The organism is Streptosporangium sp. NPDC023615 (assembly GCF_040640155.1).
GTDB lineage: Bacteria > Actinomycetota > Actinomycetes > Streptosporangiales > Streptosporangiaceae > Streptosporangium.
The window spans coordinates 6,386-57,019 of record NZ_JBFABE010000012.1 but is presented as its reverse complement, the minus strand read 5'-3'; the positions used below and the strand labels follow the sequence as shown (position 1 = coordinate 57,019).

Here is a 50,634-nt window from a genome sequence, read left to right as displayed (position 1 = left end):
CGAGGGCCGGTGGGGACCGGTGGGGCTCGCACCGCCCCGGGGGTCGATGATCACAAAATTATGTGGACAAAACCCCGCAATAACGACAACTGCTCGATAAATCTCACTAGAGAGGTCTCGTCATCGCGGCCCGGACGTGTTGCTCTGGACTGTGGGCGATCCGTCATGGGCGACGGGTCGCGAGAGGTGATCGTTTACAGGGAACGGGGTAGGAGTAGGGTCGCGTGCGATTCGCCGCATCCATAGGGGTTGCGGCCTACCCGCGCGGAGATGACTGGAACGATCCGGGGTGGTGACCCCGGTCCGGAACGGGCTTCCTACGAGGAGGTGCTGAGCGTGGCCTCGGGTTCCCACGACCCGCGCTCGCGAGAGTGGCCGTCGGACGACGGTGGCGTGCACGGTGGCGGCACTCACGGTGACGGCGCCCACGCTGACGGCACTTACGGTGACGGCCCTCACGGCGGCGCCCGCGACGGTGACGGTCGCGCCCCGGACGCCGACCCTCACGGGTCCCCGCCCACGATCCAGCACTCTCCGCCGGGTCCCTCCGGCGAGGACCCGCGAGGGGTGCCGCTGGCCTCCCCGTGGATGCTTCCGCCGTTCTCGGCACCGACCCCGGACGACGACGAGCCGCCCCGCGCCCGTCCCGAGGGGCTGGGCGGCGAGCGCCGCCGCCCGTACAGCAGGCCCTACGCCCCGGCTCCCGGCCCCGCCGGGCCGTCCGCCCCCGGACCGCCCCCCGCCGCTCCACCGGTGTTCCCGCCCCCGCCCGCCCCTGCGGGCTCCCGGAGTCCGGAGCCCGGAGCTCCGACCCCCGCGTCCCCGGCCTCCGCGCCCCCGACCCCCGCGTCCCCGGCCTCCGCGTCTCGGGACTCCGCTTCCCCGACCCCCGCGTCCCCGGTCCCAGGACCCCCCGCCCAGGGTTCTCCCGCGGCCGGACCCCCGGACGGGGACGCCCGGCCGGCGGGGCCCGGCCGCCACGCCGTACCCGAGGGTGGCCGTCCTCGCCTGGTGAACCGCCCCGACCTGCTGGTCGCCTCGGGACCCCCGCCCGAGCGCGGGGGCAGGAGGCGGGCGGAGCGTCCCGACCTGCTGGTGGCCTCGGGCCCGCCCCGCGAGCGGGACGGCGGGGCACGGCCGCAGACCCCGCCCGAGGAACCACCGCCGTCCTTCCCGCCGAGGCAGGGGATCAGGGTGGGGCCGAGCATCCCGGCCACTCCCGAACCCGCGCCGGAGCCCGAGTGGCCCGTCGCGCCCGCCGCGGAGCCGGAGCGCCCCGCCCCCGCGGCCTCCGGGCCCACGCGGGAGTGGCCCGTCATCCCGGCGTCCGAACCCGTGTCTGAGCGGCCCGTCGCGCCCGACCGGGAACCGCCGGTCGCCCCGGAGCGGGCCGCCGCGTCCGCCCCCGAGCCGCGGTGGCCCGAGGCGCCCGTCGAGGACGACTTCGAGCCGGTACGCAGGGTGGGCAGCCCGCCGGGAGGCAGGCCCGCGAGGCCCGACCTGCTCGTCGCGCAGGGCCCGCCGGGCAGGCGCGGCCCCAACGGCGGGCGGCACCACCGTCCGGCCGCCGCGCCCTCGGCGGTCAGGCGCTCCAGCCCGACCAGGCGCAGGCGTGGCAGAGGCCTGCTGCTCCCGTTCCTGATGGTCATGGTCCTCGCCGTCGCCGTCGGCGGCGGCCTGGTCTACTGGGGCTGGGTGAGCAGCCCGTTCGCCACCGGCCTCCAGCTCGTCGGCGACGAGGTGGGCATGGGCGACGACGACTTCGTGCCGCAGGCCGGTGTCGGCGGCAACGGCTCCAACCAGGTGCTCAACGCGGTGAGCGCGGTGGGGTCCGTCATCGTCGCGGTCGGCAGCGACACCACCAGCCCGGTTCCCCGGCCGCTGTTCCTGGTCTCCTCCGACTCCGGCGCGACCTGGCGGCTCGGCAAGGTGACCGGCCCGGCGGGACAGGTCGCCGGCCCGACCACGGTGGGCCGGGTGGCGGGCGGCGACGGCCGCTGGCTGGCCGCGGGCAACGACCCCCTCGGTGCCGGACACGGCCTGTGGACCAGCCCCGACGGCGAGGAGTGGACCGTCGTCGACCAGGCGGAGCTGGGCGCCTTCTCGCGCGGCGACAAGATCATGGACTTGACCAGGACCGCCTCCGGTTTCGTCGCGGTCGGCGCGGCGGTGCTGGAGAACGGCGGCACCGGGGCCGTCGCGTGGGTCTCCCCGGACGGGCGAGCCTGGGACCGGGTGGAGACCCGGGAGATCGGCATGCCGGACAAGGTCCGTGGCATCAAGGCGGTGGTCGCCGCCGGGGACGCCGTCGTCGCGCTGGCCGATCCCGCCCAGGGGCAGTCCACCTCGGTCGTCCTGCGCTCGACCGACGGGGGCAGGAAGTGGCAGCGGACCGGTGCCGCCCTCGACGGCGTCGTTCCCGAGCCGGGCGCGCTGGCCGTGGCCGGTGACGGGTTCGTGCTCGTCCCGACCCAGCAACGCGACGACAGGGGCGAGGTGCGCGTCCACTGCTCGCCCGACGGCGCCGACTGGAAGACCTGCGGCGCCATCACCGGCCTGGGTCCCGACGGCTCGGGCGTCAAGCGCCTGGCCTCCTCCTCGGCCGGGGTGGCCGCGGTCGTCGAGTCGGGTTTCGAGCGCTACACCGTCCACACCAGCTCCGACGGCCGCGACTGGCGCAGGACCACCGACCTGGGCGAGGTGCCGGGCTCGCTGCGGGCCCTGGCCCTGTCCGACGCGGGCACGCTCGTCGTCGGAGGCGACGAGCGCGCCGCAGACGTGGACAACCGGGTGGTCCTCATCACCGCCCCCAGGGGCGGCGAGCCGCGGCCGGTCACCCTGGACGGGATCGCGGGCCTGACCCGGGCCGCCAGGGAGACGGCCAGGGTCGCCACCGGGGACGGCAGGTTCGTCGCGGTGGGTTCGGTCTCCGGCGACGCCGGGATCTGGAGCATCGGGGCCGGTCGCGAGGACTGGACGTCGGGCGGTCCGGCACGGCTGCTGGGCGGGCCGCGGCGGCAGGCGCTCGCCGACGTCGCGCACGGCGAGCGGGGATGGCTGGCCGTGGGCAGCACGATGACCGACGCCTCCTCCACCGAGCCGTTGCTGCTCACCTCGTCCGACGGCGAGAGCTGGCGCAGGGTGCCGGTGCTGGAGTCGCTGGCCCCCGTGGGAGACCACGACTTCCTCGCCCCGCACGCGGTGGCGGCGGGGGCGTCCGGCTACGTCATGGCGGGCGAGGACCGCGGCCCGTCCGCGACCGTGCCCGTCCTGTGGTTCTCCCCCGACCTCAAGCGCTACACCAGGGCGGCCAAGCTCCCCGCGGGCGGCACGGGGGTGCGGCTCCACGACGTCTCCGCGACCTCGTCGGGGTACGTGGCCGTCGGCGGCACCGGTACGGCCGAGCGTGAGACCGGCGTGGTCTGGGTGTCGGCCGACGGGGTCACCTGGAACGCGCGCAAGCCGGTCATGCCCCCCGGGGCGTCCTCGGCAGGCCTGCGGCACGTGGTGCTGTTCGGCGGGTACGTCGTCGTCGGCGGTACCGCCAGGACCGACGACGGCGTCCGGGCGTTCGGCGCCGTCTCCACCGACAACGGCATGAGCTGGGAGTTCTCCTGGCTCCCCGCCGACCAGGCGTCCGCGGTCCACGACCTCGCCGCGACGCCGGACGGTGTGATCGCCGTCGGCTGGCAGGGGGTCCCCGGTTCCGGCGACAGCGTGGCCTGGATCTCCGAGGACGGTCTGACCTGGCAGCGGCACACCCCGGGCCGGGGCGGCGGGGACGGCCTCGACGGCGACGGGGCCCAGTGGCTCGGCGCGGTCGCGGTCTCCGGGGACCGGGTGCTGGCCCTGGGCCGTTCCACCACCTACAGCGCCGACCACCTCATCCTGTGGCGCTCCACGCTCACCTCGGCGCGATGACGCCCCAGCCGGTCAGCGTGTCCACCAGGCCGGGGACGACGGGGAGCGCGGCGAGGCCGGCGGGGGTGACCCAGCGGGCGTCCACGGCGTCGTCGCCGGCGGCCAGCGTGCCGCCGGTGACGACGGCCAGGTAGTCACGGATCTCGTACACGGCCCCGCCGGGCGCGGGACGGTCGACGGTCCCGGCGAGGGGCCCCGGCGCGACGGTCAGCCCGGTCTCCTCCAGGACCTCCCTGGCGACCGCCTCGTGGTCGGACTCCCCGGGCTCGACCCGGCCGCCGGGAATCGACCACAGGCCCTCGCCCGGGGGACGGCCGCGCAGGACCAGGAGCAACCGCCCGGAGTCGTCGAGGACGATCGCCCCGACACAGTTCACGCGCACCTGAAAAATATTACAGTGTGATAACGAGTAAGCCTCTTGACGGCGGGCTCCGGAAGAAGCAGCGTGGGTAGGCGTGAAAGCCGCCCCTACATGCCCACGGTGTTTCGGTCCGCTCCGTCCGCCGGGCGCCTGGTCGAGTTCCTGGAGCTGCGGTCCGCACGGCGACGTCCTCCCGCTCCAGCCGCCGAGAGCGCCCTCCTCGGCCTCGGTGGAGGTCGTCACCCGCACCGCCCACGTCCCCGTCTGGCTCCCCTGGCCGCTGCCCGCCGGCTGGCTGGTCACGGGGTTCGCCGACGTGGGCGGCGAGCACGACGGCGCGCGGGCGACCGTGGTCGCGCTCTCCGGCCCCTCGCTGACCCACGGGCCCGCCGACCTGCTGATCGTCGCCGAGGAGCCCGGCGTGGGGCTCGGCGCGGCGCTCGCCGGACTGGAGGGCACCGATCCGGGAACCGGATTCGACACGGGCCCGCCGCACGCCAAGATCGACGTCAAGGGGCACCCGACCGCCATGTGGTGCGTCCCGGGCGCCCCCGACCGGGCCGTCTACGCGGGCGAGGCACTGGGGAACTGGCTCTGGGCGATCGTGTGGCCGGTCGAGGCGGGCTACCTGATCACCCTGGCCGAGCTGTCCCTGCGCGACCTGCGTGACCGCGACCAGACCCTCGACCTCCCCTTCGGGGCGTTCTCCCCGCGCCTGACGGCCCTCGGCCTCCCGAACCGCTAGGAGCCGGTTCCCCTGCGGTCAGGAGGCCGCCCGCCCGTCCCTCAGGTGGGCGTAACCGGCCTCCAGGCCCGCCAGGGCGACGACACCGGCCGCGCGGGAGGCGAAGTCAGCCTCGTCGGCGGCTATCACGTCGCCCTCCACGGTCACGCCCGGCGGGGGGTCCTCCCAGCCCACGGGGGCGGCGTCCCAGATGTTGCCGCGCAGGACGACGTTCTCCAGCGGCGGCGAGACGTGCAGGACGGCGGTGTTGTCGGCGCGCTGGACGGCGTTGCCCTCGACGGTGACCCAGGCGGCGCCGTAGTCGGTGTAGAGGGCGAAGTTGTACGGCGTGAGCGTGTCCCGCACGACGTTGCCGCGGATCACCGCGCCGTCTTCGTGGGAGCCACCCTGCGGGCCGGACAGGTAGATCCCGCCGCCGTCGGCCAGCACCTTGAGCGTGTCGAAGACGAGGTTGCGCAGGACGCGGGTGCTCCGGCCGGGACCGACCACGATGCCGCAGTGCGGGACGTCGTTCACCTGGTTGCGGGCGATCGTGCACTCCTCGCCCCCGGACACCGCGACACCGGGCGATCCGGAGTACTCCAGCCCTATGTCGCGGACCAGGTTGTTCTCGATCCCGGCCCCCCGGGTCCCGGTGACGGTGAGCCCGCCGCCGCAGACGCCCTCGAACACGTTGCCCCGGACCAGGACGTCCGCGCCGCCGGAGAACCGCAGCGCCGTCGCGCCCAGCCGGGTGAAGCGGCACCCCTCGACCGTGGCCCGTACGGCGTCCTCGAACACGACGTTGGCGGGGATCGTCGAGGCGTCCGCCGGCACCGTCACCCACGCCCCCTCGCCGAACGACACCTTCTCGATCGGGCCCCCGTCGTAGTAGCCGGTGCCGTGGTAGTGCAGGAAGCCCTCGGGACGGTTCGGCCGCAGCCAGGTGGCGTCGGCGAAGGTGACGCCCTCGAAGGCGACGTCGCGCGCGCCCGCGACCCTCACCAGGGTCTCCAGGACGGACGCGACGGCCTCGGTCCGCCCGGGCTCCTCGCCGGGGCGGGGCCGGTAGCGCAGTACGTGCCGTCCTGGCCGGGAGGTGTCCAGCACGAAGGTGCCCGGCTCGGTCAGGAAACCCCTGCCGTTCTCCACCCGGGTCGGCAGGCCCGGCCCGTAGGACTCGCCCCCGCCCTCCCACGGCACCACCGAGTTGTAGAGCTCGACGGCCCAGCCGAAGGCGGGCCGGGCCATGGTCACGACGGTCGAGTCCCCGTCGGCCTCGACGGCCGCGACGCCCAGGCGGGCCTCGGTCCACGGGTAGACGCCGCGCAGGACGAACTCCACGTCGGCGGGGTTGCCCCAGCCCAGCGGCTCCGCGCTGTCGGTGACGTACCCCGTGGCGGTCCTGACGGCGTTCCCGGGGAGGCCGTCGATCGCGGCCCGTCCGGCCCTGCGGCCGCCGACGTGCAGCCCGCGCGTCTCCAGGTCGCCGACCTCGGCCAGCCAGATCCCGTCCCGCTCGTGCCAGCCGGTGATCCGCCTGCCGCCGCTGACGACGGTCTCGCCACCGTCCCCGCCCCGGTAGGTCACGCCGGAGTCGGCCTCGGTGAGCTCGAAGGTCTCGGTGAGCCGGTGGACGCCCGGAAGCAGGTGGACGACGACGGGCGCGCCACGCGCCGGGTCTCGTGCCGGGTCAGGGCCCGGGTCTCGTGCCGGGTCAGGGCCCGGGTCCCGGGCCGGATCAGGCGCCGATTCGGACGCCGATTCAGACGCCGGGGCGCGGACGAGGCCGCGCGCCAGGTCTCGGGCGAGGTCTCGGGCGCGGGCGAGGGTCGCCAGCGGCCGCCCGGGGGTGCCGGGCCAGGCGTCGTCGCCGGAGGGGGACACGTAGAGTTCGTACAAGAAGGACTCCTTGTTTATGGTGTAAACAAATTTATACACTATAAACAGGTGAAGGAGCGGAGCGTCAAGGGAGGGGGACGGTGACCGCCCAGGAGGATCCGGACCGGACCGTCGAGCTGCTGTGGCGGGAGCCGTGGGACGCCACGTCCAGGCAGGGGCTGAGCATCGGCGCGATCGTGCGCGCCGCCGTCGAGATCGCCGACGCCGAGGGGATCGAGGCGCTGTCCATGCGGCGGGTCGGTGAGCGGCTCGGCTTCACCGGCATGTCGCTCTACCGGCACGTCCGGGGCAAGACGCAGCTCGTCGACCTGATGTGCGACGCGGTGCTGGGCGAGACCGTGACCGGGACCGTGACCGGGGCCGGGACCGTGACCGTGACCGGGGCCGGGGCCGAGACGGAGTCGCCGGCCGGGCGGAGCCGCCCGGGCGACCCGGGCGACCCGGGTGGTTCGGGTGGTTCGGCGGGTCCGGGCGGGTGGCGCGAGGCCCTGGAGGCGTGGGCGCGGCGCTACCGGGCGCTGTGCCACCGCCACCCCTGGCTGGCCGGGGTGCACGGCACCCGCTACGTTCCCGGCCCGAACTCCGTCGCGGGCTTCGAGCACGCGCTCGCCACCGTGGCGGGGACCGGCCTCTCGCCCGCCGAGATGGTCGCCGTGGTGGGGCTCGTCGGCCGTTTCGTGGAGGGCGAGGCCCTCAGGGAGGCGGAGGTCGCCAGGATCGAACGGCGCACGGAGGTCTCCGAGCAGGACTGGTGGGGGGCCAGGGAGTCCCTGTTCGCGGAGCTGTCCCGCTACCCCACGCTGACCGCCGTGTGGGAGGCGGGCGGCTACGACGAGCCCGAGGACCCCTTCGAGTTCGGCCTGCGGAGAGTGCTGGACGGCATCGAGGTGCTGGTCCGCCAACGTGATGAAAGACGTGATGAAATCGCCTCGTGCGTGGTGTGCGGCGCGACCGTGGACCGGAGCGGGACCGGACGCCCGCGCGCGTACTGCTCCCGAGGCTGCCAGCAGCGCGCCTATCGGCGACGCCGCTCCGGACCGCAGGGCGGGATCAGGCAGTAAAGTTCGGAAGCGTGACAGCGCGTATCGAGCGAGTGGTGACCGAGGGCGTCGTCGATGTCGACGGCGTCGAGCACAAGGTCGAGAACAACACGTGGATCCTGGGCGACGACGAGGACGCCATCGTCATCGACCCCGCGCGCGACGCGGAGAAGATCCTGGAGAAGGTCGGGGAGCGTGAGGTGCTGGCGGTCATCTGCACCCACGGCCTGCCCGACCACGTCGGCGCGGCCATCGAGGTGGCGGCCAGGGACGAGGCGGTGATCGCCCTTCATCCCAAGGACCGGCCGCACTGGCGGCTGACCTGGCCCGACACCTGGCCGGACATCGACATGGAGGACGACGGCCTGTTCGAGGTCGCCGGCGTCCAGCTGGAGGTCATGTCCACCCCGGGCATCTCCCAGGGCGGTGTCTCGCTCTACTGCGAAGGACTGGACGCGGTCTTCACCGGCAAGACCCTCCAGGCCGACGGTCCCGGGCGGATCGGCGGTGAGTATCCCGCCCTGGCCGACCAGCTCACCGCCATCGGCGGGCGGTTGTTCACCCTTCCCCACCGCACCCGGGTGCTGCCCGCGCACGGCGAGGAGAGCACCATCGGCGACCTGGAGCCCCAGTTCGACGCCTGGCTCTCCGGCTCGCTGACCCGCGGCGCCGAAGCCCCCGAGGAGGAGGGGCCGCTGACCGACGGCACGCGCGCGGCGGGGATCCGGCTGAACCTGCGGGACGAATAGTCCTCGATGGACCAGCTTCCCCTGGAGGGCATGCCGCGGCGGTTGTACTCCTGCACGCCGTCGCGGCTGAACAACTGGCTCGACTGCCCCCGGCGCTACCGGTTCACCTACATGGACCGGCCGGCGCCGCAGAAGGGTCCTCCCTGGGCGCACAACAGCGTGGGCGCCAGCGTGCACAACGCCCTGGCGGCCTGGTGGCGGGAGCCGCCGGAGCGGCGCACGCCCGAGGTCGCCGGGCTGCTGCTCGCCCGGGGGTGGATCACCGAGGGGTTCCGCGACGCCGAGCAGTCGGCCACCTGGCGGGACCGGGCCCGGGAGATGGTCTCCGGGTACGTGGCGAGCCTGGACCCCTCCGCCGAACCGGTCGGCGTCGAGCGCACGGTGGCCACGCGCACCTCGACGCTGGCGCTCTCCGGCAGGATCGACCGGCTCGACCGCCGGGGCGAGGAGCTGGTCGTGGTCGACTACAAGACCGGCCGCCGCCCGCTCGGCACCGACGACGCCCGCTCCTCGCTGGCCCTGGCGGTCTACGCCATCGCCTCCTCGCGGATGCTGCACCGGCCCTGCCACCGGGTCGAGCTGCACCACCTGCCGACCGCCTCGATCGTGGAGTGGGAGCACAGCGACGAGTCCCTGGCCCGTCACCTCGGCCGTGCCGAGGAGATCGCCGCGGAGGCGTCGCGGGCCGACGACCGCTACCGGGCCTGGGCCGCCGAGGCCCGCCCCGCCGCCGGGCGGACCGGCGCGGGGAGGACCGCCGCACGGGCCGCGGGCACCGACCGGACCCCGCCCGACGTGCCGCCGGAGATCGACGCGGCCTTCCCGCCCCGTACCGGGCCGCTCTGTTCGTGGTGCGACTTCCGCCGGCACTGCCCCGAGGGGCAGGCGGCGGGCGAGGGCCGCGAGCCGTGGGCCGCGCTGGCGGACTGAGCACGGTCCCGCCGCCGGGAAGGACCGGAACGCCCGCCCGGCACCCGAGGACCGGTCGGGCCCGAAAGGACCGGAACACAGGACGGGGCGGGGCGGACTGATCGCGCCCTACGGGCGGTGGGCGGGAGACCCCCGGGTGGGAGCGGTCAGCTCCTCAGCGGGTTCTCGGCGGCGTTCCAGAAGCGGATGAGCGCCGCCGCCGTGGTCTCCGGGGCCTCCACCGCGGGGGAGTGGGCCGCCCCGGGGACGACCACGCAGTCGGCGTCGAGGCGGTGAGCCATCTCCGCCTGCAGGTGCGGCGGCCAGCCGTCGTCGTGCTCCCCGTACAGGACCAGGGTGGGGACCTCGACCTCGGTGAGCTCGTCGCAGCGGTCCACCGCGGAGAGCACCTCCTCGGTCATCGCGAACATGCCGGTGACGGAGTTGGCGAACAGCCGCTTGCGCAGGAAGGCGACGATCTCGTCCGACACGCCGGCCGCCATCGCCTCGGGCTCCATCCGGGTGTGCCACATGTGCTCCAGGCCCTGCTCGGGCAACTCGGAGATCATGAAGCGGCCCGCCCGCGCGCGGGGCCCGACGATCGCGGCGGGCCCGGAGCTCATCAGCGTGTAGGAGGCGAAGCGGGTACGGCCGTCGATGACCGCCTCCCGGGTGACCAGGCCGCCGAAGGAGTGGCCGACCAGGTGGACGGGGGCGCCGTGGCCGATCACGTGGGCGAGTACGTCGATGTCGTTGCCGAGCGCGGCACAGGTGTAGGCGGACCGGTCGTCAGGGCCGCCGGTCTCGAACTGACCCCTCATGTCGATCGCGACGACCTGACGGCCCGACTGGGCGAGCGTCTGCAGGACCGCGATGAAGTCCTCCTTGCTGCCCGTCAGGCCGGGGACCAGCAGCGCGGGCCGACGCTCGGGAATGCCGCTGACGGGTATGGCCTCCAGCGCGGCGAAGGCGCCCACGGCCGTCTCGATCCGACGAGAGCGGACGCCTGGAGGCAGGGTCAGAAAACGCGGCGTACTCACGTGGCCCCACGATACCTCTCTTGTTGACATCGCTCCGTGCGTCCTGGAGCGCGAAAAGGGGCGCCACCGGAACGGTCGCGCCCCTTTTTGACACCGAGACCGCTAGCTCGGGCGGCGCGGTCCCCGCTGCTGGCCGCCGCGTACCGGCGGCCTGCGGCGGCTCTGCACGCGCTCGGAGGCCGCCGAGGGGGCGATCTCGTCGTCCTCCGAGGCCAGGTCCGGCGACTTGAAGATCACCGAGAACGGGCTCGGGGGAATGATCTTCTCGGGCTGCGGCCGGGGCGCGGGGGCCTCCGCCACGGTTTCGTCGTCCCAGCGCTCGGCCATGGTGTCGTCGTCCTCTCCGATATCCGTCACCGGCTCCTCGGCCCACGAGGGGGCCTGGGGCGCCTGGGGCGTCTGGACCACCTCGGCCGCCTGCTCGCGCCTGCCGCGGCGCCGGCGGGTGACCGCCTCGCCCTCGGCGGGCTCGGGACGGGCCTGTTCCTCGGGCGTGCCGACGAGGCTCACCTCCGGGTTCAGGCCGGCCTTGCGGGCCCGGCCCCGGCGGGGCGCGGGCTCCGGGGGCTCCGTGGGCTCGGCGAGCTCCGCGTGCCGGTCGTCACGGATGTCCTTGCGCACTGCCACGTCCGTCTCCACCTCGGCGATCTCCGCCGTCTCGACGATCTCGACGGTCTCGGTGACGGGAGGCAGGACGTCCCGGACCGCCGGGACCTCCTGCGTCTCCCGGGCCACCGGGACGTCCTGGACCGCCTGGGGCTCCCCGGCCGTGATCGGCGCGGAGGTCTCCTCGCCGGTCCGGCCGCCACGGGTGCGCCGGCGCTCGCGGGACGTGCGCGCGGGGCGCTCACGGCGCTCCTCACGCTCGCCGTCGCGGCCCCTGCGGGAGTCGTCGTGCCCCCTGCGGGAGTCGTCCTCGCGTCCCTTGCGGGGGGAGCGGGAGCGGATCCGCCCGGTCTCGCCGAGATCCTCGACCTCCTCGGCGGCCAGACCCGCGCGGGACCGGTTGGCGCGCGGCAGCACGCCCTTGGTGCCCGCGGGGATGTTCAGGTCGCTGAAGACGTGCGGGGAGGTCGAGTAGGTCTCGACCGGCTCGGGGAAGGGCAGCGAGAGCGCGTTGTTGATGACCTTCCAGCGGGTCAGGTCCTCCCACTCGACGAAGGTCACCGCGATGCCCGTCTTGCCGGCCCGGCCGGTGCGGCCGATCCGGTGGACGTAGGCCTTCTCGTCCTGCGGGCAGTCGTAGTTGACGACGTGGGTGACGTCGTCGACGTCGATGCCGCGCGCGGCGACGTCCGTCGCGACCAGAACGTCGATCTTGCCGTTGCGGAAGGCCCGCAGGGCCTGCTCGCGCTGGCCCTGTCCCAGGTCGCCGTGGACGGCCGCGGCGGCGAAGCCGCGCTCCTTGAGCTGCTCGACGACCATGTCGCAGGCGCGCTTGGTCTCACAGAAGATCATCGTCAGCCCGCGGCCCTCGCACTGCAGCAGGCGGCCGACGATCTCGATCTTGTCCATCCGGTGCGTGCGCCAGACGAACTGGGTCGTCTGCGGGGTCGCCTCGGCCTCGACGTCGTTGTTCTCGGCCCGCACGTGCGTGGGGCGGGTGAGATAACGCCGGGACAGGGCGACGATCTCGCCCGGCAGGGTCGCGGAGAACAGCATCGTCTGCCGCTCCGCCGGGATCAGCTTGATGATCCGCTCGATGTCGGGCAGGAAGCCCAGGTCGAGCATGCGGTCGGCCTCGTCCAGGACGAGGGTCCCGATCTGGCTGAGGTCGAGGTGCTTCTGCTTGACCAGGTCGAGCAGGCGGCCCGGGGTGCCGACGATGACGTCGACGCCCTGCTTGAGCGCCTCGATCTGGGGTTCGTAGGCGCGCCCGCCGTAGACGGTGAGGATCCGCGAGCCGAGCTTGCCGGCCGCCGTCACGAGGTCCTCGGTGACCTGGACGGCGAGCTCGCGGGTCGGTACGACGACCAGCCCGCGGGGCTTCTTGCGGTTCTTCCTGGGCTTGCCGACACGCTGCAGCATGGCCACGCCGAAGGCGTAGGTCTTGCCGGTGCCGGTCCGCGCCTGGCCGATGATGTCCTGGCCGTTGAGGGCCAGGGGGAGTGCCATTTCCTGGATCGGGAACGGCGCGATGATGCCCTCGGTCTCAAGGGCATCGGCGATCTCTGGGGTGACTCCGAGGTCTCGGAACGTCGTCAGCTTGGCCTGCCTCATTCTCCGTTGAAGGCAGACCCGCCGGGACCACGGGCAGAAAACGTGTTCCCCGTGCCGGGTCCTCGCGGAAGGTCCAGCCCTCTCATGTCATCAGCGACCGCTGCGGCGTCACGCCGACTTTTGGGGGCGTACGGGAGTGGATATCCCGGATTAACACGGTGCGGTCGCACTTTCACAGAGCAGTGTACTCGATACCACAACGGAGAACCGATTTCTTCGTGTTCCCGGTGAATCGCGAGGTCGGAGAGCTCGTAGGCTGCCTCCCATGAGTGATTCCCCTCCAGGCGTCGCCGACCTGCTCGGTGTCCTCGCCTACGCCGAGCTCACAGCCTTCCTCAGACTCGCCGAGGACGCCACCCGCCACGCCCCCTCGCTGACGGACCGGGCCGCCCTCGGCGGCCTCGCGGCGGCCGAGTACGCCCACTTCGAGCTGCTCCGCGACCGGATCGCCTCCCTCGGGGTGGATCCCGAGGAGGCGATGGCGCCGTTCGTCGGCCCGCTGGACGCCTGGCACGCCAGGACCGTCCCGGGGGACTGGCTGGAGGCCCTGGTCAAGGCCTACGTGGGCACCGGGATCGCGCTCGACTTCTACCGGGAGGCGGCCACCGGCCTGGGGGAGGCGACGCGGAGCCTCGTCGACGAGGTCCTCGCGGACGAGGGGCGCTCGCAGTTCGCGGTCGAACGGGTGAGCGCGGCGATCGAGGAGGACCCCACGCTGAGCGGGCGGCTGGCGCTGTGGGCCAGGCGGCTGGTCGGGGAGACGCTGAGCCAGGGCCGGAACGTGGCCGAGGCCAGGCCGGAGCTGGCGGCGCTGCTGACCGAGGCGGGCGGGGAGGACATCGGCCGGATCTTCACCCGGCTGACCGAGGAGCACGGCAACCGGATGACCGCCCTGGGCCTGACGCCGGGGCCGTGAGGCGCCCGCCCGTTCCCGGGGAGCCCGGCATGCGGCCGCGCGGGGACGGGACGCGCCTCGGGCGGGCTCCGTGGAGGGGGTGTCGGCGGGGCCGGTCCGCGGATCGGGGCGCGTGGGGCCGTGAACGGCTGTAGCGTGCCAGGCATGAGGGCCTCGCGCCGCTATGGCAGTTCCTTGACGAGATGTGGGCCGAACCGCTGGACCTCGCGTCCGGTGTTGCGCAGGGGAGGCGCCGGATGCCCGGCCTTCGGCCGGGAGCACCTGATCCGCGTCCGGCGTCCGCGCGGCTGCGGGTTCGGCGAGCGGGACGACTGTCCGGGCACCTGAGCGGCCGGTGGCGGTGATCCGCCGGGTGTGCCCGTGCCGGATCCGGTGATCCGGTGGGCGTGCCCGTGCCGGATCCGCGGACCGCGCCACGCCGGTGAGGGGCGACGACCTGGCGCGAGCCCGGGATCCGTCAGAGCGTGCCGCCGAAGCCGACGGGACGCGCCTCCTCCTCACCGATCTCGACGAAGCCGAGTGAGGCGACGGGAACGATGACCTTGCGGCCGTTGACGTCGGTGATGGTGAAGACGCCGTTGTCGGCCGCGAACGCCGAGCTCAGCTCGCTCTCGACCTGCTCGGCCGTGAGGTCGGTCTCCACCACGAGTTCACGGTGCACGGAACGCACGCCGATCTTGATTTCCATCCTGCTCCCTTTCGATGAGGGTTGCTCGTCCCATGGTCGCCCCATCGGGGATCCGGCGCGCCGTCTGATCGCGTCAAGCGAACAGCGGATCGCGCCGAGCGGACGGCGCGAGGAGGGGAGGGCCGGTCCCGGGACCGTCGAGCTCAGTGGTCGGCGACGGTGCGGGGGAAACCGGAGATGCCGCGCCACGACAGGCGGGCGATCAGCTGGGTGGCCGCGTCCTTGGGGATCGAGCCGTTGCTGGTGATCCAGTAGCGGGCGCTGACCTCGGCCATGCCGACGAGCCCGACGCCCAGCAGGCGCGCCTCGTCGCTGGAGCAGCCGGTGTCCTCCTGGATCACCTGGCTGATCATTTCGGCGCTCTCGCGGAGGTTGCGCTCCATCCGCTGGCGGACCGGGGCCACGTTGCGCAGGTCGGACTCGAACACCAGCCGGAACGCCTCGCCCTGGCTGGAGACGAAGTCGAAGAAGGCGCCGATCGCGGCCTGGACGCGCTGCTTGTTGTCCGTGGTCGAGGCGAGCGCGTCACGGCAGCGGGCGATCATGTCGTCCACGTGCAGGTCGAGCAGGGCCAGGTAGAGCTCCTGCTTGCCCGGGAAGTGCTGGTACAGGACCGGCTTGCTGACCCCGGCCCGCTCGGCGATCTCGTCCATCGCGGCCGCGTGGTACCCGTTCTCCACGAAGACCTCCTGCGCCGCGCTGAGCAACTGGCGGCGGCGGGCCGTCCGGGGCAGCCGGGTGCCCCGGGGCTTGGCGTCCGGGGTAGCGGTCACGTGGGTCTCCTCGGGTGATGCTCCTGGCGTCTGGGGTCATCCTACGCGTGGGTAAAAGGCGTCAGCGATAGTCGTCCTCGTCGAGTTCGACCGTGCGCCGCTGCTCGAAGGCGTCGGCCGGGTCGGCCTCCAGGGGGATGACCTCGGGCCATTCCGGGTCGTCCTCGCGCGGGGCGCGGCTCTGCTCCACGACGTCGGAGGGGTCGGCCTCCCCCTCGGCCGAGGAGGGGAGCGAGGTGGAGCCGCCTTCGCGTGCCGAGCGCCGCTGTTCGGCGGCGTCGGCCTCGGGCGTCTCGACCGGGAGGTCCTCGGGGCGGTGGTCGGCCGTCCCGTCACGCTGGGTCTCGCCGTGCGCGTCCATGTCTGAGATCCCCTGTCGTCATCCGGGCTTCGGCACGTTCCCTCTCCCGTCCCGGTTCCCGCAAACGTCGGACACCGCCCAGCGTACGACCTGCGACGGCGGACACCCGGGTAGGCGCGGCACCGGCTCGCCGAGGACGGCACCCGCGGCCTCGGCCGTTCCGGGCGCTCCGGGGGACCGGGCGACCTCACGGGCGCTCACGACCGTCACGCGGGCGGGGGAGGGCGTCCGGGGGCGCGGGGACGGGGGCGGGGGCGGGGAGGGCGGTCCGGGACGGCGGGTGGGAGGAGCGTCCGGGAACGGCACGGGGCGGGGACACCGCGGTCCGAGAACCGCGCTGCCCCCGCCCGTGTTCGTGAGAAATGAGAACTCGCACTGTGTCGAGAGGCAGGATTCCGGGAAACCGTCTCCCGATTCCCGCTTTCACCGTCCGGGTCGCTTCTTCACGGAGGAAGAACGATCTGGCCGGATGCGGAACCCCTGTCCCTCCGTCACGGTTCCGGAATCGCGAAAGGCCGCGAATCCCCGTGAGTGTAACGACATTCCGAGGTCACGTCACGCCGGATCAGGACGTGAGCGCGATCCGGTGACTACTGGACCGGTGCGACGACGCCGCCGGTGACGAGCGGCACGACGCGGTCGGTACGGTTCTCCAGGTCGTTGTTGTTGTCGTTGTTGTTGTTGATGATCAGCTTGAAGCGCTTGTGGTGGTGACGGTACCGGTCGCCGCAGCAGTGACGACGGTGGCCCCAGCCGCAGCCGGAGGTCGGGAAGGCGGCGGCGGTCACCGTGGTGGCCGTGGCGCCGGCGGACGTGACGGTGGTCGCTGCGCCCATACCGACGACTCCACCGGTCAGCGCCGTGCTGATCGCGAGCCCTGCGATGACACTCTTGAACTTGGGCATTGCGTTTCCCCCTTGAAAGGTTCGGTTACCCGATTCTCGGCATTTTCTGGCAAAAGCCAGCAAATGCCGGAGATGGCCAGTGATGAGCCATCCCTGCTTGTCATGGTTTCCTCGCATCTCTACTGACAAACGAATATCGGGGGCTTTTGCCCTTTGTTTGGTCGTTTGTTGTCAGCCTTAGATAATGAACACTACTTTTATCGTGAAATGTCTTTAATGTCGCATTTATTCTGAGGCGCGTCACGGGTCGATCCCGGGGGCCGCCCATGGCCCCCGGGGAGCCCGCCCGGTTGATTGATATGATTTATACTTATAAAACGCTCAATAAAAGACATGAGGGACAAGGAGGGATATGCGGCTTTCGTTCGCCTGGGAGGCGGGCTTCTGGCAGCCCTCACGCCGAACTATCGTGGAGGGAGGCGGACGAGGAGGAGGAGCAGTGGCGCGTACCCCGATCCCCCACTGGCCGGGGGAGATGGTCGATCTCGGCATCCAGCGGGTCCACGTGCGGTCCACGCCGCGAGACGCCGCGGAGACCGCCGTCTACGTCCACGGGCTGGCGGGTTCCGCGACCAACTGGACCGATCTGATGGGCGAGCTCTCCGGCCTGGTGACCGGCCACGCCGTCGACCTGCCCGGCGCCGGGTACTCTCCCGAGCCCCCGGACGGCGACTACTCCGTCGACGCCCACGCCCGGATCGTCACCGCGCTGATCGAACGGGTCGCCACCGGGCCGGTCCACCTGTTCGGCAACTCCCTGGGCGGGGCCGTCTCGGTCCGGGTCGCCGCCACCCGCCCCGAACTGGTCCGCTCGCTCACCCTGATCTCACCGGCCATGCCCGACCTCCTTCCCCGGTACGGGCCGGCGCGGGTGGCGCTGTCCACGGTGCCCCGCCTCGGCGAGTGGGCCGCGGACCGGCTGACCATGCTGCCCGCCGAGCGCAGGCTCGGCGCCACCATGGCCATGTGCTACGCCGACGTCGGGCGGATCCACCCCGACCGCCTGCGGGAGGCGGCCGAGGAACTGCGCCGCAGGGACGGGCTGCCGTACTCGGGGGCGGCGCTGATCAACTCGGCGCGCGGCATCGTCGCCGAGTACTTCCGGCGCGGCGAGGCGAACCTGTGGCGGCAGGCCGCCACGGTGGACGCCCCCACGCTGGTGATCCACGGCCGCCACGACCGGCTCGTCAACCCCCGGATGGCGGCCCGCGCCGGGCGGACCTTCCCCCGGGTACGGCTGGTGCTGCTGCCCGACGCCGGGCACGTCGCACAGATGGAACTGCCCGAACGCGTGGCCCGCGAGGCCCGTCTCCTGATCCGCGAGGCGCTCCTCGCGCCGGTCGGGGAATGACCCGGGCGCCGCCTTGGTTTGTGCAGGGAGCGTGCTGTGCTAGCCGCAATCGCCGAGACCCCCTGAAACGGGAGCAGAACTGTGTCGTTGCCACCGCTGGTAGAGCCGGCCGCCGAGCTGACCGTCGACGAGGTGCGCCGCTACTCGCGCCACCTGATCATTCCCGACGTGGGCATGGCCGGGCAGAAGCGCTTGAAGAACGCCAAGGTGCTCTGTGTGGGCGCCGGCGGCCTGGGTTCACCCGCCCTGCTCTATCTCGCCGCCGCGGGCGTGGGCACGCTCGGTGTGATCGACTTCGACGTGGTCGACGAGTCCAACCTGCAGCGGCAGGTGATCCACGGGCAGTCCGACGTGGGCCGGCCCAAGGCCGAGAGCGCCGCCGACAGCGTCAAGGAGATCAATCCGCTGGTCGACGTGGTCGTCCACAACGAGGCGCTCACCACCGACAACGTGATGGAGATCTTCTCCGGCTACGACCTGATCGTGGACGGCACCGACAACTTCGCCACCCGCTACATGGTCAACGACGCGGCCGTCCTGCTCGGCAAGCCGTACGTCTGGGGGTCGATCTACCGCTTCGACGGGCAGGCCAGCGTGTTCTGGGCCGAGCACGGCCCCTGCTACCGCTGCCTCTACCCCGAGCCCCCGCCGCCCGGCATGGTCCCCTCCTGCGCCGAGGGCGGCGTGCTCGGCGTGCTGTGCGCGTCGATCGGTTCCATCCAGGTCAACGAGGCCATCAAGCTCCTCGCGGGCATCGGCGAGCCGCTGGTCGGCCGGCTGATGATCTACGACGCCCTGGAGATGAACTACCGCTCGGTCAAGGTCCGCAAGGACCCCGAGTGCGTGCTCTGCGGCAAGAACCCCACGGTCACCGGCCTGCTGGAGGACTACGAGGCGTTCTGCGGCGCGGTCTCCGAGGAGGCCCAGGAGGCCGCCTCCGGCTCCACGATCACCGCGGCCGACCTCAAGTCCATGCAGGACCGGGGCGAGAACGTCTACGTGATCGACGTCCGCGAGCCCAACGAGTACGAGATCGTGTCCATCCCGGGCGCCGTGCTCATCCCCAAGGGCGAGTTCCTCAACGGCTCCGCCCTGGAGGGGCTCCCGCAGGACAAGAAGATCGTCCTGCACTGCAAGTCCGGCGCCCGCTCCGCCGAGGTGCTGGCGATCGTCAAGAACGCCGGCTTCTCCGACGCCGTCCACGTCGGCGGCGGCGTGCTGAGCTGGATCAAGACGGTCGACCCGAGCCTGCCGGCCTACTAGGCGGCACCGGCCGATCCGTGCCCGAGCGCCCCGCCGGCGATCGTCCGGCGGGGCGCTTCGCGCGCCGGTCGGGATCATTCCGGGGTGAGGGTGAGCCCCGAGCTCGCGACGATCTCCTGGAGGGCGGTGACGTGCGCCCGATAGGCCCGCCGGCCCGTGGCCGAGAGCTTGAGCCAGGTACGCGGGCGCTTGCCCACGTACCCCTTGCGGACGTCGACGTAGCCGGCCGCCTCCAGGGCGGCGGCGTGCTTGGACAGCACCGAGTCGCTCACTCCCACCTGGTCGCGGACGAACCCGAACTCCGCCTCCTCCGCGGCGGCCAGCAGCGAGACGATCCGCAACCTGGCGGGCGCGTGGATGACGGGGTCGAGTTCGCTCACCGATCCTCTCCGGTCCTCTCGATCCTGGCCGCGAGCCGGCCCGATATCCAGCGCCCGACGAACGGCCCGGTGGCGGCCATGAACCCCGTCATCGTCAGGCATCCGTAGGTGCCGGAGTAGGCGACCCCGGCGGCCTCCAGCGGGAAGGTGACGGCGAACGCCACGCCCATGCTCACCATCACCCAGAGCACGAACCCCACCAGCCCCGCCGGCTCCAGGAGACTCCGGTGGGCGCGCATCCGAGCGGTGAGGGCCAGCTTCAGCACCAGCCCCACCAGGGCGATCGTCAGCGCGACGACACCGCCGATCGTCAACGCCGGGTCGGTGCCGGGTTCGCAGACGAACACGATCCCGGTGCAGAACAGGGCCACGCCGACGGGATACCAGGCGGGGAACCAGGGTTCGGCGCGCAGGGCACGCGCCTGGGTGGTGCGGACCTCGGCCAGCGTGCGGGCGGCGTCCTCGGGGGAGATGCTCATCGGGGATCCTCGCTTTCTTTCTAGTTTGGAAAGTACTTTCTACTTTCCAAACCGTCAAGTACTTTTCGTTCCGACTGATCAGGACGGAACGGCGGATGACATCAGGCTTGCCGCATTAAGGTCGAGAGCGTGACCGAAGTCCCACGTCAGCGACGCCGTTCATGGCCCGCGCTGTTCGTGGCGTCCGTGCTGACGCTGTTCTGCGCGGCCGTGGCCGGAGTGGCGGCCAGCGCCGCCGGGGCGGAGCTCACCCGCGGCCCGACCCAGGCCGAGCTCGACCGGGCCGCCCTGGACGAGGTGGCCAGGCGCTGGCGTGCCTGGCCGGCGGGACGGATCTTCCCCGCGACCGTCCGCTACGCCGCGGAGCAGGGGGGCGAGGAGCGGGCACGCCGGGTGGGCATCTCACCGCAGATCCGCTGCGACATCGCGGTCGACGCCGGGCTGCGCGGGACGCTGCGGCGCGCGGGCTGCCTGGGCGTCCTGCGCGCCACCTACATCGACGCCCTGCAGGGCGTCGTCGTCACCGTGGGCGTGGCCGCCTTCACCGACGAGATCGGCGCCGCCCGGGTGAAGGCGGCGCTGCCCGGAGGGGGACGGCCCTCGCCCGGGCTGAGGGCCCTGGCCTTCCGCGGCACCGTCACCGACCGTTTCACCTCCGCCGGCCGCCAGGCGAGCGTCGTCCGCCACGCCGGGCCGTACGTGGTGATGGCCACGGCCGGGCAGACCGACGGCCGCCCCGCCAGGGCGGTCGGCGAGCAGCGTCCCACCCTCTTCGCGTTCACCGGTGACATCGCCGACCGCATCCTCGCGGGCCTGTCCACGCCCGCCCGTCCCGACTGCGGCTCCGCGGAGTGGCGGTGCTGAGCGCGGCCCGGACGCCCACGGCATCGGCCGCACCGACCGCACCGCCGGTGCCGGCGGCACCGGCGCCGGCGAGGCCGGCGAGGCCGGCGGTGCTCACAGGGGTGACGGGGGCGGCGGGGCCCACGGCGGTGCTGGCGCTGACCCTGGTGGCCCTGACCCTGGTGGCCCTGACCGCGCTGGTGGCGGCGACGCCGGTGCCGGTCGCGCGGGCCGACGACGTCCGGGACAGCCAGCGACAGGTCCTGCGGACCCTCGGCCTGCCCGCCGCGTGGCGGACCTCCAGGGGCGGGGGCGTCACCGTGGCCGTGCTCGACTCCGGCGTGGACCTCGCCCACCGCGACCTGAGCGGCTCGGTCGTCGAGGGCAAGGACTTCACGGTGGGGGCCAACCCGTCGTGGGTCAGGCCCCTGCGGCTGCACGGCACCTACATGGCGTCGCTCATCGCCGGCCACGGTCACGGACCCGGCGGGAGCGACGGGGTGATCGGGGTCGCGCCCGAGGCGAAGGTGCTGTCGGTACGGGTCATCCTGGAGGACGAGGAACCGGGCTTCCACGAGTTCAACACCGCCCAGCGCTACGAGAACGTGGTGGCCAAGGGCATCCGGTACGCCGTGGACCACGGCGCCGACGTGATCAACATGTCGATCTCCAAGGACCTGGCGACCCGCCAGGAGCGGTCGGCGGTCCGTTACGCGATCTCCAAGGGGGTCGTACTCGTCGCGGCGGCGGGCAACGAGGGCGCCGTGAAGCCCGCCGGCGACGGCCACACCCCCTACTCCTACCCGGCGGCCTTCCCCGGGGTGGTCTCGGTGGCGGCGGCCGACCGGGGGCTGCGCCGGGCCTCCTTCTCCAACCGGAACCCCTCCGTCCTGGTGGCGGCGCCCGGGGTGGACATCCTCGGCGCCGGTCCCGGCGACGAGTACTGGGTCGGGCGCGGCACCTCGCAGGCCACCGCGCTGGTCTCCGGCGTCGCCGCCCTCATCAAGAGCAAGTACCCGAAGATGTCGCCCGGCCTGGTCGTGCAGGCCATCACCGCGGGGGTCACCCGGCGGCCGGACGGCGGCTACGACACCGGCATGGGCTTCGGTGTGGTCAACGCCGGCCGTGCCCTGGCCGCGGCGGGGCGGATCTCCGGGCACACCCTCACCGCCAGGGGGGCCGGTGGCCACGATCCCGCCCGCCCGCTGGGCCCGCCGGCCGAGCCGGTGCGCGTCGTCCACCGAGACCGGGGCAGGATCACCCTGTACGGCGGGGTCGCCGCGGCGGCGGGGCTCGGCGCGGTCGTCTCCCTGACCGGGATCGCGGTCTCCATGGGCCGCACCCGCTCCCCCCGGGCCCTGGACCGGCCGGTGCGCGATCCGGTCGCCGTACCGCCGCGTGGGTGACCCCCGCGCGGCCCGGGCGACCCTCGGTCCCGTCCGGGCGGTCCGCCCGGACGCGCGGGCGGCCGGCGGGGGCGCGAGCCGTGAAAATACCCGGCGCCGATAGGGCTGGGAGGCCCCGCGACGTAGCATCGGAGTATGTCGCAGCCAGGGCGGTCCCAGGAGCCGGAGCGGCGCCAGGGAAGCACCGCCCCCCGCGCTCGCGGCGGCTGGCCGCCGTCCGGTTCCCGGGTGAGCGGCACGGGGGCGGGCCGGGCCGGGCGAGCGGGCGGGCCGGGCACGCCGGGCGCCGGGGCCAGGCGGTCCCGGGTGCGGAGCTGGCCCGCGGCACGTCGTGACCGCGCGGCCCTCCAGCGCGCCGAGCTGGCCGACCTGGAGCAGGGCGTCCGGTTCCGTACGATCTTCCTGCTCCTGATCGGCACGATCCTCGCGGTCGCCGTGACCAACATGCTGACCGGCGCGGCCGGGCTGGTGCGCGAGACGAGATCGCGCCCGCTGACCGCCGCCGAGCAGGACCGCTACATCAGGGACGACATCGCCGCCCGCTGGCACAGCTGGTCGGCGGACCTGGTCTTCCCCGTCGAGCTGGAGTACATCGGCCTGGGCCGGGTGCAGCAGTACGCCCACAGGATCGGGCTGGCTCCCGAGGTCTCCTGCGCGGCGGGCACGGACGCGCCGGTCGGCTCGGTGCTCACCGAGTACGGCTGCCGCACGCTGCTGCGCGCCACCTACGCCGACCAGACGTCCACGTTCGTCTTCACCGTGGGCATCGCCGTGCTCGGCGACGAGGACCGGAGGATCGCCGCCTCGGCGCAACTGGCGGTGGACGACCGGGTGGGGGTGCGCCCGGTGGCCTTCCCGGGCACCGCGAGCGAGCTGTTCGGAGCCGCCCAGCGCCAGCGGAACGCCTGGACGGGCGTCGGCCCCTACCTGGTCTTCTCCACCGCCGGCTACGCCGACGGCCGTACCCGCCAGGCGGTCGCGCCCGAGGAGATCCTGCACAGCGAGCTGTGGCCCGCCGCCCAGGCGGTCGCCGGGCGCATCGCCCGCGCCCTCGGGGACGAGCCCAGCGCCGTGCCCCAGTGCACCCAGGGGAACGTGTGCTGAGGCCGCCCCGGCGCCGGGCCACGGGAACGCCGGTCGCGCCGACCGTGCCGGCGGTGCTGGCGGTGCTGGCGGTGCTCCTCGTCCTGGTCGCGGCGCCGGTCGCGTTCCCCCTCCCGGCGTGGGCCGGATCCCCGGTCGCCGGTGCGCCTCCCCTCCCGGGCGCGCCTTCCCTCCCGGGCGCGCCTCCCGTCCCGGGCGCGCCGCTCGTGCCCGGCGCGTCCCCGCGAGGTGCCGCTCCGCCGGACGGTGCCGCGGACGCGCGCGAGGACCAGCGCTGGGTGCTGGAGATGCTCGACGCCGAGGAGGCCTGGAAGGTCACCCGGGGCGCGGGCGTCACCGTGGCCCTGGTGGACAGCGGGGTGGACGACCGGGTCGCCGAGCTGCGGGGGCGCGTGATCTCCGGCCCGGACATGGGATCGGTCGCGTTCGACCGGAACCGGCCGGACGACGCGCGGCACGGCACGGCCATGGCCTCGCTCATCGCCGGGAGCGGCAGGGGTGACGGCGGCGGGGACGCAGGGAGCGGCGGGGACGACGGCGCCGGGGACGGGAGCGCGAACGGCCTGCTGGGAATCGCCCCGGAGTCCAGGATCCTCTCGTTGCCGTTGATCGTCGAGGAGCGGCCGGAGGACGGCTCCCCGCTGCGCGACGAGGACCTGCGCTCGGGGGAGGACAGTCCCCTGGCCCGCGCGATCCGCTACGCCGTCGACCACGGCGCCCAGGTCGTCAGCATGTCGCTGGGCGCCTACGGCCCGCAGCGGAGCGAGCGGGAGGCCGTGTCGTACGCGCTCTCCAAGGGGGTGGTGCTGGTCGCGGCCGTGGGCAACGACGGCGACTCCCCCTACGCCCTGGAGAAGGGCACGTCCTTCTGGAACTTCCCGGCCGGCTACTCCGGGGTCATCGGCGTGGGCGCGGTGGACGAGCTGGGCAGGCCGGCGGAGTTCAGCAGCGACAACCTGTCGATCCAGGTCGCGGCGCCGGGGGTCGGCGTCCCGGTGGTCCTGCCCGGCGGGGGGTACGGCTCCTCGGAGGGGACCAGCTCGTCGACCGCCCTGGTGGCCGGGATCGCCGCTCTGATAAAAGCGAAATATCCCGACATCACCCCGCGATTGGTGGCGCGGGCCCTCACCGACACGGCCACGTCCCGCCCGCGGGCGGGCTATGACGACCATGTCGGGTTCGGTGTGGTCAACGCCGCCGCGGCCCTGGCCGAGGCGGGCCGGCTGACGGCGGGCGCGGCCCGGGTGCCGCTCCCTGTCCCCGAGGGGATGCGCTTCGGCGAGGGCGTCGCGCCCGCCGAGCCCGCCAGGCCCGGTCCCGAGCCCGCGCGGCTCTGGCTGTACGGGACGGGCCTCGGCGCCGGCGTGCTGGCGTTCGCCGGGGCCGTGGTGATGCTCAGGCGTCCCGGCCGGAGCGGACCGGGCGCGGCGGGGGCGGCACCGGCGGGGGCGGGGGCGACGAGGAGGACGAGGAGGACGAGGAACACGGCGACCGGGACGGCGGGGACGCCTGGGGCGGTCAGGACGGCGGGGGCGGCGGGGGCGGGGAACGGGTGGCGTCGAAGGCCGCGCGCGTGAGTGATGTTCGACGTCGTTTCGACTGCGTTTTGGACACCGTTCGGATGCGGTAGCCGGGATGTCTGAATTCCCGCTCCGGAATGTCGGCGGCGTTCGCTAGTGTCGCGCACCATGGGGTACGAGTTGCGTGTGGAGCGCCCTGCGCCTCTCGTGTTCGCGGAACTCGCGAGCGTGCTGGGGCAGGCGGGGTTCGAGTTCAGGGGGACGCAGGAGGCGGGGGAGGTCCTGGCCCGCCACGGCGACACGGTCCATGCCGTGGCGGCGTGGAACGGCCGTCTGTCCGGAACCCCGGGGTCGGACTGGCAGGTGGCCCAGCTCGCGCGCGTATCCGCGCTCCTGGGCGCGCGGCTGGTCGGTGAGGACGGCGAGTCCTACGGGATCCGGGACGGGATGGTCGAGCAGGTGAACGGCTCGGCGGTCTACGAGTTCGGCAAGCTCGACGAGATCCTCTCGGCCGGGCCGACCGTATGGAGCCGGTAGGCCACCCCACCCCGTACGCCGAGCGGGTGCTCGACCTGGTCGAGCGCATCCCGCCGGGCATGGTCATGTCGTACGGGGACATCGCCGACTACCTGGGCGAGGGTGGCCCGCGCCAGGTCGGCAGGGTGATGTCCACCTGGGGCGGGGGAGTCCCCTGGTGGCGCGTGGTGCACGCCGACGGCACCCCCCCGCCGGGCCACGAGCGGCGCTGTCTGGAAAACTGGGGGACCGAACGCACCCCCCTGCGGGGCGCGCGCGTGGACATGCGCGCGGCCAGATGGGACGGAAAGCCGTAGATCACGAAATCCTGTAAATCTCGCAAGCCCGTAATCCACGGCGTAACCGCCTCCGCCGGGGCGCACTACCATGGCCAGGGACAGCGCTCTGTCCGAAAGGCGGTGCTTTCCTCATGGCCACCGGTGCCACCCCCGCACGAGCCAGCGGCGATCCCGTCGTTGACCGGCTGCGGGCTGTCCAGGATCTCTGCGACCGGGGCGAACCACTCGCCTCGATCATGGACGCCGTCCTGGCCGACGGGCTGAAACCGGAGGAGCGCCGGCGCTTCGACGCCGACGCGCTGGCCGGACCGCTGGGCACCCGCCTGGACATCGCGACCAAGCGCGGCGCCGCCCGGCGACGTGATTTCGTCACGCTGGTCAAGCCGTACGTGACCGGCGTCGACCCGAAGGTCAAGCGCGAGCTGCCGGTCGCCCGCAGGATCGCCTTCCACCTGATCGAGCACCGCTCGGTGGACGAGCTGGCCGACGGCGAGGCGCTGCAGAAGCTGGTGACCGCCGCCGCGGAGCCGTCCAAGCGTGTCCGCAAGAACCTGCGCTGGTACGCCGACCTGCCGCTCCAGGACGAGCTGCCCGAGGAGCTGTTCCGGCTGCGGGCCGCCGACCTGATCCCGATGACGCAGGTCGAGGACCTGTCCTGGTCCGGCGGGCGGTTACGCGTCAGCGGGCACGCCTACCTGGCCGGTCTCTCGGTGCGCAGCCGCCGCCTCAACCGGGCCACCGTGGTGCTGCGCGGCCCGCGCTGGCTGCCGCCGGTGCGGATGCGTACCCGCAGGGTCTTCCACCCCGAGGCGACCCACGGGGCCGAGGAGGCCGGCTGCAACTACGACTGGTCCGGCTTCGTCGCCGAGCTGAGCCCCTGGCCGCTGCGCTGGCGTTCGTCGGTGCGGGCGGTGGTGCGGGGCGGCAAGCGGCTGCTGCGCCGCCGCGAGACCGTGCAGGACACCACCACCTGGCGCGCCGAGATCGTGATCTGGAGCCGTGGCGCCCGCTCGGTCGGCCTGCTGCGCGGCCCCACCACCGGCCGTACCGAGCGGCCCGCCGGCCTGGATCTCGGCAAGGGCTGGTGGATCCGCCCGGTGTGGACCTCCGACCGGGCGCTGCAGATCGTGCTCCAGCCGACCCGGGCCGAGCTGAGCGGCGTGCGGCTGGAGGGCGAGCGCCTGGAGGTGGGCGTCTTCCTGCCGGGCAAGGAGGTGACCCGGGGCCAGGCCCGCCTGAACGGCCACCGGATCGCCGCCGACTTCACCCCCGTCGAGGGCGGCACCGCCGTGGTGGTGCCGCTCGCGGTCGACTCGCTGCTGCAGGAACGCGACGGCGGCCGGCTCTGGATCGAGCCCAAGGGCGACCCGGCGGCCTCCGTCATGATCGGAAAGGCGGAGGAGAGCCGCACGGTCGTCGGCGACCGGGAGATCACCGTCCTGCGCGACCGCCGCGACCGGGTGATCGTCTCGGCGCACCGGATCCACCCGGTCGTCACCTCGGCCGTCTGGGACGAGGCGGGCACGCTCACGCTGGAGGGCTCCTACCCCGGGTCCGGCGCGGCCGAGCTGACCCTCAAGCACCGCACCGGCCTGATCCACGCGATCCCGCTGGAGCGCGAGGGCTCCCGTTTCACGGTGCGGTTCGCGCCGGCCGCGATGCCGAGGTTCGGCGACGCGGCCCCGCTGGGCAGCGGCACCTGGAGCATGGCGGTCCGCGCGGGGAAGGGGAAGGGCCAGATCGTCCCGCTGCGCGTCGACCACGCCATCCTGGACGGGCTGGACGAGGAGGTGAAGATCCGGGACGGCCGCGAGTACCGCCTGATCTCCACCCGTTTCGACGTGCCGGTGCTCTCCGTCGCCGAGCACCTGCCCGACGACGAGAAGGGCGCGGGCGGCCTGTACGCGCTGCGCCGGGGCTTCTACCCCGCCGAACGGACCCGCGAGCTCACCGACGCGACCGTCTACGTCTCCTACGACGGACGGCAGTACGAGGGCAACGTCCGCGCCGTCTACGAGGAGCGGATGCGGCGCGGCGACGGCGGCGAGCACATCTGGGTGGTCAAGGACGGCGCGTTCACGCCTCCGGGGCCCGCGGAGCTCGCGGAGCTCGGTGCGGGGGGTGCCGGGGGCGCCGGGGGCGCCGGGCCGACCGTGGTGCGCGCCGGCAGCCGCGAGCACTACGCGGCGCTGGCCCGCTCGCGGTACGTGGTGACCAACGGCTTCCTGCCGCCGTGGTTCCGGGCGCGCGACGACCAGACGGTCGTGCAGACCTGGCACGGCACCCCGCTCAAGCGGATGGGCAACGACCTGCCGCACATGGCGCGCGACCCGCGCCCGGCGGCCTGGCACCGGCAGGCCGCCGAGGTGCGCGGCTGGGACCTGCTGATCTCGCAGAGCCCCTGGGCGACCCCGGTGCTGCGCCGGGCCTTCGGCTACCAGGGCGAGGTCCTCGAGAGCGGCTACCCGCGCAACGACGTGCTGGTGGCGCCCGACCGCGAGGAGCTGGCGGCGCGGATGCGCGCGCGGCTCGGCATCGCCGAGGACGCCAGGGTGGTGCTGTACGCGCCGACCTACCGCGACTACGACCGCAGGAACGCCTCGATCCGCCTGGACCTGGCCGAGGCGCGCCGGGCGCTCGGCCCCGGGCACGAGTTCCTGATCAGGGCGCACTCGATGCAGGCGGCGCCGAACGTGCCCGCCGGCCTCGGCCGGGACGTCACGACATATCCGGATATCACGGATCTGCTGCTGATCACGGACGTGCTGGTCACGGACTACTCGTCGGTCATGGTGGACTTCGCGGCGACCGGCCGCCCGATGCTCTTCTTCACCCACGACCTGCAGCGCTACTCCTCCAAGCGGGGTCTCTACCTGGACCTGGCCGCCGAGGCGCCCGGCCCGCTGCTGTCCACCTCGGCCGAGGTGATCGAGGCCCTGGGCTCCGTCGACGAGGTGGCCGCCGCCCACGCCGAGCGCTACGAGCTCTTCCAGCGCACCTACGCGCCCCGCGACGACGGCAAGGCGACCGCGAGGCTCGTCGACCGCGTCTTCGTCCCCTGAGAGGAGCCGCCGGTTCCGCCGTTCGGGCGGGCTGACCCGCCCGGCGGGCTCCCGGGGACCGTTTTCTCGAACGGATTCCCGGGAGCCGCCCGCCGCGGCACCCTCCGGCGCTCCCGCCCAGGTCCGGGCCGTGCCCCGAGGCCCCGGCCGCCCCGCACCCGCACACGGTCCGCCACGCCCGGCGCGGAATCCGCCATGCCGTACCCCCCGACTCGGCACGATCATCGTCCGGGATCTGGTGGAATGGCGAGTTGTGAGTGGTCGGGACTGGCGGCTGGTACGTCGTGAGGATGCAGGGAAGGCTGTTGCCCCTGTGCTCGACGAGCACCAGCGGGCGGTGGTGGCGCACGAGAGCGGCCCGCTCCTCGTGCTCGCGGGGCCCGGCACGGGCAAGACCACCACGATCGTGGAGAGCGTGGTCGACCGGATCGAGCGCCGGGGCGTCGACCCCGAGCGGGTGATCGTCCTCACCTTCAGCCGCAAGGCCGCCGAGGAGCTGCGCGAGCGCATCACCGCCCGGCTGCGCCGCACCACCCGCACCCCGCTGGCCCTCACCTTCCACAGCTACGCCTACGCCCTGCTCCGCCGCGAGGCCCTGCTCGCCGGTCAGTTGCCGCCGCGCCTGCTGACCGGCCCCGAGCAGCTCCTGGAGATCCGCCGCCTGCTGCACGGCGAGCTGGAGGACGGCGCCGCGCACTGGCCGCAGGACATGCACGAGGCCCTCAAGACCCGGGGCTTCGCCGGGGAGCTGCGCGACTTCCTGGCCCGTGCCGCCGAACGCGGCCTCGACGGGCCCGAGCTGGTCGAGCTGGGCCGCCGCCACGGCCGCCCCGACTGGGTGGCCGCCGGTAGGTTCGCCGGCCGCTACCAGGCCAGGTTCGACCTCGACGTCGAACCGGTGCTCGACTACGCCGAGCTGATCCGCGCCGCCGGGGCACTGCTCTCCGACCCCGACGTCCGGGGGCGCGAGCGGTCGGCGTACGACGCGGTCTTCGTCGACGAGTACCAGGACACCGACCCGGCGCAGGAGTTCCTGCTCCGGCAGCTCGCCGGGGAGGGGCGCGACCTGGTCGTGGTCGGCGACCCGGACCAGTCGATCTACGGGTTCCGGGGCGCCGACGTCCGGGGGATCATGAACTTCCCCGACCGCTTCCGCGACGCCGCCGGGGCGAAGGCGCCGGTCGTCGCGCTGCGCGTCTGCCGCCGCAGCGGCGCCGAGCTGCTCCGGGCCACCCGGCGGGTCACCGCCCGGCTGCCCGCGATCCCGGGCGGGGCCGCCCACCGCGACCTGCGCGCCCTGCCGGAGGCCGTTCCCGGCGACGTGAAGGTGCTGGTGGCAGACGGCACCCCCCAGGAGGCGGCGATCGTGGCCGACACGCTCCGCCGGGCGCACCTGCTGGACGGCGTCCCCTGGTCGCGGATGGCGGTGCTGGTGCGCTCCGCCACGCGTCAGGTGCCGTTGCTGCGCCGCGCCCTGGTCACCGCCGGGGTGCCGGTCATGGTGACCGGCGGCGAGGTGCCGCCGTTCCAGGAGCCGGGGGTCAGGCCGTTGATCCGGCTCATCCAGGTGGCGCTGCACCCGGAGACCCTGGACGAGGGGCTGGCCGAGGAACTGCTGACCGGCGCGCTCGGCGGCACCGACATGATCGGTGTGCGCCGGCTGCGCCGCGCCCTGCGGGTCGCCGAGCACGAGGCGCTGGCCCACCCGGGCACCGTGCCGCCGGACGGGACCCCTGACGGGACTCCCGCCGGCACCTCGGACGGCACCTCGGAGGGGCGGGGGGCCGGATCGGCGGGCGGTGACGGCACCGGTACGACGGACCGGACAGGAGACACAGAAGACACCGGGGACACAGAAGACGCCGGGGACGCCGGGGACGCCGGGGACGCCGGGGACGGGGTCGAGGGCGCCGCCGGGACGGCGGACGCGGGCGGGGCCGGGGACATGGCCGGTCCGGCGGAGGAGTCGGTGACCGAGCCGGTGGCGGGAGGCGCCGTCGAGCGGGCGGCGGAGTCGGCGATCGGCGCGGTGGCCGGCCCCGCGAGCGTGGTGACGGCCGTACCGGCGGCCGAGCCCGCGACCGTACCGGCGGCCGAGCGGGTGGACGGGGCGGACACGACGGCGGACACGACGGCGGACGAGGCGGCGGACCTCTCCCTCGGGCGCGAGGCCGCCGGGCCGCGTTCCTCGGGTGAGTTGCTGGTGGCGGCGCTCAAGGACGCGCGCGAGCTGGTGCGGGTCGAGCCGCACGTGGCCGCGCCCGCCGAGCGGGTGGCCGGGCTGATCTCCGCCGCCACCGAGGCCGTACGGCGCGGCGGCACCGCCGAGGACGTGCTGTGGGCCGTCTGGCAGGCCACCGGCCTGGCCTCCCGGTGGACCGAGACCAGCCTGCGGGGCGGCGTCAGGGGCGCCATGGCCGACCGCGACCTGGACGCCGTGGTGGCGCTCTTCGACCAGGCCGCCCGGTTCGTCGACCGCCTCCCGCACGCCGGGGTGGACGTGTTCGTCGAGGACCTCGTCGCCCAGGAGATCCCCGGCGACTCCCTGGCCGAACGGGCCCCCGACGGCGACACGGTCCGCATCATGACCGCGCACCGCTCCAAGGGCCTGGAGTGGGACGTGGTGGTCGTCGCCGGGGTGCAGGAGGGCGCCTGGCCGGACCTGCGGCTGCGCGGCTCCATCCTGAGCACCGACGACATGGTCGCCAGGGCCGAGGGCTCCGAGCACGAGAACCCGGCCGCGGTCCACGCCGCGCTCGCCTCCCAGATGCTCGCCGAGGAGCGCCGGCTGTTCTACGTGGCCGCGACCCGGGCCAGAAGGCGGCTCGTCGTCACCGCGGTGGGCGGCGACGACACCGAGGAGCGGCCCTCGCGCTTCCTGACCGAGCTGGTGCCCGGCTCCACCGACGACAACGGCGTGGACGAGCGCTCGCGCTGGCTGAGCATGTCCGCGCTCGTGGCGGACCTGCGGTCGGCGGTCGCCGACTCCACCCGGCCCGAACCGCTGCGCAGGTCGGCCGCCGCGCACCTGGCCAGGCTCGCCGCCGCCGGGGTGCCCGGCGCCCACCCCAACGACTGGTACGCCCTGACCCCCCTGTCCGACGACCGCCCGCTGAGCTGGCCCGACGACATCGTGCGCGTCTCGCCCTCGGCGGTGGAGAGCTTCAGCAAGTGCGGCCTGCGCTGGCTGCTGGAGACCTCGGTCGGCGCGGGCGGCACCGACGTGGCGCGCGGCCTGGGCACGGTCGTGCACGCGCTGGCCGTGCTCGCCGCGACCGGCATGCCCACCGAGGAGACCCTCGGCAAGCGCCTGGACGACGTCTGGCACGAGCTCGACTTCGGCGGCGTCTGGTACAACCGCAAGCAGCGCAGGGTCGCCGAGGAGATGATCTCCAAGTTCGTCCGCTGGCACCAGGAGAATCCTCGCGAGCTGGTCGGTGTGGAGGAGGCGTTCACGGCCATGGTGTCGGAGGACGTGCAGATCAAGGGCCGGGTCGACCGGGTCGAGCGTGACGACGAGGGCCGAGCGGTGATCATCGACATCAAGACCGGCAAGAACGGCCCGAAGGACGCCGACCTGGAGCGCCACCCCCAGCTCGGGGTCTACCAGCTCGCCGCGCTGCTGGGCGCCTTCCAGCGGCACGGCATGACCGAGCCGGGCGGCGCCGCCCTGGTCCAGGTGGGCGACGCCGCGGGCAGGAAGGGCGCCAAGGAGCAGGCGCAGCCGCCCCTGTCACAGGACGCCGACCCCGGCTGGGCCCGGGACATGGTCGAGGACGTCGCGACCGGCATGTCGGGGCCCTCCTTCCAGGCGAAGGCCAACGACGGCTGCCGTACCTGCGCCGTGCGGTCGAGCTGCCCGGTCAGCAAGAACGGGGACCAGGTGTGCTGAGGCCCGCCGACCGCCGCGGGGGCGCCGCGTGCTGAGTCCGGTCCAGCTGGCCGCCAAGCTGGGCATCCTGCCGCCGACCCCGGAACAGGCCGCCGTGATCGAGGCCGGTCTGGAGCCGATGGTCGTGATGGCCGGGGCCGGTTCCGGCAAGAGCGAGACCATGGCCGGGCGCGTCGTCTGGCTGGTGGCCAACGGGCTGGTCCGGCCCGAGCAGGTGCTGGGCCTGACCTTCACCAGGAAGGCCGCCGGGGAGCTGGCCGCCCGGGTGCGCGAGCGGCTCACCGGCCTGGTCGAGACCGGCCAGGTGCCCGCCCAGCAGATGGAGGGCGAGCCGACCATCTCCACCTACCACGCGTACGCGGCCCGCCTGGTCACCGACCACGCGCTGCGCGAGGCGCTGGAGCCGACCATGCGCCTGATCTCCCCGGCCGTCGCCTGGCAGCTCGCCGTACGGGTCGTCAGCTCCTACGACGGGCCGATGGCGGAGGTCGAGTGGAGCCCGGCGACCGTCACCCGGGCGGTGCTGGAGCTGGCCGGCGAGATGGCCGAGCACCTGCGCACCCCGAAGGACGTGCGCGACGTCGGCGCCTGGCTGGACGCCCGCTTCGCCGAACTGCCCGGCACGCCGATCAAGGACCAGCGCAGGCCGCTGCTCGTCCAGCGGGCCAGGGAGCAGCTCCTGCCGCTGGTGGAGGCCTACGACCGGCTCAAGCGGGGGCGGGAGGTCGTCGACCACGGCGACCAGATGGCGCTGGCGGCCCGGATCGCCTCCAAGCACGCCGAGGTCGGCGAGATCGAACGCGGCCGGTTCGCCGTCGTCCTGCTGGACGAGTACCAGGACACCAGCCACGCACAGCTCGTGCTGCTGCGCGCGCTGTTCGGCGGCGGCCACCCGGTGACGGCCGTGGGCGACCCCTGCCAGTCCATCTACGGCTGGCGCGGCGCCTCGGCGGGCAACCTGACCCGCTTCCCGCGCGACTTCAGGACCCCCGCCGGGGAGCCCGCCCCGATCCGCCGCCTGTCGGTGAGCTTCCGCAACGGCGACGCCGTGCTGGACGTCGCCGCCCGCCTCCAGTTGCCGCTGCGGATGGAGGCCAGGGAGGTGCCGGTCCTGGTGCCCGGCGGCAACCGGGTCGAGCGCGGCCGGGTGGTGTGCGCCTTCCACGAGACCGCCGACGACGAGGCGGACTGGGTCGCCGCCGGCATCGCCCGGGTGCTGGGCGCCGAGAGCGCGCCCGACGGAATGCCCTGGGGCGAGGGGGAGCGCAAGCGGGCCAAGCAGAGCGTCTGGGGCGGCCCGCAGGCGCTCCAGCCCCACGACGTGGCGATCCTGGCGCGCAAGCGCTCGCAGTTCCCCGCGTTGCGCCGGGCGCTGGAGTCGCGCGGCATCCCGGTCGAGATCGTCGGGCTGGGCGGCCTGCTCACCGTGCCCGAGGTGGCCGACATCGTCTCCACGCTGCGGGTGATCTACGACCCGAGCGCCGGGGACGCCCTGGTACGGCTGCTGTCGGGCCCCCGCTGGAGGATCGCCCCGGCCGACCTGCGGGAGCTGGGCGAGCGGGCCCGCGAGCTGAACCGCGAGACCCGCGAGGGCGCCTCCCCGGTGGCCGACCCGCTGGACCAGGTGGTGGCGGACATGGCCGAGGAGCGCGGCAGCCTCATCGACGCCCTCGACGAGCTGCCCGACCGCCCCGAGTGGCAGGACCTGTTCTCCCCGCTGGCGCGGGTCCGGCTCGTCGCCCTGGCCCAGGAGCTGCGCCTGCTGCGCGCCCATACCGGCCAGCCGCTCCCGGACCTGATCCAGGAGGTCGAGCGCCGGCTCGGCCTGGACATCGAGGTGGCGGCCCGGGGCACGGCCGTCGGCCCGTTCGCCGCCCGCGCCGACCTGGACGCCTTCCTGGACGCCTCCTCCCGCTTCGCCGGGGACTCCGAGGACCCGACGCTGGGCGCGTTCCTGGCGTTCCTCAAGGCCGCCGACGAGGAGGAGAACGGCCTGGACGCCGGGCGGGTGGGCGAGAGCAACAGCGTCAAGCTGATGACCGTGCACGCCTCCAAGGGCCTGGAGTGGCCGGTGGTCGTGGTGCCCGGCCTGTCCCAGGCGTTGTCGAAGGCCGGGACGCTCACCGTCGGCACCATGTTCCCGGCCCGTCCCGCGACCAGTCCCAAGTGGACCGAGAACCCCCGCAAGCTGCCCTACCCGCTGCGCGGCGACACCTCCGACCTGCCCGTCCTGACCGGACTGAGCAAGGAGGAGCTGGCCGACTTCGACGAGCGCTGCCGCGACCGCGACCTGCTGGAGGAGCGCCGCCTGGCCTACGTCGCCGTCACCCGCGCGCACTACCTGCTGATCGCCTCGGGGTACCGGTGGGGCAGCGCGGCCAAGCCGCTGGAGCCGTCCGACTTCCTGGTGGAGATCCGCGAGACCTGCGGGCGGGTGGCGTTCTGGGCGCCGGAGCCGGAGGAGGGCGCCACCAACCCGCTGCTGGCCGAGCCGGCCGAGTCCGCCTGGCCGATCGCGCCGGACGACGTCCGCTACGCCGCCGTGCTGGACGGCGCGACCATGGTCGAGGCGGCCCTGGCCGCCCTGGCGGAGGAGGGGGTACGCGCCGCCTCCGGGTCGCCCGGGTCGCCCGGGTCGCCCGGGTCGCCCGGGTCCGGGGGCCTTCCGACGCCGGCGGGCTCCGCGGGCTCCGCGGGCTCCGCGAGCTCCGCGGGCTCCGCGGGTTCGGCTGGGCCTCCCGGCTCTCCGGGGGCCGCGCGGACGGTGGCGGCCGGTTCCGGGCCGGTGTACGAGGACGTCCCCCTGTCCGACGTGCCCTTTCCCGACGCGCCCTTCACCGACGTTCCCTTCCCCGACGCCCCGGACGACGGGTCCTTCGGGGACGACCCCGAGGAGGTGCCCTTCCCGGACGGCCCGCAGGACGCGTTCGCCGGGGATCCCGGAGAGCGTGGGGATCCCGGGGGCGAGGCGACACCGCCCGTCCCCCCGTCCCGGGACGTCACCCGCGCCGACGCGGGAGCGGTCCCCGCGACCGCCGGGACGGGTGTCCCCGCGACCGCGGAGGAGGGCGTCCCCGCGGACGGGGACGCGCCGCTCGCGGCGGTGGAGCGGACGGCGCCCGCGGCCTTCGAGTCCGACGAGCAGCGGCCGGTGCCCGTGGCCGACCTGCGGGGATGGGACAGGGAACGCGCGAAGGCGTGGGAGCGCGACATCGAGCTGCTGCTCAGGGAGCGGGAGCTGAACCGGCGGCGCGGTACCGGACGGGTGGAGCTGCCCGCCCACCTGACCGTCTCCGCCCTGGTCACGCTGGCCTCCGACCCCAAGGCGCTGGCCAGGCAGATCCGGCGTCCGGTGCCCAAGAAGCCCGCCCCGCTGGCCCGCCGGGGCACCTCCTTCCACCGCTGGCTGGAGGGGCGCTGGGGCCAGCAGCGACTGATGGACGAGTTCGAGCTGCCCGGCGCGTCCGACGACTTCGAGGAGACCGACGCCCACCTCGACGAGCTGCGCGCCCGCTTCGAGGAGAGCGAATGGGTGGAGCGGGAACCGCTGGACGTCGAGGTGCCCTTCGAGACGATGATCGCCGACCGGGTGGTCCGGGGCCGGATGGACGCGGTCTTCCAGGTGTCCGACGGCCGCTACGAGGTCGTGGACTGGAAGACCGGCCGCCGCCCCGCCGGGGGGAAGGCCGAGGCCGCGGCCTCCGTCCAGCTCGCCGCCTACCGGCTGGCCTGGTCCCACCTGGCGGGCGTCCCCCTGGCGCAGGTGAGCGCCGCCTTCCACTACGTCCTGCTCAACGAGACCGTCCGGCCGGTCGACCTGCTCGACGAGCGCGGGCTCGTCGCCCTCGTCGAGTCCGTGCCCCGTCTCGGCTGACCCCGGACCCCGGCGGCCTCCGGGGAGGGGCGCTCAGCCCAGGGGCAGGGGGCGGCGCGGCACGGGAGAGGTGTGGACGAGGGACGTCGTCGTGTGGCCGTAGGGGGTGAACAGGTCGAGGATCGGCTCCAGCTCGGCGACCGTGCGCAGGTGCATCACGAAGAAGAAGCAGTCGTCGCCGGTCATGCGGTGGCATTCGACGATCTGCGGGACCTCTTTGGCGATCTTGGCGATGCGTTGCAGCTCCCGGACCGCCGGGCGGATCCGGACCATCACCGTGACGGGAAACCCCAGGGCGCGCGGGTCGACCTCGGCGCGATAGCCGGTGATCACGCCGGTCTCCTCCAGCCGCCGTACCCGGTCGGCCACCGCGGGCGCCGACAGGCCGACCCTGCGGCCCAGCTCGGCGAAGCCGACCCTGGCGTCGCTCTGCAGCTCGGTGAGGATGCGAAGGTCCAGGTCGTCCATTCCCTTGGGTTCGTACGCCCGCCCGGGCCTGATCCTTCGATTCGCCATTTCCCCAATCTACGGTCCGGCCGACGATTGACGGCATGTCGTCCACGGGCCCCCGTGCCCTCGTCGCGACGGTGCCTCCGTGGTCCTATTTCATGGGGAGCGCCGTCTTTCACTACCTCGGCCCGGCCTTCGCCGTGCTGCTGTTCGCCAGGCTCGCGCCCCTCGGGGTCGCGGGCCTGAGGATCTGGAGCGCCGCGCTGGTCTTCGCGCTCTGGCGCCGCCCCTGGCGGACCCTGGCCCGCCTCGACGCCCGGGGACGCCGGACGATCGTCGCCTGGGGCGCGGTACTGGCCGCCATGAACGTCTGTTTCTACCTGGCGATCGACCGCGTCCCGCTGGGGACCGTCGCCGCGATCGAGTTCCTGCCCGTCATCGCGCTGGCCGCGCTCGGCGCCCGGACCGCCCGAAACCTCCTGGCGCTCGTGGCGGCCGTCGGCGGCGTCTACACGCTGACCGACGTCCGGCCGGTCGGGGAGGGGCTCGGCCTCGTGTTCGCGTTCGCCAACGCGCTGCTGTTCGCCGCCTACATCGTGCTGGCCCATCGCATGTCACAGCGGCTCGGCACCACCGGCGGCGGTGGTGACTCCGGCGACGCCGGTGGTGACTCCGCCGGTGACGTCGGGGGCATCGACGCGCTGGCCGCGGCCATGCTCGTCGCCTCGGTCCTCGTCGCGCCGGTGGCGTTCCGGTGGATCGCTCCCGCGCTCACCGATCCGGTGGTGCTCGCCGCCGGGATCGGGGTCGGGATCTGCTCGTCGGTGATCCCGTACGTCTGCGACCAGCTCGCCATGGCACGGATGGCCCGTTCCACCTACGCGCTGCTGGTGGCGGTGCTTCCGGCCACGGCCACGGTGATCGGCGTCGTGGTGCTCCGGCAGTTCCCCTCGGCCGTCGAACTGGCCGGGGTCGCGCTCGTCGTGCTGGCGGTCGTCCTGCACCGCCCCACCCCGGAGCGGGCCTGACGAGCCCGTCCGTGACCCGTGCCCTCCTCACCGGCGCCCGAGCCCGCGACCACCCGGGCCCGTGACACGACACGACGCGACGCGGTGTGAAACGTGCCGTCAGGTCCGGGCCGACGCCGGTCGCCCGTCCGGCGTGGGGGCTTGTCCGGTGCCGGGACGAAGGTTACCGTTGACGTGTTGACCGGATTTCATAATCGGTCAAAAAGTCAGAAGGAGGGAACGGGTGCGGGAGAAGGCCGGGCGGGCGGGCGGCCGTGCCGACCGGATCCTCGACGCGGCGGGCGGGCTGCTCGTACGCCACGGTTACCGCAAGGTGACGGTCGAGGACGTCGCCCGGGAGACCGGGATCGGCAAGGGCACGGTCTACCTCCACTGGCGGACCAAGCAGCAGCTCTTCGAGGCCGTGCTGCTGCGCGAGTCCATCGCGTACCTGGAGGAACTCCTCGACGAGCTGCGCCGGGACCCGCGCACCCTGCTGCCGCACCGCCTGGTCTCCTCCACGTTCCTGGCCGTCGCCCGCAGGCCGGTGCTGGGGGCGATGGTCGCCGGTTTCACGGAGGGGACGCACGCGACGCGGGCCGACGCCTCCCTGCGGGGCCACGAGCTGCTCATCGCCGAGCGGTTCCACGACCTGATGACCCGGCACGGCCTGTTCCGCGCCGACGTGCCGAACCCGGCGTTCACCTTCGGCGCGGTGACGACCGGCTTCCACGTCCACCGTTCCGAGGAGCCGATGGACGCGGCGGCCAGGGCGGAGTCGCTCGCCCACGTCGTCAGGCACGCCCTGGAGCCCGCCGTACCGCCGGGTGATCGGGAACTGGCCGACGCGACCTCCGAGATGATCGCGATCATCGAGGACCTGATCCCGCCCTTCCGTAAGTGGATCTACGCGTACGAACGCCCGGACGAGCCCGGCTGACCCGGGCCCGTCCCGACCAGGAAGGCACGCCATGACCACCACCGCCGACGCATGGGGCCTGCACGAGGGGCACTTCTGGCTGCGTGACCGCCACCCGGACCGGCCGGTCCGGTTCGACGAGACCACCGGGATGTGGAACGTCTACGGCTACCCCGAGGTGATGCGGATCCTCGGGGACCCGAAGACGTTCTCCTCCGACACCGCCCGGACGCTGCCCGAGGGGATGAGGGAGCCCACCGAGGGCAACCTGGTGCAGATGGACCCGCCCGTGCACGGCAAGCTCCGCAAGCTCGTCAGCCACGCCTTCACCCCCAAGGTCGTCGCCGACCTCGAACCGCGGATCGCCGAGGTGACCGGCGAGCTGCTGGACGCGCTGGACGGGCGGGACCGGCTCGAACTGGTGGCCGACCTCGCCTACCCGCTGCCGGTCATCGTCATCGCGGAGCTGCTGGGCGTGCCCGCCGGCGACCGCCACCTGTTCAAGCAGTGGGTGGACGGCATCTTCGACAGCTCCCGGCAGTTCTCGCTCCGCGACCAGAGCGAGGAGCAGGTGCGCGACCTGGCCCACGTCAGGGAGCAGGTCGCGCACCTGACCGACTACCTGGGCGAGCACGTCGAGGAGCGGCGGCGCAGGCCGCGTGCGGACCTGCTCACCAAACTCGTCGAGGCCGAGGTGGACGGCGAGCGCCTCACCCGGACAGAAGTGGTGAACTTCGCGAACCTCCTGCTGCTGGCCGGGCACATCACCACCACCATGCTGCTGGGCAACACGGTGCTCTGCCTGGACGCCCACCCGGAGTGGTTCGGCCGGGTCCGGGAGGACCGGTCGACGATTCCCGCGGTGATCGAGGAGTCCCTGCGCTTCTTCAGCCCGTTCGCCACCCTCGGCCGGGTCACCGACGTCGACGTCGAGCTCGGCGGCGAGCACGTGCCCGCGGGAGAACTGCTCATGGTCTGGGTCGCGGCGGCCAACCGCGACCCGCGCCAGTTCGCCGACCCCGGCGTCTTCGACCCCACCCGCGACCCCAACCCGCACCTCGCCTTCGGCCGGGGGATCCACTTCTGCCTCGGTGCGCCACTGGCCCGCCTGGAGGGCCGGGTCGCGCTCGGCATGCTGCTCGACCGCTTCCCCCGCCTGCGCACCGACCCGGACGAGCCGCCGCGGTTCCTGGCCAGCCCCAACCTGACCGGGGTACGGAGCCTGCCGCTGCTCACCTCGGCCGGCTGAACGAGCCCGCGCGTTCCCCGGCCCCCTCCACGGGGCCGCACCGCGTCCGCGGCGCCGGTGCGGAAGGCCGGTCCGCGGTGCCGGTCCAGAGGGCCGGTACCGCGGCCTCGGCTCGCGGTGTCGACGCGTCGCGGCGGATGGCCGATAGTGGCTCTCATGAGGTCACCGAAACGGCTGACGCGGGTGCCGGCGCTCGTCCTCCTCACGACGCTCGCGGCGGCCTGCGGCGGTCCGGTCCCGCCGCGCCCGTCGCCGCAGGTCCCCACCCCGGCGCCCCCCACGGCGTCCCCCCCGATGTCCCCCACGGCGTCCCCGACGGTGTCCGCCGTGCTGGAACCCCGGCCGCTGCGGCTCCCCGTCGTCCGGGCGGGGGCACGATGTCCCACGACCTCCCCGCGCCCGTGGTCGGGGCCCGGGGAGGCGTCCAGGGTCCTCGGTGACGGGCCGGTGTACCCGATCGCCGACTACTTCATGAAGGGCGGCGCGGTCCTGGACCTCCGCCCCGAAGACCGCGAGCCCGACGGCTCGTACGTGAAGAAGGTGCGCTGGGTCGTCGCGGACTACACCGGGCCGGTCCTCATCCGTGCCGCGCGCGTCGACGGGAAGGGCACCGCGAGCGCCAGGTTCTCCTACACCGGTGAGAGGCGCGACGGCGGGTACCACGCCGACCTCACCATGCCGAGGACCAGCGTGCCGGGCACGACGACGGTGGGCGGGCCCGGCTGCTACGCGTACCAGATCGACGGCACGACGTTCAGCACGGTCGTCGTGTTCGGCGCCGTCAAGGTCGGCGCCGCGGACGAACCGTCGTCGTGAGGGACCGGCGGGGGCCGGCCGGGTCCCCGGGGTGTCCCGGTCGCCCGGCGCCGACCCGCCCTCCGGCGCGGTGCGGAATCGGCGCGGACGATTCTCACGGCGGCCATTGATTCGGTGTTGGCCGGAACGTATGTTCCTCTCAACATTCGAGTACGCCTCATGTTTTAGGGATTCTCCTGTGCATGCACGCCTCAGGCGAAGGATCACGGCGGCTCCCGCGCTGCTGCTGGTCCTCGCGCTGGCATCCCCCCTCGTCCCCACCTCCGCGTCGGCGTCCGCGACCGTATCCCCGGCCGCGACGGCCGCGATCCGGTCGGCCACCGCGGCTCCCCCTCCCGACGACTACTGCCTCGGCGAGTGCTCCGACATCCTGCCCCCCGGGCAGAACGGCAACGCGACCCTGGCCGGGATCCTCGCCCACCAGGCCCTCGGGACCAAGCCCAGGCACAGTGACGACCAGCTCGGCAGGTACGCGGGCCTCATCTCCGGCTACACCGGCCTGACCGACGAGCAGATCTCCGACTTCTTCAACGACGCCTCGTTCGGCGTCCCCGCGGGACAGGTGGAGAGCACCACGAGTCCCCGCGCGGACGTGACGATCGTCCGCGACAGGGCGACCGGCGTCCCGCACATCACCGGCACCACCCGCGAGGGCACCATGTTCGGCGCCGGGTACGCGGGCGCGCAGGACCGCCTGTGGGTGATGGACCTGATGCGGCACGTCGGCCGGGGCGAGCTGACCCCGTTCGCCGGAGGGGCGCCGGGCAACCGGGCCCTGGAGCAGAGCGCCTGGCGCAACGCCCCCTACACCGAGGCCGACCTGCAGGCGCAGATCGACCGGGTCAGGGCCTCCGGCCCGCGCGGCGCCCAGCTCTACGACGACGTGCAGAGCTACATCAGCGGTGTCAACGCCTACATCGACCGCTGCATGGCCGACCGCAACTGCCCCGGCGAGTACGTGCTGACCGGCCACCTCGACGCGATCACCAACAAGGGCGGGCCGGTGGACTTCACCATGACCGACCTGGTGGCGATCTCCGGTGTGATCGGCGGCCTGTTCGGCGGCGGCGGCGGGGCCGAGATGCAGTCCGCCCTGGTCCGGGTCGCCTCCCGCGCCAAGTACGGCACCGCCGTCGGCGACCAGGTCTGGGCCGCGTTCCGCGCGCAGAACGACCCGGAGACCACGCTCACCCTGCACAACGGCCAGAGCTTCCCGTCGGGGAACGCGCCGTCCGGCGCCACCGGCGTCGTCCTCCCCGACCCCTCCACGGCGCCGGTGGACGTCACCGCCAACGAGACCGGGTCGGCCGCGTCCTCGGCCGCGGTTCCGGCCACCGCCCCGAAGGGCATGATGGACGGCCTGCTCGTCGACAACTCCAAGCCCGGCATGTCCAACGCCGTGGTGGTGTCGGCCGCCGAGTCCGCCACCGGGCACCCGATCGCGGTGTTCGGCCCGCAGACCGGCTACTTCGCCCCGCAGCTGCTGATGTTGCAGGAGCTCTCCGGGCCCGGCATCCGGGCACGCGGCGCCGCCTTCGCCGGGCTCAACCTCTACGTGCTGCTCGGCCGGGGCACCGACTACGCCTGGAACGCCACCTCCAGCGGCCAGGACATCACCGACACCTACGCCCTGCAGCTCTGCGAGCCCGGCGGCGGCGCGGCCACCGTCTCCTCGAACCACTACCTCCACCAGGGCGTCTGCACCGCGATGGAGACGCTGAGGAAGACCAACTCCTGGAAGCCGACCGTCGCAGACTCCACCGCCAAGGGCTCCTACGACCTGGTCGTGCAACGCACCCGGTACGGCCTGGTGAGCTGGCGCGGCACCGTCGGCGGGCGGCCCACCGCCTTCACCACCCTGCGCTCCACCTACCGGCACGAGGTGGACTCGGCCGTCGGGTTCCAGATGTTCAACGACCCCGGCCAGATGGGCGACCCGGCGGCGTTCATGAACTCCGCCTCCACCATCGGCTTCGCGTTCAACTGGTTCTACGTCAACTCCCGCGACGCGGCGTACTTCATGTCGGGCAACACCCCGGTCAGGTCCGCGGTCTCCGACCCGAACCTGCCGATGACGGCCGACGCGGCGCACGAGTGGGCGGGCTTCGACCCCGCCACCAACTCCGCGACCTACACCCCCGCGTCCACCCACCCGCAGTCGGCCGGCCAGGACTACTTCGTCAGCTGGAACAACAAGCAGGCCAAGGACTACGGCGCCGCGGACGGCAACTTCAGCTTCGGGCCGGTCCACCGGGCCGACCTGCTGGACCGGCCCGTCAAGGCGGCCCTGGCCGGTGCCGGGAAGCTCGACAAGGCGGGCACCGTGAAGATCATGGCGGAGGCCGCCGTGACCGACCTGCGCGGCACGAGGGTCCTGCCCGACCTGCTCCGGGTCCTGGGCAGCGCCGCGGTGACCGACCCGGCCCTGGCCTCGACGGTCTCCAAGCTGGAGGCCTGGGCGGCGTCGGGCGCCAAGAGGGTGGAGACCTCGCCGGGCAGCAAGACCTACGCCCACGCCGACGCGATCCGCGCGTTCGACGCGTGGTGGCCCAAGCTGGTCCGCGCCCAGTTCAGGCCCGGCCTGGGGGACGGCCTCTACCAGTCGCTCGTCAACACCCTGCAGATCAACGAGTCGCCGTCGGGTCACCAGCAGGGTGACGTGTCCTCCTTCCCCGCCTCCGCGAACGAGGCCCAGGCGCACAAGGGCTCGGCCTTCCAGTACGGCTGGTGGGGGTACGTGAGCAAGGACGTCCGCGCGGTGCTCGGGGACCAGGTCTCCGGCCCGCTGCCCGCGAAGTACTGCGGGGGCGGCACCGTCGCCGGATGCCGCACCGTGCTGCTGGAGAGCCTGTCGGCGGCGCTCGCCGAGCCCGCGGCGACGACCTACCCGGCCGACGACGTCTGCTCGGCGGGCGACCAGTGGTGCTCCGACGCCGTCGAGCAGTCGCCGCTCGGCGGGATCAAGCACTCGCTGATCTCCTGGCAGAACCGGCCGACCTACCAGGAGGTCGTGTCGTTCCCGGCGCGCCGGGGCGACGTGACCGCCAACCTGGCCCGGGGGAAGACCGCCAGGGCCTCCAGCAGCCAGCTCTTCCACCCGGCGAGCCGGGCCGTCGACGGTGATCCCACCACCCGCTGGTCCAGCTCGTCCAGCGACGACCAGTACCTCCAGGTGGACCTGGGGGCGAACGCGACCGTGGCCAGGACGGTGCTGCGCTGGGAGGCGGCCTACGGGTCGGCGTACTCGATCCAGACCTCCACCGACGGCTCGGCCTGGACCACGGTCCGCTCCGTCACCGGAGGGAACGGCGGCGTCGACAACGTGACGTTCGCCCCGACCCAGGCCCGCTACGTGCGCGTCCAGGGCGTCACGCGCGGCACCTCGAACGGCTACTCCCTCTACGAGCTGGAGGTCCACTCCCACTGATCTCCCGCCTGGCGGGACCGAGCGGGGGGCGGCGGTGCACGGACCGCCGCCCCCTTTCCACGCGTCCGCGGCCGTGGCAGCAACCGTGGCCGGGACCGGGGCTGTGACCGGGGCCGGTGGTCTCGTGTGCGGTCAGGAGGGGGCCAGCGGGTTCGCGACCGGTACGTACCCGGCGGAGCGGTCCGCCGAGCGGGCCCACCTGACCGACAGGTTGGCCTTGGCGGGAAGCGGCCTCCCGGACAGCAGGTCCGTCATCCGCCGCGGCCACCCGCGGGACCCGGCGTACCCGTCCAGGACCTCCCTGGCGACCGCCCACAGCTCACGCCCGAGCCCGCCCCCGTTCGCGTGCCCGCTCCCGTGCCCGGCTCCGGCGAGGGAGGCGGCGATCTCGGGGAGGTGGTTGACCATCAGGCAGTAGACCACCCGGTCCCACCCGGCGGCCGGGTCGTAGGTGAGCGCCTCGGCCACCCGGCCGGGCAGCCCGGACAGATCGTGCCGTCCGGCGACGAGCTTGGTCCCCTCCAGGTCGCGGAAGACCGCCTCCACCGGTAGTCCCGCCGCGTCCACGCCGATCAGGACGTTCTGCAGGTGGGGTTCTAGCACCACGCCGTGGCCGAGGTAGGCGTCCAGCACCGGTGGCGCCACGCGTTCCACGTACGCCCGCCACCAGCTCACCGGATCGGCCACCGGGTGCCCGGCGGCGGCCAGGGCGCCGCTGAGCAGCGGGGTCACCCCCGGCCGGCAGACCGACCACGGCGCCACCCGGACGATCACCCCCAGCCCCTCCAGCAGCCGGGTGCCCAGGGCGGCCGAGCGGTAGCCCGGCTCGGGCAGCCAGCGGGTGCCGGGGAAGTCGGCCGACAGCTCCCGGAAGACCGGTTCGAGGCGGCGGCTCAGCTCGACCGCGCCCGCCAGCTCGTACCAGGAGTTCTTCCGCAGGCAGTTGGTGATCCGCACGTCCAGGCTGAACTTCAGGCACCGGTCGGTAAGGGGCTCGTAGACCGTGCGGACCGACGAGGTGGGGACCGCGTCGCGGGAGCTCTCGCCCAGGTCGATCAGGCGGCCGTCGGCCAGCGGCGCGGCCAGGTCCGCCGCGAGCAGATCGAGCTGCCACGGGTGCGCGGGCAGCAGCGCGTAGCCCGGCGGCGCCTGGCCGAGCGCGTCCAGGGAGCTCGTGTCGCCGGCGCCGGCCAGCACGTCCCGCCTGACCCCCAGCAGCCGCAGCGGGAAGCTCGCGTGCGCCTCGGGCGCGTACCGCAGCCAGCCGTCACCGCCGCGCGCCTTGGGGCTGGGATGGAACGGGTGCCCGAACACGAGCGCCTGCTCGGAGGCGAGCCACGGGTCGGCGGGCGGCGGCGCGTCCCGCCGCGCCGCGAGCAGCGCGGCCATGACGTCCCTGCTCTCGGCCACCTGGGAGGCGAACTCCTCGTTGTCCTCGCCGAGCTCGCTCTCCACCAGCCGGACGAGCAGGTCCGCCGAGAGCGGCTGCCAGGTGCCGTTCTCCAGCCATTCGGCCCGCCCGTCGAAGCGCAGCGCCAGGCCGCCGTGCGCGCGGACGCGCAGCGGGGTGCCCGCGACGCGCAGCAGCACGTACGGCCACTCGTGCCCGACCTGGCCGCGGGGTGCCGAGATCTCCCGCACGCAGCAGCGCAGCAGCGCGGCGAGGGAGGCCTCCTCGGCGACGGACGCCGGGGAGTCGAGGGCGAGGCTGGTCATGGCGTCCTTCGCGTGGTCGCGGCCGGTGCGGCCTGGGGTGGCTGGCGGAGGTAGTTCGGGCCGCTCGTGCCGTAGAACTTGTTCACGTCGCGCGCGCCGGTACGCGCCTTGTCCACCAGTGTCCCAGCGGTGATCATCGACTTCCCGACGAGCCGGGCGGCGTCCAGGGTCCTGGCCCGCAGCAGCCTGGCCATAGGGTCCTCCCCGTACGCGTCGAGCGCCTCGGCCAGCGTCCCGCGGACCAGCTCGAAGGCCCGGCGCGCCGGTAGCGTGCCGAACACCGGCGCGGCGGCGGCCAGGTGCAGGGTGATGGTCACGAACATGTCGGCCAGCGCGTGCGGATCGTCGGTCAGCATCCGCGGGTCGGTGAAGTCCGGGACCGTCAGGCCCGCGTCCCGGAGCCGTTCCGGCGAGGTGAGGAGACCGTCGTTGTCCTTGACGAGCAACCCGGCCGGACCGCCGCCGGGGCCGGGGGCGGGGGCGGGGCCGAACACCAGCGAGAGGTTCTGCTGGTGGGTCTCCAGCGCGGTGCCGTACCTGACGAAGAGACGCACGTGGAAGCGGAACAGCGTCCGAAGGTACCGTTCGAGCAACCGGGCGACGTCTCCTCCGCACCAGCGCCCGGCGAGCTCCTCCACGACCAGCCCGCCCCCGGGAAGCGGCGCCGGCAGCGCCGCGACCGGGACGACCTCCCCGGCCGGGTGACGCCGCAGCAGCCAGCCGAGGTACTCGTGCCCGGCGTGGCCGTAGGTCTGCTCGTCGGCGAGGAGCACCTCCGGGTCGGGCATGGCGCGCAGCAGCAGTTCGGCCCGCGCCCCGTCGACCAGCGTGCCCGGTTTGATCGACCTCCGGTTGCGCAGCCCGAGGGTACTGGTGGCCAGCGGCAGCTTCAGGAAGGTGCCCGGCGAGACCTCGACCGTGCGCATCGACAGCGTGGGCCGCACGTTCAGGTACGCCTCCGGAGCCATGGTCGCCCACTCGATCCGCTCGACCTCGGCGACCGTCAGCGGGTGTACCGGGAAGAGCACGTGCGTCCCGGCGAGGTCCGGCGCGAGCCCCACGTCCGGGAAGGCGGGCGCGTCCGGGAAGGCGGGCGCGTCCGGGACCTGTGCCCCGGTCAGCCGTTCGCGGGGCACCGCGGCCCAGCGCAGCGCGAAGACGGGCGCGAACTCCGGCGCGTACGCCACCAGTTCCTCGTCGGAGAGCCCGATCCGGCAGCGGGCCGTCGGGTAGACGGGATGGTCGACGAAGGCGGCCAGCGTCTCGTACCGCATGCCCCCGCTCCCGCCGCGCCGCCCGCCCCCGCGCTTCCCGGAGTCCCGGCCCCGGGGGGCGGGCGTGCCGCCGGGAACGGGGTCCAGTCTGGCGAGCACCTCCTCGCGGAGGGCGTCGTGCAGGTCCAGGGCGCGCAGCGCCTCGTGGCACTCCCGGACGAACGACTCGACCCCGGCGGCGTCGGCCGGCGCGGAGACCTCGCGCAGCGCGTGCAGCACCTCCCGCAGGCGCAACGTCTCCCAGGGAGCCGTCACGAAGTCCTGGAAGAGCGAGCCCGGGGTCAGCCGCACCCGCCTGCCCCCGGGGAGCAGCAGCGCGACCCCGTCCTTGCCCCGGGTCATCCGCCCGGCCAGGCCGCCGTAGTCCTCGCGCAGCAGCGCGTCCAGCACCCGGGCGGCCAGGTAGGACTCCCGCGGGCTCACCGAGCCGGCTCCGGCTCCGGCACCGGCGCCGGAGCCCGAACGGCGCGCGCCGGGACCGGAGCCGCTCCCGGCGCGACGGCCGGAACCGTCGCGGAAGGCGGCGGAGGAGAGCCGGGCGTGGAAGGCGGCACCGGCGCCGGCGGGGGAGGCCGGCCCCTGGCCGGGACCGGTCATGCGATCACCCACGGGTTCTCGGCGTTGAATCCCGTGATGGCCGCGTCCACGCTGGCCCGGTCGGGGCCGATCGCGCGGACGATCCCCAGGTAGTCCCGGTTGGTGTGGCTCGGCTCGATCCGGTCGCCCACGGCGCGCAACGGCCGGTGCCAGATCCTGACCGGTCCGCCGGTCGCCGGGACGACCGTCCCGGGAGCCGCGGCGACCGTCCCCGGGCGGCCGGCGACCAGGCTCAGCGCGGTCCCGTGCCCCCTGGCCCGGCCGGGAGCCCTCAGCCCCGCCCCGAGATGGACCCCGAGGATCAGCTCGAACAGCGGCACGTCCAGCAGGTCGGCCAGCAGGAACTCGCAGTGGTCGCCGATCACCCGGTAGTTGACCTCCACGATCCGCGGCCCCTGGCGGGTCATCACGTACTCGGTGTGGCAGGCGCCCAGGCCCACCCCCAGCGCCTCCAGGGCCCGGAGCACGTGGTCGCGGCCGGGGGGCGGCTCCCAGTCGAGCCGTTCCTCCACGAAGTGCGGCAGCGGTCCCAGGACCGTGCGGAAGCCGCCGAGCACCTCGATCCGCTCGCCGTCCCCCAGCGTCTCCATCGTGTGCAGCGGCCCGTCGAGGTACTCCTCCACGACCAGCGCCTCCCCGGGGCGCCGGGCCCTGATCCCCGCCACGGCCGCGGCGAGCTCGCCCGCGTCCCCCACCAGGACGACGTCCTCGCTGGCCACGCCCTCGCGGGGCTTCACCACGGCGGGGAAGGGCACCCGCTCCGGCAGGGGGTCCACCGGTCCCAGCCGCCGGGACCAGACGGTCTCGACCCCGGCGGCGGCCAGCCGCCGCCGGGTGAGCGCCTTGTTCTTGGTGTCGACGCAGGCGCGCCAGTCCTTGGCCGGCAGGTCGAAGTAGGCGGCCGCGAGCGCGGTCTCCGCCTGGATGTGGTCGGAGTTGGAGAAGATCGCGTCCGGGGGACGGTGGTGCGCGACGGTGTCGATCACCGCCCGCGGATCGCGTACGTCGCAGGGGAGCACCTCCGTCCCGGCGTCACGGTGCCGCTCCGGCCGGTCGGTGAGGATGGTGACCTCGCAGCCGAGCGCGCGCGCCGCCGGGAGAAAGCCGTCGGTGACCGAGACGGTCGGTTTCAGCGCGGTGAGGTACAGCCGCAATGCAGACTCCTGAGATCAGGTAAGGCTAACCTAACCATCGGCATCCTAGCCAGACGGCGATCATCGCAGACGGGGGATCGGGCTATTGACCGCATATACCCGTGTCGTCCGCTTGTCGGGACCTTTCCGTGTCCCGCATCCCTGTCCCCGCGGGGACATGTACGTTCCACGCCCACGGCGAGGACCCCCCTTCCCACGCGGCGGGGAGAACCGGGCGGGAGCGGCCGGTGGTCGTGGCGCGTGCCGGACCCATCGGGAGGGAGGGTACCGGACCAGGTGACGCGCGCGGAGAGGTCCGTCCCGGCCGCATAGTATGTGCACTCGGTTCGGGAGAACGGAACGGCGTGGAGATCACCGCACAAGAAGGACTGCTCGGCCCCCTGCTGCTCGCCCGCGGTGCCATCGACCGATCGGCGGCGCTCCGCGCCGACACCGGGTGGCTGGAGGCGGCCTGGGCGGACGAGGCCACCAGGGTCATGGTCGTCGGCGACGGGCGCGCGCTGGTCCGCCGCCTGGGCGAAGAGGCCGAGCTGGTGCTGCTGTCCACCGCCGAGGCGCCCGAGGGGGAGCGCTACCTGCTCGGCGTGGACGCCCGGCAGGTCGCCTACTTCGCCGTGGCGGTGCCCGCCCAGGGGAGATCCGGCCCCGTCGCCGGGGACCCCGGTCCCGCGCCCCTCGACCGGCTCGCCGCCGCGCTCCCCTCCTCCGTGCGGGAGCGGGGACCGGTCTCGGCGGCGGGGCTCCGGCAGATCGGCTCGCTGCTCGGCGATCTGGACGCCGGGCTGATGGTGTACGCGGTCGCCCTGGAGGCCTGGCACTCCACCCACGAGTTCTGCCCCCGCTGCGGAAGCCGCACCGAGGTGCGGGCGGGCGGGCACATCCGGGTCTGCCCCGAGGACGGCAGCCAGCACTTCCCCAGGGTCGACCCCGCGGTGATCATGCTGATCCACGACGACCGGGACCGCTGTCTGCTGGCCAGGGGGCCGCAGTGGCCCGAGGGGCGGCTCTCGGTGCTGGCCGGGTTCGTCGAGCCGGGCGAGTCGCTGGAACACGCCGTGGCCCGCGAGGTGGCCGAGGAGGTCGGCGTGCGCGTGGTCGACGCGCGCTACATGGGCAGCCAGCCCTGGCCGTTCCCGCGCAGCCTGATGATCGGCTTCTTCGCGCGGGCCACGACGACGGAGTTCGTCCTGGAGCCCCAGGAGATCGCCGAGGCGCACTGGTTCAGCCGCGCCGAGCTGCTGGCCGCCCTGGAGAGCGGCGAGGTCCGCCTGCCGTCCACCCTCTCGATCGCCCGCAGGCTCATCGAGGCCTGGTACGGAGGACCGCTGACCGGCGACTGGTGATCCCACCGCCCGGGACCCGCCCGGGACCCACCGCCCCGGATTCTCACGGAGCCCGGCCGAGGCCCGGGACCGGGCACACGGAAGATCGGGCACGTCCGCAGGACCGGGTCGCCTCCGCAGGACCGAGGACCGGGTCGCCTCCGCAGGACCGAGGACCGGGTCGCCTCCGCAGGACCGAGGTCCG

At 73.8% G+C, this 50,634-nt stretch carries 36 protein-coding genes and 1 pseudogene; 23 read left to right on the top strand and 14 right to left on the bottom strand.

All coding sequences use genetic code 11. The features are described from left to right. The first annotated feature begins 1,011 nt into the window (after positions 1-1,011). Complete coding sequence (locus AB0G16_RS12270; RefSeq protein ID WP_362802874.1) at positions 1,012-3,921, top strand: hypothetical protein; 2,910 nt, start codon at positions 1,012-1,014, stop codon at positions 3,919-3,921. Here the strand turns inward: AB0G16_RS12270 and AB0G16_RS12265 are convergent. Then, positions 3,905-4,303 (bottom strand): NUDIX domain-containing protein, encoded by a 399-nt coding sequence (locus AB0G16_RS12265; protein WP_362802871.1) that lies wholly within the window; start codon positions 4,301-4,303, stop codon positions 3,905-3,907. The genes AB0G16_RS12270 and AB0G16_RS12265 overlap by 17 nt on opposite strands. Positions 4,304-4,376: 73 nt before the next feature. Between AB0G16_RS12265 and AB0G16_RS12260 the strand changes: the two genes are divergently transcribed. Then, positions 4,377-5,027, top strand: coding sequence for a DUF6758 family protein (locus AB0G16_RS12260; protein ID WP_362802868.1), 651 nt, complete (start codon positions 4,377-4,379; stop codon positions 5,025-5,027). A gap of 18 nt (positions 5,028-5,045) precedes the next feature. Here the strand turns inward: AB0G16_RS12260 and AB0G16_RS12255 are convergent, their stop codons facing one another. After that, entirely contained in the window at positions 5,046-6,908 is a 1,863-nt protein-coding gene (locus AB0G16_RS12255; RefSeq protein WP_362802865.1) for a right-handed parallel beta-helix repeat-containing protein, read from the bottom strand. Between the two features lie 80 nt (positions 6,909-6,988). Between AB0G16_RS12255 and AB0G16_RS12250 the strand changes: the two genes are divergently transcribed. Genes AB0G16_RS12250 through AB0G16_RS12240 form a run of 3 tightly spaced genes read left to right on the top strand, consistent with a single transcriptional unit; the run spans position 6,989 to position 9,627 of the window. Continuing rightward, positions 6,989-7,969, top strand: a complete 981-nt coding sequence (locus AB0G16_RS12250; RefSeq protein ID WP_362802862.1) for a TetR/AcrR family transcriptional regulator — start codon at positions 6,989-6,991, stop codon at positions 7,967-7,969. 11 nt (positions 7,970-7,980) lie between these two features. After that, positions 7,981-8,697: an MBL fold metallo-hydrolase gene (locus AB0G16_RS12245; RefSeq protein WP_362802859.1), complete on the top strand. Its 717-nt coding sequence runs from the start codon at positions 7,981-7,983 to the stop codon at positions 8,695-8,697. Between the two features lie 6 nt (positions 8,698-8,703). Then, positions 8,704-9,627, top strand: coding sequence for a PD-(D/E)XK nuclease family protein (locus AB0G16_RS12240; RefSeq protein WP_362802857.1), 924 nt, complete (start codon positions 8,704-8,706; stop codon positions 9,625-9,627). Between the two features lie 146 nt (positions 9,628-9,773). On the opposite strand, the gene AB0G16_RS12235 is transcribed toward AB0G16_RS12240, so the two are convergent. Next, complete coding sequence (locus tag AB0G16_RS12235; protein WP_362802854.1) at positions 9,774-10,646, bottom strand: alpha/beta hydrolase; 873 nt, start codon at positions 10,644-10,646, stop codon at positions 9,774-9,776. Positions 10,647-11,426: 780 nt separating this feature from the next. Further along, positions 11,427-12,866: pseudogene (locus tag AB0G16_RS12230) on the bottom strand (DEAD/DEAH box helicase); the annotation flags it as partial. Positions 12,867-13,131: 265 nt separating this feature from the next. On the opposite strand from AB0G16_RS12230, the gene AB0G16_RS12225 reads away from it, so the two are divergent. Then, positions 13,132-13,782 (top strand): ferritin-like fold-containing protein, encoded by a 651-nt coding sequence (locus AB0G16_RS12225; protein WP_362802852.1) that lies wholly within the window; start codon positions 13,132-13,134, stop codon positions 13,780-13,782. A 457-nt stretch (positions 13,783-14,239) separates the two neighbouring features. Here the strand turns inward: AB0G16_RS12225 and AB0G16_RS12220 are convergent, their stop codons facing one another. The 4 genes from AB0G16_RS12220 to AB0G16_RS12205 form a co-directional block, all read right to left on the bottom strand. Next, complete coding sequence (locus AB0G16_RS12220; RefSeq protein WP_362802849.1) at positions 14,240-14,470, bottom strand: DUF3107 domain-containing protein; 231 nt, start codon at positions 14,468-14,470, stop codon at positions 14,240-14,242. Between the two features lie 143 nt (positions 14,471-14,613). After that, a complete protein-coding gene (locus AB0G16_RS12215; protein WP_362802846.1) occupies positions 14,614-15,243 on the bottom strand; it encodes a TetR/AcrR family transcriptional regulator in 630 nt (209 codons plus the stop codon). 61 nt (positions 15,244-15,304) lie between these two features. Continuing rightward, entirely contained in the window at positions 15,305-15,604 is a 300-nt protein-coding gene (locus AB0G16_RS12210; RefSeq protein ID WP_362802844.1) for a hypothetical protein, read from the bottom strand. A gap of 590 nt (positions 15,605-16,194) precedes the next feature. Beyond that, the gene (locus tag AB0G16_RS12205) at positions 16,195-16,509 is read right to left on the bottom strand and encodes a hypothetical protein (RefSeq protein ID WP_362802841.1); all 315 of its coding nucleotides are present in this window, start codon (positions 16,507-16,509) and stop codon (positions 16,195-16,197) included. Positions 16,510-16,948: 439 nt separating this feature from the next. On the opposite strand from AB0G16_RS12205, the gene AB0G16_RS12200 reads away from it, so the two are divergent. Then, positions 16,949-17,860 carry an alpha/beta hydrolase gene (locus tag AB0G16_RS12200; protein WP_362802838.1) on the top strand — a complete coding sequence of 304 codons (912 nt, stop codon included), beginning with the start codon at positions 16,949-16,951 and terminating at the stop codon, positions 17,858-17,860. A gap of 81 nt (positions 17,861-17,941) precedes the next feature. Beyond that, complete coding sequence (gene moeZ, locus AB0G16_RS12195) at positions 17,942-19,123, top strand: adenylyltransferase/sulfurtransferase MoeZ (RefSeq protein ID WP_362802836.1); 1,182 nt, start codon at positions 17,942-17,944, stop codon at positions 19,121-19,123. 74 nt (positions 19,124-19,197) lie between these two features. On the opposite strand, the gene AB0G16_RS12190 is transcribed toward moeZ, so the two are convergent. Further along, on the bottom strand, positions 19,198-19,503 hold the full coding sequence (locus AB0G16_RS12190; protein WP_362802833.1) for a transcriptional regulator: 306 nt from the start codon (positions 19,501-19,503) through the stop codon (positions 19,198-19,200). Further along, positions 19,500-19,982: a hypothetical protein gene (locus AB0G16_RS12185; protein WP_362802831.1), complete on the bottom strand. Its 483-nt coding sequence runs from the start codon at positions 19,980-19,982 to the stop codon at positions 19,500-19,502. The genes AB0G16_RS12190 and AB0G16_RS12185 overlap by 4 nt, the downstream gene beginning before the upstream one ends. Positions 19,983-20,111: 129 nt before the next feature. On the opposite strand from AB0G16_RS12185, the gene AB0G16_RS12180 reads away from it, so the two are divergent. The 9 genes from AB0G16_RS12180 (at position 20,112) to AB0G16_RS12140 (ending at position 36,498) form a co-directional block, all read left to right on the top strand. Next, a complete protein-coding gene (locus AB0G16_RS12180) occupies positions 20,112-20,846 on the top strand; it encodes a hypothetical protein (protein WP_362802828.1) in 735 nt (244 codons plus the stop codon). 89 nt (positions 20,847-20,935) lie between these two features. Further along, the gene (locus AB0G16_RS12175; RefSeq protein WP_362802825.1) at positions 20,936-22,231 is read left to right on the top strand and encodes a S8 family serine peptidase; all 1,296 of its coding nucleotides are present in this window, start codon (positions 20,936-20,938) and stop codon (positions 22,229-22,231) included. 135 nt (positions 22,232-22,366) lie between these two features. Then, positions 22,367-23,335, top strand: coding sequence for a hypothetical protein (locus AB0G16_RS12170; protein WP_362802822.1), 969 nt, complete (start codon positions 22,367-22,369; stop codon positions 23,333-23,335). Further along, positions 23,329-24,912 (top strand): S8 family serine peptidase, encoded by a 1,584-nt coding sequence (locus AB0G16_RS12165; RefSeq protein WP_362802819.1) that lies wholly within the window; start codon positions 23,329-23,331, stop codon positions 24,910-24,912. Before AB0G16_RS12170 ends, AB0G16_RS12165 begins: the two co-directional genes overlap by 7 nt. Positions 24,913-25,041: 129 nt before the next feature. Beyond that, entirely contained in the window at positions 25,042-25,392 is a 351-nt protein-coding gene (locus AB0G16_RS12160) for a hypothetical protein (protein ID WP_362802816.1), read from the top strand. Continuing rightward, complete coding sequence (locus AB0G16_RS12155; RefSeq protein WP_362802813.1) at positions 25,380-25,688, top strand: MGMT family protein; 309 nt, start codon at positions 25,380-25,382, stop codon at positions 25,686-25,688. The genes AB0G16_RS12160 and AB0G16_RS12155 overlap by 13 nt, the downstream gene beginning before the upstream one ends. Before the next feature lie 113 nt (positions 25,689-25,801). Further along, complete coding sequence (locus AB0G16_RS12150; protein ID WP_362802810.1) at positions 25,802-28,732, top strand: CDP-glycerol glycerophosphotransferase family protein; 2,931 nt, start codon at positions 25,802-25,804, stop codon at positions 28,730-28,732. A 313-nt stretch (positions 28,733-29,045) separates the two neighbouring features. Then, the gene (locus tag AB0G16_RS12145) at positions 29,046-32,624 is read left to right on the top strand and encodes an ATP-dependent DNA helicase (protein WP_362802807.1); all 3,579 of its coding nucleotides are present in this window, start codon (positions 29,046-29,048) and stop codon (positions 32,622-32,624) included. A 28-nt stretch (positions 32,625-32,652) separates the two neighbouring features. Then, the gene (locus AB0G16_RS12140; protein WP_362802804.1) at positions 32,653-36,498 is read left to right on the top strand and encodes an ATP-dependent DNA helicase; all 3,846 of its coding nucleotides are present in this window, start codon (positions 32,653-32,655) and stop codon (positions 36,496-36,498) included. Between the two features lie 33 nt (positions 36,499-36,531). Here AB0G16_RS12140 and AB0G16_RS12135 read toward each other — a convergent pair whose 3' ends face one another. Beyond that, complete coding sequence (locus AB0G16_RS12135) at positions 36,532-37,014, bottom strand: Lrp/AsnC family transcriptional regulator (protein ID WP_362802801.1); 483 nt, start codon at positions 37,012-37,014, stop codon at positions 36,532-36,534. A 92-nt stretch (positions 37,015-37,106) separates the two neighbouring features. Here AB0G16_RS12135 and AB0G16_RS12130 point away from each other — a divergent pair, with 92 nt between their 5' ends. The 5 genes from AB0G16_RS12130 (at position 37,107) to AB0G16_RS12110 (ending at position 44,366) form a co-directional block, all read left to right on the top strand. After that, positions 37,107-37,976, top strand: coding sequence for an EamA family transporter (locus AB0G16_RS12130; RefSeq protein ID WP_362802798.1), 870 nt, complete (start codon positions 37,107-37,109; stop codon positions 37,974-37,976). A gap of 223 nt (positions 37,977-38,199) precedes the next feature. Continuing rightward, positions 38,200-38,895: a TetR/AcrR family transcriptional regulator gene (locus AB0G16_RS12125; protein ID WP_362802795.1), complete on the top strand. Its 696-nt coding sequence runs from the start codon at positions 38,200-38,202 to the stop codon at positions 38,893-38,895. Between the two features lie 31 nt (positions 38,896-38,926). Further along, positions 38,927-40,123 carry a cytochrome P450 gene (locus AB0G16_RS12120; RefSeq protein WP_362802792.1) on the top strand — a complete coding sequence of 399 codons (1,197 nt, stop codon included), beginning with the start codon at positions 38,927-38,929 and terminating at the stop codon, positions 40,121-40,123. A 156-nt stretch (positions 40,124-40,279) separates the two neighbouring features. Continuing rightward, positions 40,280-40,939, top strand: a complete 660-nt coding sequence (locus AB0G16_RS12115; protein WP_362802789.1) for a hypothetical protein — start codon at positions 40,280-40,282, stop codon at positions 40,937-40,939. Positions 40,940-41,117: 178 nt separating this feature from the next. Continuing rightward, entirely contained in the window at positions 41,118-44,366 is a 3,249-nt protein-coding gene (locus AB0G16_RS12110) for a penicillin acylase family protein (protein WP_362802786.1), read from the top strand. A gap of 132 nt (positions 44,367-44,498) precedes the next feature. Here the strand turns inward: AB0G16_RS12110 and AB0G16_RS12105 are convergent, their stop codons facing one another. The 3 genes from AB0G16_RS12105 to AB0G16_RS12095 are packed head-to-tail and all read right to left on the bottom strand — an operon-like array spanning position 44,499 to position 49,107. Beyond that, a complete protein-coding gene (locus tag AB0G16_RS12105; protein ID WP_362802783.1) occupies positions 44,499-46,082 on the bottom strand; it encodes an IucA/IucC family protein in 1,584 nt (527 codons plus the stop codon). Then, a complete protein-coding gene (locus AB0G16_RS12100) occupies positions 46,079-47,953 on the bottom strand; it encodes an IucA/IucC family protein (protein ID WP_362802780.1) in 1,875 nt (624 codons plus the stop codon). Before AB0G16_RS12100 ends, AB0G16_RS12105 begins: the two co-directional genes overlap by 4 nt. Next, positions 47,950-49,107: a siderophore biosynthesis protein gene (locus tag AB0G16_RS12095; protein WP_362802777.1), complete on the bottom strand. Its 1,158-nt coding sequence runs from the start codon at positions 49,105-49,107 to the stop codon at positions 47,950-47,952. The genes AB0G16_RS12100 and AB0G16_RS12095 overlap by 4 nt, the downstream gene beginning before the upstream one ends. A 344-nt stretch (positions 49,108-49,451) precedes the next feature. Here AB0G16_RS12095 and nudC point away from each other — a divergent pair, with 344 nt between their 5' ends. Beyond that, positions 49,452-50,450 carry an NAD(+) diphosphatase gene (nudC, locus tag AB0G16_RS12090; protein WP_362802774.1) on the top strand — a complete coding sequence of 333 codons (999 nt, stop codon included), beginning with the start codon at positions 49,452-49,454 and terminating at the stop codon, positions 50,448-50,450. Positions 50,451-50,634 lie beyond the last annotated feature (184 nt).

Bases quoted from the DNA above. Each gene is read 5' to 3' on its own strand.
- AB0G16_RS12205 (WP_362802841.1), bottom strand. From the start codon at position 16,509: ATGCCCAAGTTCAAGAGTGTCATCGCAGGGCTCGCGATCAGCACGGCG.
- AB0G16_RS12225 (WP_362802852.1), top strand. From the start codon at position 13,132: ATGAGTGATTCCCCTCCAGGCGTCGCCGACCTGCTCGGTGTCCTCGCC.
- AB0G16_RS12115 (WP_362802789.1), top strand. From the start codon at position 40,280: ATGAGGTCACCGAAACGGCTGACGCGGGTGCCGGCGCTCGTCCTCCTC.
- AB0G16_RS12155 (WP_362802813.1), top strand. From the start codon at position 25,380: ATGGAGCCGGTAGGCCACCCCACCCCGTACGCCGAGCGGGTGCTCGAC.
- AB0G16_RS12185 (WP_362802831.1), bottom strand. From the start codon at position 19,982: ATGAGCATCTCCCCCGAGGACGCCGCCCGCACGCTGGCCGAGGTCCGC.
- AB0G16_RS12240 (WP_362802857.1), top strand. From the start codon at position 8,704: ATGGACCAGCTTCCCCTGGAGGGCATGCCGCGGCGGTTGTACTCCTGC.
- AB0G16_RS12135 (WP_362802801.1), bottom strand. From the start codon at position 37,014: ATGGCGAATCGAAGGATCAGGCCCGGGCGGGCGTACGAACCCAAGGGA.
- AB0G16_RS12220 (WP_362802849.1), bottom strand. From the start codon at position 14,470: ATGGAAATCAAGATCGGCGTGCGTTCCGTGCACCGTGAACTCGTGGTG.
- AB0G16_RS12120 (WP_362802792.1), top strand. From the start codon at position 38,927: ATGACCACCACCGCCGACGCATGGGGCCTGCACGAGGGGCACTTCTGG.
- AB0G16_RS12105 (WP_362802783.1), bottom strand. From the start codon at position 46,082: ATGACCAGCCTCGCCCTCGACTCCCCGGCGTCCGTCGCCGAGGAGGCC.
- AB0G16_RS12170 (WP_362802822.1), top strand. From the start codon at position 22,367: ATGTCGCAGCCAGGGCGGTCCCAGGAGCCGGAGCGGCGCCAGGGAAGC.
- AB0G16_RS12130 (WP_362802798.1), top strand. From the start codon at position 37,107: ATGGGGAGCGCCGTCTTTCACTACCTCGGCCCGGCCTTCGCCGTGCTG.
- AB0G16_RS12100 (WP_362802780.1), bottom strand. From the start codon at position 47,953: ATGACCGGTCCCGGCCAGGGGCCGGCCTCCCCCGCCGGCGCCGGTGCC.
- AB0G16_RS12210 (WP_362802844.1), bottom strand. From the start codon at position 15,604: ATGGACGCGCACGGCGAGACCCAGCGTGACGGGACGGCCGACCACCGC.
- AB0G16_RS12150 (WP_362802810.1), top strand. From the start codon at position 25,802: ATGGCCACCGGTGCCACCCCCGCACGAGCCAGCGGCGATCCCGTCGTT.